We start from the raw sequence: 51,552 nt of genomic DNA, 5'->3' as shown, positions 1-51,552 counted from the left end.
GCGCTAGACTGATGACACGCTGATCGTCCGCAAGACCTGACTCTGAGATACGTGTGACTACGCCACCATTGTGATCGGCTGTCCCAATGTTGTTGTCCCAGTGTTGTTGTCTTGGAGGGGGTGTGGTGAGGCTGTTGTTGATCTGGTTGATGAGGTCATCGGGGTGGAGTTCCCTGCTGATCCGGCCGGGGTGGTGGCGGTGGTGAAAGATCTGATCACCCTGCGTAATGCTGTCGATGCACGGTTGGCGGCGGGTGCGGCGATCATCGACCGGTTGGGTGTCGCCAAACGGATGGGGTCGACAACGTCAAAGCTGTTGCAGGCCAACGGTGCTACTCCTGGGGCGGCGGCGCGGTGGTTACGCATCGGCACCGGGCTAGCAGGCCTGGACCGTACAGCCGGATACTTTCGGGACGGATTCCTGTCCGCCGAACACGTCGATGCAGTGGTCCCAGGCATCAGCCATGTTCGGGGCCGCGTGGTGGGTGTGATGAGCGAAGAGTTCCGGGGTGAGGTCGAGCGAAAATTGCTCAGCCATCCGTTCTCTGGTGCACCACCGGCGGAGATCGGGCGGATCGCCCGGGCGATAGGCAACGACGTCGCCGGGCCGGCGGGTGGGGTGCCGGCCGCCGAGGACGCCTCGTTGAACACTCTGGACTATGCGATCACTGACGATGGCCGACTGGCAGGCACGTTTGATGTTGATGCGGTGACTGGCGAGAAGATGATGTCCGCCCTCGACGTGTGGTCCAGACCCCGACCCGAACCCGACGGCAGCGCAGATACCCGCACACCGACACAACGACGAGCTGATGCCCTGCATCAACTCCTCGACTGCGGCGGCGGTGGGCAGGGCTGGGTGTCAGCACCGAAAACGGAAGTCATGGTGACGGTTCCCGCTGATCATCCCGACCGGGCGTCACTGCGGTGGATGGGCCCGGTCACCGAAGCAACCGCAGCCGCAGCTGCGTGTGATGCGGTGATCACCTCGATCACCCTCGATGGACAGCAGGTGCCGATCGATTTGAGTCCACCCCGACGCCTGTTCACCGGGCCTGTGCGGAAAGCGATCCTGATCCGAGATACCTGCTGCATCAAATGCGGGGCGCCGGCGACCTGGTCGGACTGCCACCACATCGTGCACTGGGCTGACGGAGGACCCACCACCCTGGGTAACGGCTGCCTACTCTGCCGGACCTGTCATCGGGCCGTGCACCACACCGACTGGGACATCACCATGGGCGCCGACGGACACCCCTGGCTCATCCCACCCGCCGACATCGACCCCACCCGACAACCACTACCAGCCTACAACCGCCGAACCCTCACCCTCGCAGCCTGACTCACCGTCCACTGCAGCGTGGACATCCAGTTACCTGCACTGCAGATGCCGGACTGGCAGACCGACCTACCTGCCTCACTCGGCACAGCCGAGAACGAGCAGGCACATTGACAACTCCATAGTGTGAGGGTTTCACCCCCTCGGGAACGTAGCGGAGCTCGCCGTGTCACTCGCTCCTGTCGCGCAGTTCGTCGGTGACCCAGCCGACGTAGCGGTCAGCCGAAAATCGAACGATCGCAGGACCGTTCGACTCGATCACCTGTCCGTCGAATCCTCCGTAGATCCGGTCGAACGGCAACGCCATAACCGTCGCCTCGATCTTCCGGACCAGGCGCGGGGGCAGCGGGATCAGATTGGGGTAGCTGCGCATGAACGAGACGCTGCGTCTGTCCGCGCCGACCATGAGGGTGTCACCGACGAAGATCGCTCCCCTGCCATTGCCGCCATCCGGCCACAGCAGCACAGAGCTGCCAGGGAAGTGGCCGCCGCATTGCACCAGTTCGATGCCGCCGAACATGGGCTGGCGATCGGTCCAGAACCGTATGACGTCGTCGGGGCGGGTCAGTGAGGTCGCGTCGACCTGGTTGAAATAGACAGGCACCGAATCGAACTCGTGGCTCAGTGAAACGCTGGCTCCCACGAGGTGAGGGTGGCTGGACGCGATCGCCGAAATGCCGCCGTGGGACCTGATGAGCCGGACCAACGACTCATCGATGTACCCAGGCGGTTCCCACAGCAGGTTTCCAGCCGGCGTTCGGATCAGGAAGGTTCGTTGCCCGATACCCACTTGCGGATCGAGTGTGATGGCAAGCAGATCGGGCTCCACCTCGCTGCAGTCGATGGTTCGCTCATCGAGGTCTGCCGTCCGAGCCCACTGCTGACCGTCCGGCGGGACGAACTCACGTTCATCGGTACAGATCAGACACTCTGCAGGCGGATCAACAGCGGGCGCATACTCGTTGGCACAGTTGACACAGAACCAAGGGTCTCGGGATGTGGTGCGCGCGGACAAGTCAGGAATCTCCGGGCTTGTCGAACTGGGCGCGCTTGTAGTCGCCGAACGGTTCGTCGCGCTCGCGTACCGCCTCGCGGAAACCGACTGTTGCCGAACGCATCTGGAATGCGTAGCCCTCGCGAGTGTGTCGCGAGATGCCGTCGAAGACAGTGCTGATCATCGTCGAATTGGCGACACCCTGCGACAGCAGCGAACTGTTCATCGCCAACTTGGCCATGATGAGCTGATTGATCGGCATTCGCGAGATTCGTTCCAGCAGATCCTCGGTGCGCTCGTCGAGGCGGTCCGCCTCCGGCGCCTCGATGGCCAGTCCCCACTCAGCGGCCTGTTTTCCGCTGAGGCAGTCACCAGTGAACAAAAGCCGCTTGGCCCGTTGGTCTCCGAGTCGGTGCGCCCACATCCCGGCCGCGGGAATTCCCCAGACGCGGGTCGGTGGGTAGCCGATCTTGGTGTCGTCGGCGCAGATGATCTGATCGGCGTACAGCGCGATGTCGGTTCCGCCGGCAACCGCAAATCCGTGGAGTTTTGCCACCGTCGGCTTGTTGGCGTGCAGCAGACTCGCGAAACCCCGGTTGAATCGACTCATCATTGCGTAGTCGACCATGGGGTCCCATGTGCCATGAGGATTGTGGTTGCGCGCCTGCACAATCGGATCAAGCACTGTCCCGGCGGCCGCGTCCGGACCGTCCGACGGATTCCCGCCGTTCTCCGCGAAGATCGACAGGTCGTAGCCGCCGCAGAAACCCTTGCCCCGTCCGGACACCACCATCACGTGCACTCGTGGGTCGAGATCGGCGCGCTCTACAGCAGCAGCCAATTCCACCGGAGTGTCGGCCGTGATGGCGTTACCCCGCTCGGGCCGGTTGAAGGTGATCCGCGCGATCCGGTCGGTGACCTCGTAGGTGAGGGTTCGATACTCGGCGTCCCGTTCGGCCCGTTCCCGTCCGGCGAGCAGGGAATCCGCACCCTCTGCAAGCCCTTCCCGCCACGCGGCCGGTCGGGTCCCGGAGTGGTCCTCGTCAGCCATCAGCCATCGCCTTCCTCGTGGACACAGCCCACACGCGTGGGACCACGGCCAGTATGGGCGATGACAACTCACTGACGGCGCTCTTTTCACACGGCGGCGGTGGTTGGCATCCCTCACCCCTTCGGGAGTCTGACATTGGCCTTGCTTACTCCGTCAGTGAACGCTAACGTTAGCGGAGTCCGACAAATACTCGTACAAGGAGTCACCATGGGAGCACCGGTCGCGTTCTTCGAGATCACATCGCACGACCCCACCCGCCTCACCGCGTTCTACCGCGAACTGTTCGACTGGACCATCGACGAGAGCCAGGGTCCGGGATACTCACTGGTCGACACCGGCGCAGGTGAAGAGGCGGTCGGCGGCGGCATCGGCGCCGTCACCGACCCGGCCGAGACCGGCGGCGTGAGCGTGTACATGCGAGTCGACGACCTGCAGGCATCACTCGACCGGGCCGAGACCCTCGGCGGCAAAGCACTCGTACCTCCCACGGACCTGCCTGACGGGTACGGTCGCTTCGCGATGTTCGCCGACCCCGACGGCAACACCATCGGGCTCTGGACATGACCGGAGAACGGCCGGGCGTCGACGAAGCCCTGCGCGCGATGGCCGAGCCCCGACGCCGCGCCATCCTGGAGCTCGTTTCCGGGGAAGAGCTCGCGGCCGGCGAGATCGCGGCGCGCTTCGAGGTCAGCCGTACCGCGATCTCCCAGCACCTCACGGTGCTGAAGGACGCCGGACTGCTCACCGAACGGCGCGAAGGAACCCGGCGTATGTACCGCACCCGCCCCGAGGGCATCGACCAACTCCGCGACATGCTCGACGGCATGTGGGCGTCATCTCTCGACGTCGCGCGGCAACTGGTGGAGGCCGAGCGCGGACTGACCGATGCTGACGAGGTGAACCGTGCCGGCTGAACGCGAGACCGACCAGCCCGCCCGGCCGGTTAGCGGCTCGGTCCTCCCCCTGCGGCGCCCCCCGATCCGCCAATCCACCACCGTGCGCAGCGATCTCGACCACGTTTTCACCACCTTCGTCCGAACCATCGGGGTCTGGTGGCCCCTGCAGCCCATGTCGATCGGCGGCGATCGCGCCCGCAGCGTCACCATCGAGGAGCACACCGGCGGTCGCGTCTACGAGACATGGGACGACGGCACCACCGCCGACTGGGGTCAGCTCGAATTATGGGAACCGCCGAGCCGGTTTGTCATGTCGTGGCTCAACACCCCCGAGCCCACCGAAGTCGAGTTGGCGTTCAGCGCTCTCGGCCCCGCACTCACCAGAGTCTCCGTGGAGCACCGCGGCTGGGAGCGGCTCAGCGAGGATCAACTTCGCGAAGACTGTGCTGCGCCAGGCGGTTACAGCTCGGGCGCATACTCCGGCGGTTGGGCTACCGCCCTTGCGGCCTCGGTCGCCGCCATCGAATCATCACTCACCTGAAAACGGGAAGGGCATCGTCATGACCCACTTCGTGTACAAACTCATTCCACCTCGACCTACTTTCGGACCCGGCGACATGTCCGACGACGAGGTCGCGATCATGGGCCGGCACGGCGCCTACTGGTCGGAGCTGCTGTCCGACGGCACCGCGGTCATCTTCGGGCCCGTCGTCGACCCAACAGGCAACTGGGGTCTGGGGGTGGTGCGCGCCGACTCCGAGGCCGAGGTGCGGGCGATCAGCGCCGCCGATCCCGCGATCACTTCAGGTCTCGCGCGCGTCGAGATACTGCCGATGCCCGTCGGTATCGGTCGCGATGACCCGGCGGGCTGACCGGCGCCCGCATCACACAGTCAGGACAGGCTTCACAACTGAACCCGAACTCGCCGCCTGCCACGCGCTGTCAAAGTCACTGAAAGCGTAAGGCGTGATCAGCTTCTCGAGCGGTAGGTCTCCGCGTGAGTACAGATCGACCAGTTCGGGAATGAAGGTCTGCGGCACGCTGTCGCCCTCGACGATGCCCCGAATCGACAGCCCTCTTCCCATGACGAGTCCGACGGGGAGTTCAGCCATCGGAGCACCCAGGCCGACTATGCCCAACTGGCCGCGCGTACGCAGCGCTGACACGGCATCGGCGAGGACGGCGGGGATGGCGGTGGTGTCGAGGGCGTGGCCGACACCGCCGGCGGCATGTTCCACCACCGCCTCCACCACGGCGGAATCAGCGGGGTCGACGACATGTGTGGCGCCCAGATCTGTTGCCAGTGAACGTCGCTCGGCAATCGGATCCACGGCGATGATCGTGCTGCAACCGGCAATCCTCGCACCCATGACAGCAGACAGACCGACGGCACCTGCCCCGAACACCGCGATCGAATCGCCGATGCCCGGTCGCAGGGCATTGAGCACCGCACCGACTCCTGTTTGCACACTGCACCCCAGCGGAGCTGCTGTGGCGGCATCGATCTGCTCGCCGATCGGGACCGTGTTCCGTTGTGTCGCAATCGCATACGTCGAGAAGCTCGATTGGCCGAAGAAGCCACCGACAACTGCGCCATTCGATCCGCTCGAGGCCCCCGACCAGCTCAGGGCGCCGGACCCGTCCGCACGGTCGCCACGCATGTTCAAGGTGGTCGATCGGTCGCAGTAAGCAGGACGGCCGGCCGCACATTGCGAACAGACTCCACAACTGTTGAACGTCAGCACAACACGCTGCCCGACGGCGACAGTGGCACCCGGCCCCACCGCTTCGACCACGCCGCAGCCTTCGTGTCCGAACACGATCGGCATCCGCTTCGCCGGCCATCGGGCAGCCAGGGATATGTCGGTATGGCAAATGCCGACCGCACCGATCTTGATGAGCACCTCGTCCCCAACCGGCTCACGGACCTCGATGTCGGCGAGCACCGGGGCACCGCCTGCCTCAGTGAGTACCGCAGCTCGACTCGCGACCATGTTCGCCCTCCACTCGACCGATGAAACCGGATGGCACAACGCCCCCACCGGAGCCGCCATCTGACACTGACTGTAGTCACTTCGATCTGCGGACACTCGATCATTCGCGGGTATCGCGGTGGCCCAAATCGTCTGACACGCCACCCCTCGATGCGGTGGGATCGTCGATGCCCGATTCGGCGGAACCGGACTCGGCCACGCGTGCGCTGTCGGACTCGTCCTGATCGAGTGCGTCAAGCGCGGCCCGCAGCGCATCGCTTGTGGCTCCCGCCGCCAATGCAAAGGGTTCGAGAACTACATCGGCACCGGCCGACCGCAACTGTTCGGCATCATGGCGGGTGTGCGCGGTGACCACCGTGCGCCCGGCGTACTTCGCCTGCCGAAGGTTGTGCAGCAGAGTCCTACTCGTGTCGATCACCGGGATGGTGCTGATGACGTACCGCGTCTGCGCGAGCGGCAATGACTCGAGGAAGTGGACGTCCTCGGCACTGCCGAAGACTGCCGGCTCTCCGCGGCTGTTGTGGTGTGCGACCCGCTGGGGATCGAAATCGACGACCAACACCTTGTGTCCCGACTCGCTCAGGTGCTCGGCGACGTGGGTGCCGAACCGGCCCAGTCCGTAGACGATCGTGTCGATTTCGGGCGTGATGTCGGCTGCCTCAGGACGCAGCTTCTCGGTCCGTTCGAACACCGCGACCCAGCGCTCGAGGCGGTCGAAGATCGCACTCCAGTACAGGATCAGGTAGGTGGAACAGCCGATGGTGATGAGCCCGACGACCGTGATGAGACTGACTGTGGCGCCATCGATGTGGCCGAGACCGAACCCCAGAGCGGCAAGTATCAGTGAGAACTCGGAGATCTGCGCGAGGGTGGCACCGGTCGCGAATCCCACTCGCACCGGGTAACGCATCACCGCCATGATCAACATGACGATGATCGGCTTGCCGATCAGGACGAAGGCCGAGAACACCAGCGCTTCGACCACTTGCCCACCGGCATCGCCGAACTCGAGTCGCGCTCCGAGGTCGAGGAAGAAGAACAGCAGCAGAAAATCCCGCAGGCTGACCAGCCGTGCACCCATCGCATCGCGATACGGCGTTGCCGCCAGGGAAATTCCCGCGATGAAGGCACCGACCTCGGAGCTGAAACCGAGCCACTCGGTCAGCGCTGCGACACCCACGGCGTAGGCGACGCCGAACAGCACCAGCAACTCTTGAGATCGCGCGATGTGACCGAGCAACCAGGGCAACACGTACCGCATGATCAGGCCGACGCCCACCAGCAGCGCGATGCCCTTGGCCACCACGAGCACCACACTGAGCCCGATGTTGGTGTCGCCGCTGCCGTGCCCGACTGCGGTGAGCACGATCATCACCAGCACCACGACGATGTCCTGCACGATGAGGACACCGAGTGCGATCCGGCCGTGGAGCTGCTCGATCTCGTGTTTGTCCGAGAGCAGCTTCACCACGATGATCGTGGACGAGAACGTCAGCGCCACAGCCACATACAGCGCGGCAGTGGCGTCCATCCCGAACGCGATGGCACCGCCGTATCCGATGACCGCAGTCAAGACCACCTGGCCCAGCCCGGTGATCAGGGCAATCGGGCCGGTGTTGCGAATCAGGTGGAGGTCGAGCCGTAAACCGACCAGGAACAACAGAACCGCGATCCCCAACCGCGCCAGCAGCTCGATGGTGCCGTCGGCGACAACCCACCCTGTGCCGACCGGCCCGACGAGCACGCCGACACCGATGAAGGCCACGATCATCGGCTGGCGCAGGCGGGTGGCGACAAGCCCCACGATCGCGGCCATGAGCAACACCAGCGCGATCATCGAGAAAGGCTCGAGGCCGCTGTCGGCGCCGAGATCAGCAGAAGTCGCCACCAGGCTGGTCACCAGCGCGCCGCCTGTGCGCCAGGCGCCCGCGTGTGGCCGTCACGTACGTTGACGAGGCCTGGCACGATGCGGGGCATACCGGAATTGTCGCTGGTGGCGCAAGGTCCCACAAGGCCGCAGCCGGTGTGACGGAACCGTCGGGCCGGCTCGGCGGGTCAGGCGATTACGCAGCGGTCATTCGCGCTCGAGGTAGAAGTAGAAGTGACGGTCACGGACCAGCGACGTCTTGCCGTTCATGATGCCCATGACGTGGGAGTCGTCGACCTTCTTGAAGTGGTCGATGACGGGCTGGCCGTCGTAGACCATCGACGCGGTGGTCTCACCGCGGAACTGCACATCCCACAAGCTGGCCTCGCCCTTACCGAGTTCCTGATTCGAGTACAGGTTGCCGTCGTCGTCGCGGCACACCAGCGGTTTGACGTCGTAGATCGAGTTGAAGGTCTTACCGTGCCAGCGCGCCAACTCGAGCTGACCGTCCATCTTGTGCCCACTGGGTAACTCGCCCCCCGACCACGCACCGATCATGAAGTCGCGCCCGATCGGTTCCAACGCGGCCCACAGTTCATCCAGTTGGGCGGGTTCGCTGACCGCCTGGCTCTCCTTGAGCTCGAAGAACGTGGCCACGGCCTTGTCGTTGTCCATCTAGACCTCACTGCTCGGGGATTCTGCACACAAGAGTAGTCAGAAAGGGTCGGCCGACCAACCCGCTTGGTCGATCCGCTTCACAGCGCGCTCACGATGAGGCCCACCCCGAGGGACCCCATGACGACGGCCACCAGCACGTCGAGCAGTCGCCACGCGCGGGGTTTGGCGAACAGTGGCGCCAGCTTTCCCGAGCCGAACCCCAGCGCGGCGAACCACAGGAGAGACGCCGCGCAGGCACCGGCGGCGAACACCCATTTCGATTGCGGGCCATGCGTGTTCGCGATTGTGCCGAGGGTGATGACCGTGTCGAGGTAAACATGGGGATTGAGCCAGGTCAGCGCGACCGCCGTGCCGACGGCCGCCCATCGGCTCGTGGCTGCCACCGCGTTGCCTGCGTCGATAGCCGTCGGACGCATCGCCCGGCGGGCGGCCAGTGCCGCCAACACCAGGAGGTAGCCGGCACCGGCAAAGGTGGCCAGGTCGACCACCTGCGGGTGCGCGGTGACCACTGCGCCCAGACCGATGACACCGGCGAGGATGAGGACGATGTCGGACGCGGTGCAGACGGCGACGACCGGCAGGACGTGCTCGCGACGAATACCTTGCCGCAAGACGAACACGTTCTGTGCACCGATGGCGATGATCAGACCCGCCCCGGTCAGGAGACCGGCGACCGCCGGGAAGAAGTTGGACACCAGGCCACGCTAGGTCGACCGAGGGGATCAATCCAGCGAATGATTTTCATGGAGCATTAGACTCGCTTACGTGGACATCACCAGCGAAGGGCTACGCACGCTCGCAGCAGTGGTCCGCGGGGGCACGTTCGACGCTGCGGCCGACGCGCTGCACGTCACTCCGTCCGCGGTGAGCCAGCGAATGAAAGCCCTGGAGGCGTCAGTCGGGCGGGTTTTGGTGCAACGAACCAAACCGGCACGTGCCACCCCGGACGGTGAGGTTCTGCTGCGACTCGCGGCGCAATGGGACCTTCTCCGGCGCGAAGCTGAATCGGCTCTGCTCGGTCATCCCGAAGCTCTCGCGGCCGATCCGCGGGATGTCCCACGCATGCATCTGCCGGTTGCCGCGAACGCAGACTCGATCTCGATCTGGCTGCTACCGGTGGTTGCCGAGATACAGCGGCGCCATCCCGTCGCGGTAGAGGTGCTCAGGGACGACGAGAGTCACTCCACCGGATTCCTGCGGTCGGGACAAGTGGTGGGGGCGGTGACCTCCGACCCCATCCCCGTGCGCGGCTGCGCCGCAATTGCTCTCGGCGCCATGCGTTATCTCCCGGTGGCCAGCACCGACTTCATCGACACATGGCTTCCAGACGGGCTGCGCGCCGCAGACCTGGCGCGTGCGCCGATGGTGGCGTTCGACCGCAAGGACACCATTCAGACGGATTTGCTCAACCGGTTGACCCGACGTCACGTCGATCCCCCGGTCACCTATGTCCCCGCGTCGGTGGAATACCACCGAGCCGTCGAACTCGGGGCCGGATGGGGCGCGGTCCCCGCCGCGCAAGTCGCCCCGGCGCTGGCGGCGGGAACGGTTCGCACACTGGGCAATCACCACGTCGACATCCAGTTGTACTGGCAGTACTGGAAACTGGAGTCACCGATCGTCAACGACCTCACCGAACTCGTCCTGGCCGGCGCGAAGCAGTTCTTGATCTGACACGCCCGCCTTCACCTCCACGGCGGGAATCGCGTCGGCCGTCGTGACCACCTCGACAGTCGATGGCCCCTCACGCAGGGGATGGGCGATCTCGTCGTGTTGCAGGCGGGCAACGAAGAAAGCGATGGCCGCCACCGGAACGGGAGCTATGCCCGCGATGACAAAAGTGGTTGTCAGGCCGATCCATTCACTCACCGGGGCTGCGATCGCCATCGACACGGGCATCAGCGCGATGGACACGAAGAAGTCGAGACTCGACACCCGTCCCAGCATGTGCGGCGGGACCCGGCGCTGTAGCAGGGTGCCCCAGATGACCATGGGTCCGTCGAACGCGAAACCGAGCACCAGGCCCGCGAGAACGAACACCCACACCTCGGTAGCCATGCCCATCACGACCAACGGTAACGACGACAGGCCCCAGATCACGAACATCACTGTCAGATATCGGCGCGGCATCGGCATGGACGCCATCACCAGGGAGCCGAGTGCTCCCCCGATTCCGAAGGCCGCCAACACCATTGCGTGTGACCCCGCATCGCCACCGGCGCGTTCCTTGACCGCGAACGGCACCAGCACCTCCAGTGGCCCCATCACCATCAACACCATCAGCAAGGCGAACAGCAGCGTCGCCAAAAGCCAAGGCGTACGCCACATGTACACGAATCCCTCGGCGATGTCGGTGACCGTTCCGCGGACCAGTTCTGCTCGCGGCCTGGGCTCTTGCCTGGCCGGCGTCGGCCGCATCAGGAGGTAGAACACCGCCGACAATGCCGAGGCGACCGCCGACGCGGTGATCGCGAGGGCCGGCGACGACAGCGCGATCAGACCGCCGGCCACTGCCGGGCCTGCTGCCTGAAAGATGGTGGGACGCAACGTACCCTCGATGCCGTTGGCCGCCATGAGCTCCTCGCGCGGCACCAGTGACGGCAGCAGTGCCGAATAGGTCGGGTAGTAGATGCCCGTCGTGATCCCGCCGATGAGCGACACCAGCGGCAACTGCCACATCTGCAGCGAGCCGGTGAAGCCGAACACGCCCACGAGGCCGATCACGATCAGTTTCGCGAACTCGAGGGCGATCAGAATGGTGCGCTGCGACATCCGGTCGGCCAGCACTCCCCCGAGCAGCGTCGAGGCCACCATGCCGACCGCGGCAACGGCGGTGACCAACGACAGTTGTGCCGGGCCGCCGCCGAGGTCGATGACCTGCCACACCACGCCGACAGTCCAGATGCCGTCGGCGAACATCGCCAGCACCAGGCCCATACACAGCAACCGGTACTGCTGATGCCGAAACGGCTTCAGCGCACGGGGCAGCGACATCGGCGTGGACACCGGTCAACTGTGCCCGATCCGGCGGCGCACATGCCAGCCGATTTCCTGTCGGCAGGCACCGGGCACCGTGGACACAAAAAGAACCCGCCACCACCGGGTCACGGTGGTGGCGGGCTTGTTCTCGGCGAGACCGTGAGGTCAGGTCACTTCACGCCGACGACTTCTTGCGCGATGGCTGCGATACGGGTCTGTGCTGCCGAGACCACGCCGTGGCGGTTCTTGTGCGCTTCCTCGTACGCGATCACCAGACGGACATCCGACGGCTTCTCCAGCTCCTTGATCGCCGCGACAACAGAGCTCACGTTGAGCGACTCGTAATCATCGATCGGGAGATCGGCGGGGTCGATGGTGCCGGTGCCCTCGCGGGCCGCGTGCAGCCGGTCCGCGGCGTCGTTCGCGCCGTTGGCCCGAGCGGTCTCCTCAGCCGCTTCCAGAGCCGCGTCCCGGCTCGCGCTGGCAGTCTTGCGTGCCGTGTCTCCGGCGCGCGAGGTGCGGGCGAGTGCGTCCTGCCCGGCCTTGGCAGCCCGGCCCAGCGCGGCTTCGCCGGCCTCTTCGGTGCGGTCGAACAACGCGCTGACCTGCGCCGGGGCGTTACGAATCGCGTCGACTGCGCGGTCGACGCCGCGTGCGGTGAGCGTGGCCGGGATGCTCGCGGCGCGAAGGGCAGCTCCGCTGGCGGCCTGCAACGGTCCGCGACGCAGTGCAACCGGTCCGCCGATGGCTTCCTCGGCGAGCAGGGTGGTGAGCCAGACGACTGTCGACTCGTGAGCATTGATCAACTGCTCGGAGAGGGTGATGACGGGGGTCTCGTTCTCCGCTGTGGCAAGCGCCTTCACGTAGCGTGCCCGGTCGAGCAACTGGTGCTCGAGCGCAAGGTCACCCAGCAGCGCCTCGTCGAGCGGCTGCGCCTGCTCGGCCAGGGCCTTCACGGATGCGGCCAGACGACCGGCGATGGGCCGGATGACGTCGGGCAGACCGCCGAGGTCGCGGATCGCTTCTTCGATGGCCTGTGCCCGGAGTCGACCGTTCTCGGCGTTCTCGGTGAGTTCGCGACGAACTGCCTCGGTCCGTGCCTGCGCGGTACGCGTCTCGGCGATCTGGATCTCGGTGTTGGTCAGGGTCAAAATGGTGCGCAGCTGCTGGCGCAGTGTTGTCGATGTGGTGCTCATATCTCTCCTTCGGTTGGACTCTCTGGTCGATAGAGCTGTCGAGGAAAGGCGTACCCGTGAGGGTTGCAGGTAAACGATGCAGAGATTCAGATCACAATTCGATAACCTTACGGCGCCTAACTACCGTTTTGACCTGCTCGCATTCAGAACCCGCCTGATCGGTAATTATGGTACCAATGGTACCGAATCGACCCGATAGGGAGGGAAATCATGGACCGAGTAGCAGGCAAGGTGGCGCTGATCAGCGGCGGCGCCCGCGGCATGGGCGCATCCCACGCCAAGGCGTTGGTGGCCGAGGGCGCCCGCGTGGTGATCGGCGACATCCTCGACGAGCCCGGGCGGCAACTCGCCGACGAACTCGGCGACCACGCTGTGTACGTCCACCTCGACGTCACCCAGGAAGACAGCTGGCACGAGGCCGTGGCCACCACCCTCGACACCTTCGGTGGCCTGTCCGTACTCGTCAACAACGCCGGGATGGTGAACGGCAACCTGATCGCGGACTTCTCGCTGGCGGACTGGCAGGCCATCCTCGACGTCAACCTGACCGGCACCTTCCTCGGTATCAAGGCGGCCGCGAACGCCCTGGCCGACTCGGCACCCGCATCGATCATCAACGTGTCGTCGGTGGAAGGTTTCCGCGGCAGCCCAGGGCTGCACGGCTACACGGCGACCAAGTTCGCGGTCCGCGGGTTGACCAAGTCCGTGGCGCTGGAGCTCGCACCCAAGAATGTGCGGGTCAACTCGATCCATCCCGGGTTCATCCGGACGCCGATGACCGAGGCGATCCCCGAGGATTTCCTCACCATTCCGCTCGGACGGGGCGGCGACCCCGAAGAAGTTTCGGCAATGGTGCTGTTCCTCGCCAGTGACGAATCGTCGTACACCACCGGTGGCGAGTTCGTCGTCGAAGGCGGACTGCTCGCCGGCGTCCCCCACAAGACCTTCTGAACCGGGCCGGCATGCGGGTAGCGATCACCGGCGGCACCGGGTACGTCGGTGCACACATCCTCCACGGTCTCGACCGCGCGGGTTTCGACCTCCGGGTACTGGTGGCACCGCACGAGGATCCGTCCCTCGTCGCCCGGTTGGCACCGTCGGGACGTGCCTGCGTTCTGACGGGTGACGTGCGGGATGCGTCGGCGGTAAAGAGCCTGCTCGACGGCTGCGACGCCCTGATCCATGCAGCCGGTGTCGTCGGCACCGACGACCGGCAGGCCGATCTGATGTGGCAGATCAACGCTCACGCAACCGAGGCGATCTTGCGGACGGCGGTAGAGACCGGCCTCGATCCGGTGGTCCTGGTGAGCAGTTATGCCGCCCTGTTCCCCTCCCGCGACCCTGTGATCGGACCGGACAGTCCCACCGCCACCGCGCGCAGCGCCTACGGGCAGACCAAGGCGTATGCCGACCGGGTGGCTCGGGAGCTTCAGCAATCGGGCGCGCCTGTGGTGGTGACGTACCCGGCGAGTGTTGTCGGGCCGGCGCTGCAGACGGCCGCGGGTGTGACCGAGCGCGGTTGGGCACCGATCGTCCGTTCGCGGATCGCGCCTGTGGTCGACGGGGGTATGCAGATGATCGACGTTCGCGATGTGGCCGACGCCCACGTGGCGATGATGAGGTCTGGACGCGGTCCGCGTCGGTACATCCTGGGCGGTCAGATGCTGACGTTCGCGCGCATGATCGATCTACTCGAGCGCGGAACCGGGCGCCAGTTCGTCCGTATTCCGTTGCCGGGCGGCGTGTTCCGTACACTGGGCCGAATCGCCGACACCGTGGCCGGGATTGTTCCGATCGGCGGACTGAGTTACGAGGCCGCACAGCTGCTGACGGCAGCCACTCCGACGGACGACTCGTTGACCCGTGCCGAACTCGCCCTGACCTGGCGCTCGGCGGAGACCGCGATCCTCGAAACCTTCACCACCGCTCAACCACAATGATCTGAACGGGCGAACGAGCACGCATCACAATGCGGCCGTGAGGATTTCGATGATCCTACGTCGCAGGACATCGGAGTCGTCATCGGTGGCCACCGCGCTGAGGAACAGCGCCGACCCGGCGGCGAGGGCCAAGATGGCGCGGGCATCGATATCCGGATCGGCAGACCTCGTCGACTCCGGGTCGGCGGCGAACAGCGATGCGGGCGGCCCACTGAAATCCGACCACAGGCGCCGGCGTAGGTCATCGTTCTCCCGCAGCGCCTGAAGCAATCCGGGAACCGCCGCCCGTACCTCCGGGGTGGCGAACAACTCGTGACTTCCGTTGACCGTCTCGGTGATCCACTGCACCCGGTCGGATCCGTCGAACCGCGACATGTCGGGCTCCGGTCCGAGGATCGCATGCAACACCAGTTCGGCCTTGGTACGCCACCGGCGACGTAGGCTGGCCCGCCCGACGCCGGCCTTTGCCGCGACAGCACGCAGGCTCAGGCCCTCCCACCCGACATCGAGGAGCATTTCGCGGGTCACCGCGACTATCCGGTCGTCGATCGAACCGTCCCGAGGCCGGCCCGGAGGCCTCGGCTCGTCAGCTGTCGCTTCTGTGTCCGATGTGCTCACCGCACCGATTCAATCACCGCACGGACGACTCGGGGACCGTCGGTGCGGTGGCGGGAGTGGTGGCCCGGCCGAAGATCATCGATTCGCCGATGCGATCGAACCGGTGATCGAGGGAATCGAGAAGGAAGTTCTGTCGCACGTTCCACGGACGTCTGGTGCCCGACTTCGGCAGCGCATGCGGCGATCGCAGGACGTAACCCGCCTTGATGTCCCACGCGAACTTCTCGGTGAGCACCTCTTCGCCGAGATGCGGGTAAGCGTGGGTGTAGCCATGAGACGTCATGTGCGACAGCAACTTCGCCACCGATTGCGCCGTCATGTCGGCGCGCAACGTCCATGATGCGTTGGTATAGCCCACACACCAGGACATGTTCGGCACGTCTTCGAGCATGTGGCCCTTGTAGACAAACCGATCACTCGGTTTGACGTCCTCCCCGTCGACGCTGACGGCGATCCCGCCGAGCGCTTGCAGTTGCAGTCCGGTGGCCGTGACGATGATGTCGGCGTCCAGGTGCTGCCCTGACCGGAGCCGGATCCCATCGGAATCGAACACCTCGATGTGGTCGGTGACCACGGATGCCTTGCCCTCGGCGATGGCTTTGTACAGATCAGCACCCGGCGCCAGACACATCCGTTGGTCCCACGGCTGATAGGAGGGTTTGAAGTGGGTGTCGACGTCGTAACCCTCGGGGAGATTGCGGACTGCGATGTTGCGCAGGAACCGCTTCGCGACGCCGGGCGACTTGCGTGCGACGAGGTAGATGAAGGAGTTCAGGAGAACGTTGCGCCACCGCACCACGTTGTGGGCGATCTTGCGTGGCAGCACCTTTCGGATCGCATTGGCCAACGGCTCCACCTTTGGCATCGAGATGATGTACGTGGGGGTCCGCTGGAGCATCGTCACCGAGTCCGCGGCCTCGGCAAGTGCCGGGATCAGCGTGATCGCCGTTGCCCCGCTGCCGATCACCACCACCTTCTTGCCGGTGACGTCGAGATCCTCGGGCCAGAACTGAGGATGGATCACCTGGCCGGCGAAGTTCTCCAGACCCTCGAACTCAGGTGTGTATCCCTCGTCGTAGTTGTAGTAGCCGGTGCCGAAGAACAGGAACCGGCACCGAAACGTGGTCTCGGTGCCGCCCCGCTCGGCATGCACGGTCCAGGTGTCGGTGGTCGAATCCCAATCGGCCGACCGGACTCTGGTGTCGAATCGGATGTGCCGGTCGATGCCGTACTTGTGTGCGGTGGCGGTGATGTAGTCGCGGATGTGGTCGCCGTCGGCCACCGACTCCTCACGCGTCCAGGGCTCGTACGGAAAGCTGAGGGTGAAGATGTCGCTGTCCGAGCGGATTCCGGGGTACCGGAACAGGTCCCAGGTGCCGCCGATCCTGGAACGGCGCTCGAGCAGCGTGTAGGTGAGCGATGGGTTCTTCTCGGCGATCCGGTAGGCCGCGCCGATCCCTGACAGCCCCGCGCCGATGATGACAACGTCGGTGTAGGGGATGTCGGTGTCGAAGACGTCGGACGCTTTCGGGCGCTCTTGCCCTCGGATGTGCTCTTGCCGTTGATCGTCAATCACTGCGCAGACCTCCACTTGTCGCGGCACCGGGCCGTCTGCCCGCGCGCGGCAGTGGCCGCGGGGGGCTCATCCCAGCGCGACGACCGCGCCTACCGACCCGAGGACCACGATAAGCACGACGAGGTCCATAAATCTCGGACTCCGGTCAGATCGGGACACCGATCCCACGCCACCTCGGGCTTCGATGGCGGCCGCAAGCTCGCGTCCGTTCTGGCAGGCAAGTGAACAGACGATCGGCAGGCAGGCCGCCCACCCGTTGATCCTCTCGCGCGCCGTCTGCTCTTTGTCGGACCTGCGCTGGGCGATGGTCTGCAGCAGGGTGCGGAAGTCACTGATCAGGAACGGGCACAACCGCAGCGCAAGGGCCACCGACACCGCAGCTGACTGCGCGGGGATGCCCAGCCTCGCCGCCCACCCGACCAGCCGCTGCGCAAACGCAGGTATCTCGACCATCGGGGTGGTCCAGCAGAACAACAACGCGCTGTACAGCGAGATGATCGTCATGCAGATGAGAATTCCCCAGTAAGCGGCACCGCCCAGCCCGAACTCCACCCCGCCGACGGTGACGTACGGCTCGTCGCCGCCGAGAGCGGTGATGAACCCGCCGAAGAGTGTGATCCCGACGAGCCAGAGTGGCAGGCGGGGAACGGCAGCGCGCGGCACCCTGCCCAGCACGGTCCAGCCTGCGGCGATCGTGGCGCCGACGGCAACACTGAGCCAGGTGGGTTCGAGCGCGAACATCAGCGCGATCGCCGCCAACACCACCAGTTTTGTCCCCACCCACCATTTGCGCGCGGGTGAGTCGCGGGGAAGCGTGCGCACCACACTGGCCAGGTTCGCAGTGGATTTCAGACTCGACGGCGGCGGGGCCGGCGCAACCGGCTGCCCGTCGACGGTGCCCTCGTCGACGACAATCGTCCTGTCGACGAGCTCGTCGAGCTCACCGACATCATGCGAGATCACCACGAGTGTGGTGCCCGACGCCTTCACCCGCTGCAGCGCGGCGACCATCGCGGCGCGGGCCGGGGCGTCCAGACCGGCCAGCGGCTCGTCCAGAACCAGCAGTCGCGGTTTGCAGGCGAGTAGCCCGGCCAGGGCAACCCGGCGTTGCTGACCCACCGACAGCTCGTCCACCAGCGCGTCACCGATGACCGCGGAATTGAGGCCCAGTTCGAGCAGCGCCGCGTTGGCCGCGGTGTCATCGACTCCAGCGGCATCTTTGACGTCCGCGCGGGCACGAGACCGAACGATCTGCAGGCGCGAATACTGGAACCCGAGCAACGCGTGTTGCCGTCCGTTCTGCACCGGCATCCCGTCGACCAGCACCCGGCCCGACGTGGGCTGCTGCAGCCCGGTCATCACCCTTGCAAGGGTGGACTTGCCGGCCCCGTTGGGACCGGTGAGCAGCACGGCCGAGCCCGGCTCGAAGTGCAGGTTCAACCCGCTGAAGATCTGGTTGTGCCAGGGCGTCCCGGCGTCGTGGGCGTACCCGACATCGATCAGGCTGACCTGGGCGCCGCGGATGGCGCGGCCGGCGCCGGTCGTGGTTCGCAGCTTGGTGGACACCGACGAATGGCGGGAGTCCAGCGCGATCTCCCGGTCGGCGACGGCCGATTCGTCGGTGTCGTGGGTGATCTGGAGGACGGCGGTCGCACCGTGGTCGGCGAGCGATCGGAAGATGCCGTTGACCGCCGCGCGACCCTCCTGGTCGATCATCGCCGTGGATTCGTCACTGATGAGCACGGCAGGATGTCGGGACAGCGCCGCCGCTATCGCAAGACGTTGCAGCTGACCACCCGACAGCGTCCCGGTCTCGCGGTACAACATGCCGCCCAGCCCGACCTGATCGAGCAGTGCCTCCATCTGGGTTTCGGTGAGTCCGGGATTGCCCCACGCGAGGTCGTCGGCCACCACCATGCCCAACACCTGGGTCTCGGGCCGCTGACTGATCACCGCGGTGCCACCCGGACGACCCAGTCCGACCGACCCCGGCCGGCTGACGGTGCCTGCGGTGGGATCACGTCCGGCGACCACTTTCGCGAGAGTCGACTTGCCGACCCCATTGGGCCCCGTCACCGCCACCAGTTCCCCGGCCGCGAGGGTCATCGACACATCAGCGATGACCGGCTCCGTTGCACCCGGGTAGGTGACGGCGACGTTGTCCAGACGCACAGGCAAGGGGCCGACGGGGCCGGCGTCGGGACGTCGTTCGTCGGTGTGCGGTGTGCCCAGTCGGGCGATCATCGGCGGGACCGGCCGGCGGTGAAGGAAGAACACGGTCAGTGCGGAGAACGTGACCCCCGCAATCCCGGACGCGGGAATCGCGATCCACCAGTAGTCGAGACACCAGTTGACCGCCGGGTCGACCACGGACGTGAACTGGTCGAAGCCCGCGTTGTCCATCAATCGCTTGGTGCCCCGCCACCCGTTGTCGATCTGTTTGATCATGAACTCGCGGTAGTCGGTGAACAGAGCCAGGAGACCGGTCGCGGCAGCCGCCGACGGCACCGCGATCGCGAACAGTGCGGTGAGGGTGACCCGCGGGGCGTTCCAGCCACGACGTAACGCGATTCCCGAGAGCGTGCCGAAGATCGCCGCGCTTCCGACCAGATTCGCGGCGGAGAACCCGCCGAACAAGAACGCCACGATGTACCCGGTGAGCGCGCCGAGCAGACTCACCCGCAGCCGCCGACGCCCGGCAAGGATCGCGAACGGGACGGATGCGACCAATGAGGCCGCGCCCCCGATGGGCAGGAACCGGCTCAATACACAGATCGCCGCTGCGACGTCTGCGAGGGCCGCTGCCTCGGCGATCTCGATGGCGGTGACGCGCCGACGGGCTCGGGCGCTCATCGGTTCGCTCACTGCGCCACCGGCTTCTTGTTTCTGTTGCTGTTCGATCTGTCCAGATTGCCAGAGGACCGAGCGACGGCCATCGGCCTCACGAATGATATTCGGTATGACCGCAGGTCAACCGCGGCTTCGGATCAGCCGGCCTTACGTTTTGCCGGGGCCTTCTTGGCAACGGTTGATTTCGCCGCAGCCTTCTTGGCCGGGGCCTTCTTCGCAGGTGCCTTCTTCGCGGCCGTCTTCTTCGCGGGCGTCTTGCCCGAATCGGACACCTCGCTGCCGTCGCCATCGTCGGAGTCGTCAGCCGAGCCGGTGCGGTTCTTCACCGATGCGCGCAGCGCAGCAAGCAGGTCGGCCACCTCGGAGTCGTCGTCTTCGTCATCCGCCTTCTCGGGTGCGGTGAACGCTTCGGTGCCCTCCGCCTTGGCCTCGATCAGCTTGCTCAACTCGTTCTGATAGGTGTCCTCGTATTGGCTCGGGTCGAAGTCTGCTGACATCGACTCGATGAGCGAGGCCGCCATCTTGAGTTCCTGCGGCTTGAGGTCGGGCGACTCGTCGAGTGACGGGAATGCCGCCTCGCGGACTTCGTCCGGCCACAGCAACGTCTGGAGGGTCAGTACATTTCCGACCACTCGTAGAGCCGCCAACCGGGTGCGGTTACGGAGGGTGAAGGTGGCGATGGCCAGCCGGTCTGTGTCTTTGAGAGCCTCACGCATCAGCGCGTACGCTTTCGGCGACTTGCTGGCCGGCTCCAGGTAATAGGGCTTGTCGAAGTAGATCGGGTCGACCTGATCAACCGGGACGAAGTCGGTGATCGAGATCTCCGGACTGCGCTGGACGGGCAGTTCGGCCAGATCATCTTTGGTCAGCACCACGGTCTGACCGGTGTCGCTCTCGTACGCGTTGGCGATCTGCGAGAACTCGACCTCTTCGTCGGTGCCCTCGCGGACCTTTCGATATCGGATGCGGGTGCCGTCGTTCGAGTCGACCTGGTGGGATTTGCGATCGTGACTCTCGGTCGCCGAATAGACCTTGACCGGTACGTTGACCAAGCCAAAGCTGAGATCGCCTTTCCAGATCGAGCGCATATCGTCATTGTGCAGGTATCTCGCACAAGACGCAGCCCCCTCCACCAGGAAAGTCCCTCCACCAGGAAAGTCGCAGCCATGGCCAGCCGCAACACGCTCGAGGTCGACGGTCACAAGATCGCCGTGACCCACCTCGACAAGGTGATCTACCCGGCAACCGGGACCGTCAAGGCGCAGGTCATCGAGTACTACAGCGACATCAGCTCGATGATGTTGCCGCACATCCGTGACCGGCCGGTGACCCGCAAGAGGTGGCCCGACGGGGTGAACTCGACGCCGTTCTTCGAGAAGAACCTGCCTGACCACGCTCCGGAATGGCTCGGCCGGGTCCGTCTGGATCACAGCGACCGCAAGGTGGTCTACCCGGTGCTGACCTCGCGCGCCGAGTTGGTCTGGCTCGCACAGCAAGCCGCGTTGGAGCTGCACGTGCCCCAGTGGACGCTGCCTCAAGGCCAGGCCGACGTCCCGTACAAAGTCGATCGCATGACCGATCGAGTGGTCCTCGACCTCGACCCCGGGCCGGACGTCACGTTGTTCCAGTGCGCGAAGGTGGCGCTACGCATCAAGGAGATGCTCGACGGTATCGGGCTGCCGTGCTTTCCGGTGACCAGCGGCTCCAAGGGAATCCACATCTATTTCCGGCTCGACAAGGCCATCTCGTCGGATTCCGCACGCAAGGTCGCCAGACAGATCGGCACCCAGTTGCAGAGCGAGACTCCCGATCTGGTGACTGCTCAGATGACCAAGTCAGTGCGCGGGGGCAAGGTGTTCGTCGACTGGAGCCAGAACAGCGCTTCCAAGACCACGCTGGCCCCCTACTCGATGCGTGGCCGCGAGGAACCCTGGGTTGCCGCTCCCCGACACTGGGATGAGCTGGCCGACAGGGACATCCGGCACATCCCGTTCGACGAGATGCCGGACAGGCTCGAACAGTTCGGCGATTTGCTGATCGGACTCGAGGCAGAATCCGGTGACGGCACGGTCGCGGCAGACCCAGAAAAACCCCGGAAGCCCGCGCCCGGTCGGGCCGCGGCATCCCCGCCGGTGGTCGACCTCGGGGAGTACCGACGCAAGCGCGACGAGCGAAAGACCCCGGAGCCGTTCGGCGACAGCCGATCCGAAGACGAGCAGGCCGCCGGACCCATCTTCGTGATCCAGGAGCACCACGCCCGCCGCCTGCACTACGACTTCCGGCTCGAACGGGGCGGTGTGCTCGTGTCGTGGGCCGTGCCCAAGAACCTGCCGCTCGACGGTGACCAGAATCGGCTCGCCGTGCAGACCGAGGACCACCCGATCGACTACGCCGACTTCGCAGGCGACATCCCCGCTGGCGAATACGGAGGCGGGCATGTCGAGATCTGGGACCGCGGCACCTACGAGACCGAGAAGTGGCGCGACAAAGAGATCATCGTCCGCTTGCACGGGGAGCGCATCCAGGGCCGGTATGCGCTGATCAAGACCGGCGACAAGAACTGGCTGGCGCATCTGATGTCCGACGAGCCGCGGCCGATCGTGCCCGACAGCCTCGCCGACCCACGACCGATGCTCGCCACCGACGAGCTCATCGAAGAACTGACCGATGACAAGTGGGCTTTCGAGGGCAAGTGGGACGGTTACCGGATCCTGTTGCGCTACATCGAAGGAAAGCTCCAGCTCACGTCGCGTTCGGGCATCGACATGACCAAGGATTTCCCCCAGCTCCACCCCATCGCCGACGATCTCGGACTGCTCGACGTGGTGCTCGATGGCGAGGTGGTGGCGTTCGACGAGAAAGGCCGGACCAACTTCACCCGGCTCGCCGGGCGTAGCACTGCCACCGAAGACCTCGACATCAAGTTCTTGCTGTTCGACATCCTCTACCTCAACGGTTCGTCGCTACTCAAACTCAAGTGGGAGGACCGGCGCAAACTGCTCGAGGAAGTCGCGCAGGCGTTTTCGTCGGACTCGCGGGTGCAGCTGCCGCCGCTCCTCGAGGGTCCCGGCTCCAATGCCGTTGCCTTCAGCCGTGAACGGGGCTGGGAAGGGGTGGTGGCCAAGCGCCGCGATTCCATCTATCAGCAGGGCCGCCGCACAAAGACGTGGCGGAAACAGAAGAACTGGACCGATATCGAGGTGGTGATCGGCGGCTGGCGTCCGGGCAAAGGAGGCCGCAGTCAACGCATCGGGTCACTGCTGATGGGGCTACCGGAGGCAACCGGTCTCCGTTACGTGGGTCGGGTCGGCACCGGCTTCACCGACAGCCAGCTCGAGTCCCTGATGGAGGAACTCGAGCCGCTGCGCCGCAAGACCTCGCCATTCATCGGCAGCCTCGATCGGCCCGTCGAATCCGACGCCGTGTGGGTGTTGCCGAAGCTGGTGGCCGATGTGAGATTCATGGACTGGACGAGCACCGGTCATCTGCGTCACCCGTCTTGGCGCGGGATCCGCCGCGACAAGCTTCCCGGGGACCTGTGACAGCGGGCCGGCGACACATCCCGCCGACAATCGGCCGATGCTGAACGCGTCGTATTGTTCGCGGCGCGTTACGGTCTAGCCTGGCGCTCGTCGTGACCCCCCTCGCTCGTTCGCCCCGAATTGGGTACCCCGAGTACTGGCTGCCCGAATCGGTCGGCCCAGATCGGTCGCCACAGCCGTACAGAAGGAGGCCACGTGCTCGTCGTCGCGCACATGAGTGATCTGCATTTCAACGGGACCCTCCGTGCCCGCCGGCGCATCACCGCTGTGCTCGACTACATCAACTCACGTGCCGAGGGCATCGACGCGCTGGTGATCACCGGCGACATCACCGACACCGGCAAGCAGTCGCAGTACGAGGAAGCGGCGGCCACCCTCCGCAGCGATTTGCCGATGCTCATCTGCCCCGGCAACCACGACGACCGCGGCGAGTTCAGTCACGGCCTCCTCGGCACTCACATCACCGACCGGCCCCTCAATCACTCCCGGACCATTGCAGGTGGCCTGTTCCTGGTGTGCGACAGCTCGATTCCCGGACGCAACGAGGGGTACCTCGACGATGCGACCATCGCGTGGATGGATGCCGAGATCTCCTCGGCCGGTCCACACGTGCCGGTGTTCGTCGCCTTCCACCACCCGCCGGTCACGCTGCAGATGCCGTTCATGGACACCATTCGTCAGACTGGCGAAGAGCGACTGATCGCCCTGGTCGACAAGCACCCGAACATCGTCAACTTCATGTGCGGCCACGCGCACACCGGTGCGGTCACCGCCTTCGCCGGACGCCCGATGTGCCTCGCGCCGGGGGTGGCGTCAACGCTGAACCTGCCCTTCGAAGGCGCCGAGGTGATCAACGAGGGCCAGCCTCCCGGTCTCGCCTTCCACGTGTATGCCGAAGGCCGTGTGATCAGCCATTTCCGCTCGGTGCCGGTTTAGCGACTCAGCATTTCGATCAGTGCCGCCGGTGCGGCGTTCTGCCCGACCCGGCGGCAGCCGTCGAGTTCCACGGACAAGGCAGCTCCGCCTGAGCCGTCGGCCCTAGATAGTCGAATCGACACCAATCGAGTCGCCGTGAGAATGCAGGGCGCCGCGACAGGCGCGCCGAGGACGGAGCGGATCGCGTCCGAGCTTTCCCGCGCCGTCAGCCATAGGTACCACCCGCCACCCTGCGCCGGCTCATCCACTCCGTGCCGGCAGGCCTGGAGCGGCCCGACATCGTCGATCGGCAGCGCCAGATCAGCAAGAAGTGGGCGAGCGGACAGGTTCAAAGCTCGGCGTTTTTTCTCTGTCGCGGCCGTGCCGGAGTAGACACCTCCCACGGATCCGCTGAACCGCTGGGTGCAGTTGCGGGGCAGGGTGATCGGGACTCCGGTGTCGAAAGACTCCCGCCCGACTTCGTGCAGCGCTCTGAGCGCATCCAGAGGCTCGTCTCGAAAACTGCACGGGACCGACGGCCAGGCAGGCCGGAATGCGCGACCTCGGGAGTCGACCAGCCACAGCCCGACAGCCGGGTCCACACTGATGGCGCAGCTGATCGAAACGTTGTCGGGGTAGCGCCTTGATTCGATCGAGAACGCCTCCACCACCGCGGCAACATCGCCGGCCAGCGACACGGCGTCGACTGTTGAGTTCCCCGCCGGGTTCTGGGCGAGTTCACACCGCACCACGGACACCGGATCGAAGTCGTCAGGTGGGTAACCGAGCTCCGGGGCCGGAGCGATGTCCGCCGAAGGCCATACTCCTAAGCCGGTCAAACCCGTGTAGATGTCCTGGGTCAAGCAGTCGGCGCGGTTGACGATCGGTGCTGCCTTCGGGGTGAACAACACGAAGTCGGGACCGAAGATCATCCCGGGGGCACAGGCTGTCGCCAGCACCCCGACGATCGCGACGAGGATCAGGCGCACCGTCGGTCTGTGCTCGGCTCTCAGCCCCTTGCGTCGGGAAGGCCGAGCACGCGAGAGGCGTCGAGGTATGTGTCCCACTGGTCCACCTTCGCAGGCACGGCCACATGGGCGAACAGATCGGTGATTGTTGTCGTCGCACGGGCCACCTTGACGCCGGCGACCTGGAAGTCGACGGTCGCGCGGCGCACCTGGTCGGGCGAGGTCACCAGCACCACATCGCGAAGTCGCAGCTCCGCGGCTTTCTCGGCACCGAGCAGTGCGCTCTGCACCAGGGTGGTCGCGCGTGGTTCCACGTGAATCATCGACGAAGCGATGGCCTTTGCCGTCAGCCATTCTCGGATGCCCGGGTTGTTGCCGACGACGATGATGGGCGATTGCGGGGCCGCCACGGCCTGAAGCCAGGCCGCCACCAACCGGGCGGTCATCTCGCCGTCGAAACCACCGCCCGCCGGTGGGCCGACACCGATGAGAACGATGCCGGTGGACGGCGACAGCAGGCGCGGTACCGGATCGGGACCGACCAGTACTCCCGTGTTGACAGCGGTCAGTGCCCGCGAGATCACCTCTGCGCGAGCGGGATCGACACTCCGCAATGTGTTCACCGCCGCCTGGGTGGTGGCCCTGTCGGCGTTGTAGTCCGACCACAGCGCCTGGAGCGCCAATGCATCAGCGTCGCGCGGGTTCGCCGCGAGCAACCTGCGCAGAGCGTTCAGACCGGTCCCGATGTCGCCGGTGCGGAACCCCAGCTGGGCGGCGTTGTACATGCCGGTCACGTCGCCTGCCGACGCCGTCGGCATCACGGCGATGGTCGGGCTGATCACGGTCGGAACCATGGCCACCGCCCCCGTGGACATGCCGATTGCCGCCGCGGCAACCACGAACGTCCGATTAATGCGCGTCACACGCGCAACATGAGTCACTACAGCCACAGTAGGACACCCGAGCTACGGCCTCGCACCCACGCGGTCTCAGGTCAGTAACAAGCGAGAGGGTCAGCCGGCGCCGTGCCGCCGCCCTTGGTCATCCTCACCAGGGCGTATCGACCTGCCGTTCGTGGACGGGCGCCGCAGTCTTCCAGCTCTCGACGCCGTGGTCGGGAGTGCCGATGATCGTCTCGCCTGCCGTCACCTCGGCCCAGTGGGCATGGTTGATCTGATGCAGCGAGAAGCAGGCGTTCAGCGCGTTGTAGAAGCCCATGTTGTCGACGGATTGGTTCACCGATTCCTTGATCAGGAGGGAGGCAACCGTCGGACGCTGAGCGATCCGGCGAGCCAGATCCAGGGTCTTGTCGGCGAGTTCCTCGGGGGCGAAGATCTTGCTCACCATCCCGATCTGATGCGCCTCCTGCGCGCTGATCGAATCCCCGGTCAGCAGAAGCTCTTTGGCCCGCCTCGGCCCGAACTCCCACGGATGACCGAAATACTCGACACCACACATGCCCAGCCGGGAGCCGACGACGTCGGCGAACATGGTGTCGGTGTCCGCGGTGATGAGGTCGCAGGCCCACGCCAGCATCAGACCCGCGGCGTACACGGTGCCATGCGTCTGGGCGATGGTGATCTTGCGCAGGTTTCGCCACCGCCGGGTGTTGTCGAAGAAGAAGTGCCACTCCTGGAGCATCCGGGCTTCGGTGCCCGCTTTGGTTCCGCCATAGGTGGTCATGGTCGGATGCTGGTCCGGTCCGGGTGCTCGCTCGGCCCGGTCGTCCGACGACCCGAGATCGTGGCCGGAGGTGAACATGGGACCGGTGCCGCCGAGGATGATCACCCGCACCCGGTCATCTGCCTCCGCGGTCTCGAATGCCTCGTCGAGCTCGACCAGCAGGCCGCGGTTCTGGGCGTTGCGCGTCTTCGGCCGGTCCAGCATGATCCGGGCGATGGCGCCGTCGTCGATGATCTCGTAGGTCAGGTATGGGGGCATGAATTTCTCCCGTCGGATGCGGACAAGTTAATCCAGATTCGCACGTCCGCACCCCGGATCGGTCCTACCGCGTTTCGCTCGGCGTGGCCGGGCCTCCCGGGCAAGGTCTGCAACCACCGCACGCTCGGCCGGTGGTTGTATGGAAGTCGAACAGCCTTACCGTGCTCGGACGCTAGGAGATCCACATGGCCGCCCCACTTTCCCGACGCGATCTCGACTTCATGCTCTACGAATGGCTTGATGCCACCGCGTTGATCGAGCGCAAACGCTATGCCGAGCATTCCCGTGAGACGTTCGACAGCATCCTCGACCTCAGTGAAGACATCGCCATCAAGCGGTTTGCCACACACAACAAGAAGGCCGACCAGAACGAGCCCACAATGGGTGCCGACGGCAAGGTCGAGATGATCGACGAGGTCGGCGCCGCACTCGACGAGTTCAGCAAGGCCGGATTCATCGCGGCCCAATTCGACGAAGAGGTCGGGGGCATGCAACTGCCCACGGTGGTGACCCGTGCCGCGATGGCGTGGTTCCAATCCGCGAACGCATCCACGTCGTCCTATCCCTTCCTGACGATGGCGAACGCGAACCTGTTGGTGGAGTACGGCACCGACGAGCAGATCGACACCTGGGTGCGGCCGATGCTCGAAGGCCGTTTCTTCGGCACCATGTGCCTGTCCGAACCGCAGGCCGGTTCATCGCTCGCCGACATCACCACCAAGGCGCTGCCCGTCGACGACGGCAGCTATCGCATCACCGGCACCAAGATGTGGATCTCCGGCGGCGATCACGAATTGTCCGAGAACATCGTGCATCTCGTGCTGGCCAAGGCACCCGATGGCGGCCCGGGCGTCAAAGGCATCTCGCTGTTCGTGGTGCCGAAGTTCCTCGCCGACGGAACCCGCAATGACGTTGTGCTGGTGGGCCTCAACCACAAGATGGGTAACCGCGGCACCACCAACACCCTGCTGAACTTCGGGGAGGGCAAGTATCGGCCGGCGCCGGAAACCGGTGCGGTCGGCTATCTCGTGGGCGACGTGCATCGCGGTCTGTCGTACATGTTCCGGATGATGAACGAGGCCCGGATCGGTGTCGGGTTCCTGGCCACCTCACTCGGCTACGCCGGTTATCAGCAGTCGCTCGAGTACGCCAAGACCCGCACTCAGGGCCGCGTGCCCACCAGCAAGGACCCGGCCTCCGTGCCGGTGCCCATCATCGAGCACGCCGATGTCAAACGAATGCTGTTGGCGCAGAAGTCATACGTGGAGGGAGCCCTGGCCCTGGGACTCTACTGCTCCAAGTTGGTCGACGAACAGCAGACTGCTCCCTCGCCGGAAGAAGCCGCCCGGATCGAGTTCCTGCTCGACGTGCTCACCCCGATCGCCAAGAGCTGGCCGTCGCAGTGGTGTCTGGAAGCGAACAGCCTGGCCATCCAGGTGCTCGGAGGGTACGGCTACACCAAGGAGTTCGATGTCGAGCAGCTCTACCGGGACAACCGCCTCAACCCCATTCACGAAGGCACGCACGGCATTCAGGGCCTGGACCTACTCGGCCGCAAGGTGGTGATGAAGGGCGGCGCCGGGTTGCAGCTGCTCGTCGACGCCATCTCCGCCACCATCGACCGGGCCGCGAGCGTGGACGCAGACAAGGCAGACGCCTTGCGGGCGGCCGTCGATCGGCTGGTCGAGGTCACCGGGCAGCTGTGGTCCGCCGGAGACCCGGCGGTCAGTCTGGCGAACTCGTCGATTTACCTCGAGGCCACCGGACACGTGGTGATCGCCTGGATGTGGCTCGAGCAACTCATCGCGGCCGATGGTGCACAGGGCGACTTCTACGACGGCAAACGTGCTGCGGCCCAGTACTTCTATCGATATGAACTGCCCCGCACCGGCCCGCAGTTCGATCTTCTGGCCGACCTGGACCGCACAACTCTGGACGCCGACCCGAACTGGTTCTGACCCAGAGGGGCGGTCGAACCCACACACCCTCCGGCTCCGGCCACGACCTCCGGTTGCAACCGGAGGAACTCACCGATGCCGGAGGGGCTGGGTTGGACCCAGCCCCTCCAGCATCGGTGTCAGCTCTAAAGCGCTTTGAGTTCTTCGATGACCAGGCCGACGGACTTCTTGGCGTCACCGAAGAGCATCGAGGTGCCTGGTGCGGTGAACAACGGGTTGTCGATACCGGCGTAACCCGATGCCATGCCTCGTTTGAGAACGATGACCGAGCGGGATTGGTCGACGTTCAGGATCGGCATCCCGTGGATCGGGGACGACGGGTCGTTGCGCGCGGCGGGGTTGGTGACGTCGTTGGCGCCGATGACCAGGGTGACGTCGGTGCGCGAGAACTCACCGTTGATGTCGTCCATTTCCTTCATCGCGTCGTACTCGACATCAGCCTCTGCCAGAAGCACATTCATGTGTCCGGGCATACGTCCGGCGACCGGGTGGATGGCGTACTTGACCTCCACACCCTTGTCTTCGAGGATGCTCGCCATGTCCTTGACCGCATGCTGGGCCTGCGCCACGGCCAGGCCGTAACCGGGAACCACGATCACCTGCGAGGCATAGGCCATCTGGATCGCCGCATCGGCGGCCGAGGTGGCCTTGACGGTGCCCTGCTCACCGGCGGGACCGCCCACCGCTGCGTCACCGCCCCCGCCGAACGACCCGAACACGATCGCCGGGATGGACCGGTTCATCGCCGTGGCCATCAGGTTGGTCAAGATCGAACCCGATGCGCCGACGATCATGCCGGCCACGATCATCGCGGTGTTGTTGAGCGCCAAACCGGCTGCCGCCGCCGACAATCCGGTCATCGCGTTGAGCAGCGAGATCACCACAGGCATGTCCGCGCCGCCGATCGGCAGCACCACGAACAACCCCATGATGCCGGCAGCGATCAGCACCAGCACGATCCACCACTGCGACGAGCCCTCGCCCGGGGTGGCGTTGACACCGATGTACACACACGCCGCCACAGCAACGATCAACAAAGCGATGTTCGCGAGCTGGAAGGTCTTGGCGTTCTTGACGAACGCCTTCTCGACCTTCTTGTTCATCAACTCCTGCAGCTTGAGGAAAGCGATCAGCGAGCCCCAGAACGACACCGAACCGATGATCGCCGCGAACAGCGACCCGATCACGATGTGAATGGTCGGGGATTCACCGTGCTTGAACTCGGAAAACCCTGCCGTCTCGATGAACTCGGCCCACGCGATCAACGCCACCGTGCCACCACCGACACCGTTGAACAACGCCACCAACTGCGGCATGGCCGTCATCTTGGTGCGTTTGGCCGGTGGCACACCCAAGATCACACCGATCAGCAGACCCGCCGCGATCAGGATCCAGTTGATGGCATATGTGTCACGGATGTCGATGAGCGTCGCGACAACGGCCAAACCCATACCGGCCGCGGCAATCCAGTTGCCACGGACCGCGGTCTTGGGACCTGTCAGCCCGGACAGACCGAAGATGAACAGTGAGAACGCAACGATGTAGAGGATCTGGACGAGGTTGTTCATTTGTCAGCTCCCTCGGCCGGCGCGACCGGCGCCTTCTTGCTCTTGAACATGCCCAACATCCGGTCGGTGACCAAGAATCCACCGACCACGTTCAGGGTTCCGAATATCAACGCGATGAACGCGATGATCCGCACACCCCACGGGGCGTCATCAGGCAAGCGGCCCAACACGATCAACGCACCCAACACGACGATGCCGTGAATGGCGTTGGTACCCGACATCAACGGCGTGTGCAACGTGTTGGGGACCTTCGAGATGACGGCGAAGCCCACAAAACCCGCCAACACCAAAATCGCGATGTTCGCCAATAGACCCGTATACATCTCAGGCACCTGCCTTCACGTCAGTCGTCTCGCGCGTCACGCACGCTTTGGCCAGCACTTCGTCGTCGAAGTCCGGGGCGAGGTTGCCCTCGTCATCGAGCATCAACTCCAACAGCGCAAGAATGTTCTTGGCGTACAGCTCCGAGGCGTGCTCGGGCATCCCCGCAGGCAAGTTGAGCGGCGAGCAGATCATCACGTCGTGCTTGACGACGTCCTGGCCCGGTTCGGTCAGCTCGCAGTTGCCGCCGGTCTCACCGGCCAGGTCCACCACCACCGAGCCCGGCTTCATGCCTTCCACCGCAGCGGCGGTCACCAGACGCGGCGCCGGGCGACCGGGCACCAGCGCGGTGGTTATCACCACGTCGAATCCCTTGATCGCGTCCTCGAGAGCCTGCTGCTGCTTGGCCCGCTCGTCGTCGGTGAGTTCACGGGCATAACCACCCTCACCGGCAGCGTCGATACCCAGATCCAGCCACTGACCGCCCACCGACTTGACCTGCTCGGCCACCTCCGGACGCACGTCATATCCGGTGGTCCGCGCACCCAACCGCTTCGCCGTCGCCAACGCCTGCAACCCGGCCACACCCACCCCGAGCACCAACACCGTCGCGGGCTTCACCGTGCCGGCGGCCGTGGTCAACATCGGAAAGAAGCGGGTGGAGCGCTCAGCAGCCAAGATCACGGCCTTGTAGCCGGCCACGTTGCCCTGCGACGACAACGCATCCATCGACTGTGCACGCGAAATCCGCGGAATGGCCTCGACCGCAAACCCCTGCACACCGGCCGACTTGAGGGCACCGATCTGATTCTCGGCATTACGCGGAGCGAGGAACCCGATCAACGACGACCCCGACTTGAGCTTGCCGATCTCCTCATCGGTGGGGGCGTCAACCTTCACCACCACATCCGCTGACCACGCATCACCGATCGAGGCACCAGCAGCCACATACAGCTCATCGGGAATGAGCGCGCCCAAACCCGCGCCGGACTCCACGATCACCGACACACCTTTATTCACCAAAGACGCCGCAACCTTCGGAACCAACGCGACCCGACGCTCTCCCGCAGCCGTCTCGCGCACAACGCCGACACTCATACACGCTCCCTCGTCGTGGGTGCGGGCAAGTCACACGGTGCGGCCCGTTTTCGCCGCCCAGAATTTTTTGCCCACCAATGCCTGATGTGGCGCACGACACGCGCACGCCACATCACTTTGATGGAACATAGCATGATCAAATGGCCTGCCCGGTGTGGCATAGCGCACTGCGATGAGTGACACAGATCTCGACTGTTGCCTCTTTGATCAGCGCGTTTGGGCCGAACAGACGAACAACAGGTTTTGTCAGAACTGCACTGCGGTGACGACCTCGCCAGTCGGCTGCGGTGAGCCGCCCTCGGGTTCGATGGTCACCGCGATCCGGTCAGAACCGATGAGGTCCGTGATCGGAACGGCCTGACGGACGGGCTCGGCGCCCATCGTCCCCACCGAGGTCGGATCGTGGCTCTCGCCGAGCAACCACATCTGGTACGTCTGTCCGGGCGGAGTGGGCGGTAGGCCCTCGGCGATCACGACAGCCTGATTGGCCTCTCGCGAGGTCGCGACGATGACGCTTCCGCCGTCGCTGAGCGAGTCCCGCTTCAGTTGCATGTCCGCCGATCCGAGGATGGCCATCGTCTGCTGTTCGAGTGCACTGACCGGCGCCTTCTCCTCGGGCGCCGTGACCCGGCCGACCGTGACGCCGCCGATCACCAAGATCAGCGCGGCCGCAGCGGCACCGACGGCGATGCTGAAACGGCGTCGGCGATCGGCCAGGCTGATCACCTTTGCCGGCTCGGCGTCGGCCTGCGGCACCGCAGTCGGAAGTGCCGCGAGCACCGCTTCTCGCAACTGGGGTGGTGGGGGCGTCTCGTCGACTGCGGTCATCTCCACGAGAGCTTCGCGGGTGCGGCCGATTTCCCGCAGGTACCGAGACCGCACGGGTTCGGCTTCCTGGGCGAGTTCGCGTTCGAGGCGCTCCACCTCGTTGTCGTCCAGGGCGTTGATCGCATAGAGCTCGACATGCTCGTCGAGCCAGCTGTGGTCAGCCATGTGAAGTCGCCTCCAAGCAGTCTTTGAGGCGTCGCAGTCCGTCGCGGATGCGGGATTTGATGGTCGGGAGTGCGGCGTCGAGCCGCTCGGCGACCTGCCGGTAGGTCATACCGCCGTAGTACGACAGCTCGATACTCTGCCGCTGGGTGGCGGTGAGACTGCCGAGACACACCATCACGTCGGATCGTTCTTCGGCCGCCACGACCGAGTCGGCGACGGTGTCGGTGGGGGTCTCCACGTTGGAGACCGAGTAGTCGTGGCCGCGCTTGCCCGCCGCTTCCTCACTCCGGACCCGATCGACGGCGCGCCGATGGGCGATGGTGAGCAGCCAGCTCAGAGCCGAACCCGATGCGGGATCGAAACTGTCCGCCTTCTGCCAGACCTGCAGGTACACCTCCTGCACTGTCTCCTCTGCGTAGCCACGATCGCGCAGAACTCGAAGGATCAGCCCAAAAACACGGGAACCCGTCGCGTCGTACAGCTCGGCGAAAGCCTGTCGATCATGGCCGGCCGTCCTGATCAACAGATCAGCCAGATCTACCCGAGCTCCGGGAATTCGGTCGGTCACATCCATGACACTAGCGATAGTCATCAAGACACCTACTCGATCCGGAACACCCGGTTGTGCCAACCGGTCGCTCCGTCGGGGATGGGGGCCACCCTCTCTTCGGGCTGCACTGCCCCCGTTTCGTCAGTTGCGCGGCAATAAACCGTGTGTTGGCCGGGGGTGGCCTGCCAGGTCCAGAACCACTGTCGCCAGGTGTCATTGGAGTACTCGGTGGCCAAGGTCGCGGTGTTCCACGGGCCGTTGTCGACCCTCACCTCGACCTTCGCGATACCGCGGTGCTGCGCCCAGGCGGTGCCGGCGATCACCACATCTCCCACGGGCAACTTCGACAATCCTGCGGGCCTGTCGATCCGCGAGGCGGTCTTGATCGGCGCCTTGACGCCCCAATCCCTCTTGGTCCAGTAGGCCTCGGCCTTGTCGAAGCGAGTGATCTCCCAGTCGACAACCCATTTGGTCGCCGAGACGAAGCCGTACAGACCGGGCACGAGCTGGCGAACGGGATAACCGTGCTCCAGGGGCAGGGGTTCGCCGTTCATCCCGATGACAAGCATCGCGTCGCGCCCGTCTGTCAGGGCATCGATGGGCGTGCCGGAGGTCCAGCCGTCGACGCTGGTGGAGAACAACATGTCGGCGTCGTCTTGCACGCCGGCGCGCTCGAGGATGTCCTTGATCGGGTAGCCGGTCCAGCGAGCCGTGCCCGCCAGGTTGCCACCGACCTCGTTGGAGACGCAGGTCAGCGTGATGATCCGCTCCTGCGCTTGCATGTCCATGAGGTCGTCCCAGGTCAGGGTGACCTCGTTGTCCACCATGCCGTGGATCTTCAGGCTCCACTCACCGGTGGTGAGTTTTGGGACCTGGAGCGCGGTGTCGATGCGGTAGAACTCTGCGTTGTTCGTCATGAACGGCGTCGCGCCGTCGATCCCGACATCTGCGCCCGCGGGAATCGGCGCCGCGCCGCTGGCCGGACGGGGAAGCCGGACCCTGCGCCGGTCGGCGATCACATCGCCCATCGTCGACACCTGCCGGCCGATGAACGCTGCTGCCACCGAGGCCGCCGCCACCACGCCTGCCGAGATGCCGAACTGTCGCCTCGACAGTCCTCGCGAACCGGAATCGGACGAGCTCGTGGCGGCGTGGGATCCGGTGTCAAGCGGCGCGGAGACCTCCTTGGTGCCACCACCATCGCGTCCAGCGCGTCTGCCTCTGAAGAGAAACCCTCGTAAACCCCTCAGCACCAGTATGCCGACCACCATTGCCACCAAAGACGGTGCGGCATACCACGTGTCAGATGTCGGACGATGGAGCGCAGCGAGCACACCGAAAGCTCCGAACGCGACGATGAGTGCCGAACCGATTGGAACAGTGCGCCGTTCGGCTATCCCGGCGACGATCGCGAGTACAACCACCGCACCGGCGATGCCCCACAACAGAACCGGCTTGTCATTGGTGCCAAAGGTGTCGATCGCGAACTCGCGGACCGGAGCCGGGGCTCGGTCGACGAGGAACGACCCGACTGCATAGAAGGGAGATGCATAAGACGAGACGGCCGCTGCCGCCAGTTCGCCGGCCGCCAAGCCGGCGCCAACCGCGATCAGGCCGGCAAGCCCGTCGCGTGCTATCGCTGCGATTCGCAATTGCTCAGCCTTTCAAGAGAAGTCATCAGGTCGTTATCGATGAGGGATTCGGCGCCGAGAACGTTACGGATGGTCATGACCTCTTTGAAAAAGTTTCCGATCCGCACCCATCCGATTTCGGCGCAGCTCCGAACCTGCAGTGATCGACCAAGTGATCGACACACTCCGCCACAAAGTGGTGGACGAAGTCGTTTGCGCCTCCGTACAAGACAGCAATGGATAGGACAGCGAACATGGCTCTCAAACGAATTCAGCGACTTGCAGTGACCGTGGCGGGCGTCGGCCTGGCAGTAGGACTCGTGGCGGGGTGTTCGGACGACAGTTCCGACTCGTCCTCGAGCACCGCGGCATCGGCGCCGATGACCTCTTCCGAAATGACCTCGGGCTCAAGCTCGTCGATGGAGCCGGCCTCCCTCGTCGGACCGGGCTGCGCGGCATACGCAGAGGCCAACCCCACCGGCGCGGGCTCCGTGAACGGCATGGCGATGGATCCCGTCGCCACCGCCGCATCCAACAACCCGATGCTCAAGACCCTGACCCAGGCGGTCTCCGGACAGCTCAACCCGCAGGTCAACCTCGTCGACACCCTCAACGGTGGCGAGTTCACCGTCTTCGCGCCGACCGATGATGCCTTCGCCAAGATCGATCCGGCCACCATCGAGACACTGAAGACCGACAGCGCTCTGCTGACCAAGATCCTGACCTACCACGTCGTACCGGGCCAGCTGACCCCCGAGCAGGTCGCCGGCATGCAGACCTCAGTCGAGGGCCAGGCCGTCAACGTGACCGGCTCGGGCGACTCGCTCAAGGCCAACGATTCGGCAGTGGTCTGTGGTGGTGTGAAAACCGCCAACGCAACCGTCTACCTCATCGACACCGTGATGATGCCCCCGGCCATGTGATCCATGTCCGACGCGTCATCTCACCGCTGAGGTAGATCAAGATTCGGGCCGGGACGGTTCACCCCCCGACCGGCCGTCCCGGCCCGAGTCGCATGCCGATAACACAATTTGCCGAGGTCTCCCATATCGTGGGGGTGTGACGGTAGGCCCGATCCCTGGTGATCAGATCGAAACCGCTCCGGCGGAGTCCGATCCGGCCGAGCGGCGAACCATAGTCGACTTTCTGCGCAGACCTGTTTCAGTTCAGGTTCTGCGCTTTTGTGCTGTCGGGATCGCGTGCACTACTGCGTATGCGCTGATGTACCTGAGTCTTCATCCGCTGATCGGCGCGCAGGCCGCGAACTTCGTCTCGATGCTGATCGCGGCCGTTCTCAACACCGGCGCCAACCGCGCCTTCACTTTCCGGCTTCGCGGCCAGCGGATGATCCTGCTCCATCACGTGCAGGGCATCGCGGTGTTCGCGTTCGGCTGGTCGCTGAGCGCCTTCTCACTGTTCGTCCTCCACCAGATCTCAGAGCACCCCTCGAGTAAATTGGAACTCGCCCTGCTCATGCTGGTCAATCTGATCGCGACAGCGGTGCGGTTCTTCACCTTCCGGCATGTCTTCTCACGGGCTCTGGCCCGCCAGCTCGAGGCCGGCGGCCAGAGAACCCGCTAAAGCGACGCTGCGTGCCGGCCGGCCCGACGACCGAAGAACGACCCCTCGCCCAGCTGCGTTCCACTGGCGTAGCCCTTACCGTCCTGGGCGATGTTCGCTGCACCTGCGCCTGCGGCATATAGCCCGGTGATGACCGAGCCGTCGTCGGTGAGCACCTGGCCTTCGGCGGAGGTGGCAAGACCGCCCATCGTGAATCCGGCGTACATCGCCTTGCCGAGCGACATGTCGAATGCCGCCCATGGCCCGTTGTCCTGGGGCGCGAGCCACTCCGCACGCTTGCCGAAGTCCGGGTCTTCACCGCGGGCGGCGTTCTCGTTGTACCGATCCAGCGTCTTCTGCAGATGTCCTGACGGGATACCAAGTCCGTCCTCCATCTCGGCCACGGTTTCCCAGCCGTCGATGAACGGGACGAGAGGGAACTCCGGGCGTTCCATGTGTGCTTCGTCCACGATGAGGTAGGCGATCGCGTCCGGCTGCTCCATCACGAATGCCGATGTGCGCGAGTGATAGGAATCCTCGTTGACGAAACGCCGGCCGTTTTTGTTCACCGCAAGGCCGGTCAGGAGGATCGACGGCGGGTACAGCGGCGCGGTGACAAACGACTGATCCATGTGCTTGAGTCCGCCACCCACCGACGCGCCCAGCCGGATCCCCAAGCCGTCGTCGTAGGTGCTGCCGAGGGTGTACGGCTTCTCGGCCAGTTCCGGCGTGAACTCGGCGACCATCGATTCGTTCATCACGAACCCGCCGGCCGCGATGATCACCGCCTTTGCGCGGATGAAACCGGTCTCCTGCAATCGCTTCCACTTCAGTCCGACAACGGTGCCGGATTCGTCGACCACCAGATTGCGGGCGCCGGTCTCGTACCGGATCTCGTTACCCGTCTCGGCAAGCCGCTTCACCAGGAGCTCGGTGACCATTCCCGCGCCACCGGTGTCGCCTTTGACGGGCACCTTGTGACCACGCGGCGCCGGCTTGGCCTTGTCGCAAAACGGCCAGACCTTCTCGTTGCCTGTGAACATCAAGCCCTGGGTGCCGGGCTGGATGACGGCCTTTTCCGGGTAGTACGACCGCTCGAACTCGAATCCGAGACTCTCGAGCCAGTTGAAGTGCTCGACACTGCCCTGGCAGTAGGCGTGGATCTTGTCCGGTTCGGGATCGCGCGAGACGGCGAGGAGGTACTTCTCCATCTCCTCGGGCGAATCCTCGTGTCCGGTCGCCTGCTGCACCGGTGTGCCGCCGCCGAGATAGAAGTGGCCACCGGCCATCGCCGATGTCCCGCCTGCCGCCGCTGCTCGCTCGAGGACCAGCACTCGGGCACCGGCCGATGCGGCCTCCACCGCCGCGCTACCTCCCGAGATGCCGCACCCGACCACCACGACGTCCACTTCATCGGACCATTCCGGCACCTCGGAAACGGGCACTACCTCGGGCAACTCCGCCTGCATCGCGACTTCCTCACTTGTTTGACCGTCAGACGACCGCCATATCGGACGAATCGCCAAACTAGAACTCGTTCTAATTTAGGTCATTTCGGTGATGAGTGCCATGGCCTTGCACTGTTCGGTGAGCGTCATCGTCGATTGGTTCAGCTCCCAGTGCACCTCGCTCGCGCCCAGTTCACTCGCCTGCGCCAGATCGGCGGGCAGGGTCTCGGCGAACCGGTCGAGTGCACCCGGCAGCGAGTCTCGGATCGGATTGAGCCGTAGCGCAACCGGGCCGCGACCCCCGGCCTCTCGATACAGGGCTATCGCCTCGGTGGCCGAAGCCCAGGTGGTGATCGGGTACATGAAGCCGTCTGCGATGGCCGCCGCCTGGGCGATGCCCTGCGGCGTCATCGCCGCGATGTACACGGGCAGTGTCGGCTGGGCCGGCTTCGGCTCCACCCAGCTCGGGCGCAGCCGGTAGTGGTCGCCTTGGAACGAAACCCGACCCGGCTGCCAGCATCGGCGCATCAATTCCAGGTGTTCGGCGAGCGCATCCACCCGGGAGGTCATCGACACCCCTGCCGATTCGTGTTCGTGCGGGGTCCAGCCCTGGCCGATCCCCACGTCGAGTCGTCCGCCGCTGAGCCGATCGAGGGTGGCCAGCCGCCGGGCCAGCACCACCGGCGGCTGGAACAGCGCGTGCACCACCGTCGTCGCGAGCCGGACCCTCGTGGTGTGCGCAGCCGCCCAGGTCAGCATCTCGATGCAGTCCCACACCGGTCGGGGCGTCTGGCAGGCCTGGCCGAGGGGTCCGGCGTCGGCCGGTAGCAACAGCCGGTCGGCCGAGGAAACGCTGTGAAAGCCGAGGTCATCGGCGGTGCGGGCGATTTGCGCCACCGAATCGGGCCCGGCCAGCGGCCCGAAGGTGGGCAAGCTGATACCGCGGCGGATTGCCGCCATCGCCGTACTCCTTCGGTCCAGGTGTTGTTGTTCTCACCCGTATGGACCGATATTGCGGAGTTATTTCATCGACACCGGTCACACGTGTTCGGAGATGAGTACCGCAGTGCAGTCCGGTTCGAGGGCTTTGAACGTGTGCGGCAGATCGCCCGGGTAGCTGATGTAGTCGCCCGGGCCCAGTTCGACGGGGTCATCGATGAGTCCGACAAGCGCGCGACCACTGCCGATCACCAGATGCTCGACCACTCCGGCCATGTGGGGGTCGGACACCCGCGGTTCACCCGGCTGCGCCGTGATCAGGTAGATGTCGCGGCGGGCGTGCGGAGGACAGGCTGCCAGCACCGTCGCCATGTAGTCGGACTGCTCCGACGCCACCGCAGGACCTTCGCCCGACCGGATCACCTGCACGCGTGGGGTCGGCGGCTGGACGAGGTGGGCGAAGGGCACATCGAGGGCTGTACTGAGCGCCCACAGCGTCTCCACACTCGGGTTACCGTTGCCGGCCTCGAGTTGAGACAGCGTCGATTTGGCGACTCCCGCGCGGCGAGCCACTTCGGCGAGCGAGAGCCCCGTTCGTTTCCGTTCGCGTTGCAGTGCTGCCGCAATCGCCTGCAGCGGCGCTCCAGCCATGTCCGACCTCCGGTCTCGCCGACAACTCCCGTGCCGTTCGGCTCAGACTACCTTCGTTCGGCTTGACGAACACCACCGACATCGTTCACGATGTTGACCATGCGTTCGATATGGCGAACACCGCGGCTCGGCATCTCGCTTGATGCTGATGCGGCCACTGCCCGCGACGTCGCACTCGTCTGCGTCGCCGTGGGCGTTGTCGGACTTTCCTTCGGCGCGATCGCCGTCAGCAGCGGTTTCCCCCTCTGGATGCCCCTGTTGATGTCTGTGGTCGTGTTCGCCGGAGCATCCCAGTTCACATTCGTCGCGATCCTCGCCGCAGGCGGCGGCATCTTTGCCGCGGTTGCCGCCGGGTTGCTGGCCAACGCAAGGCACATCCTGTTCGGCTTCTCGATCGGCGACGTGCTCGGAAAGTCCCTCGGATGGCGGTTGCTCGGATCGCATCTGATGATCGACGAATCGGTTGCGTTCACGCTTGCGCAGGACTCACCGAAGATGCGCAGAGCGATCTATTGGGCCTGCGGCGCAGGCCTTTTCGTCGCCTGGAACGTCGGGGTCCTCGCCGGTTCGGCGGGCGGCACACTCATCACCGACACCGACGCCTTCGGATTGGACGCCGCATTCCCGGCGGTCCTCCTCGCCCTCATCCTGCCCGCGATGCGCGACCGAGCCATCCGCAATGCCGCGCTCGCCGGTGCCGTCATCGCCGTCGGCGCCTCGTTCATCACCCCGGTGGGCGTACCGGTGCTACTCGCTTTGGCTGCGCTGGTGCTCGTCGTTCCGATCCCCCGCCGTCGACGTGCGGCCATCGGATGAACACCTCGACGCCCGTCCTACTCGTCGGCATCGCGGTATTGGCCTTGGGTACGTACGCTTTTCGGTTCGTCGGGCCGGTGCTCGCAGCTCGGGTGACGATGCCTCCGGATCTCCACCGGCTCACCACCGTCGGTAGTGTGGTCCTGCTGGCCGCGCTCGTGGCGACCTCCACGCTCATCGACGATCAGCACTTCGCGGAGCCGTCCCGCATCGTCGGCGTCGCCGTCGGCGGCGTCCTCGCCTGGCGCCGGGCGCCTTTCGTGGTTGTCGTGGCCGCCGCTGCCGCGTGTGCAGCGTTACTGCGCCTGGCCGGGCTCCCCTGACACCGGCATTCGGGCGCCGAGCCGGACTGTCAGGCGCCCAACCAGGTCAAGATGTCTTTGGTGACCGGGTCCGTGATGTCGGCGTAAGCGGGATGCTTCTTCAGGAAGGCCGAGACCAGCGGACACACCGCGACAATTCGCTTGCCTTGTGCGCGAACATCATCAAGCGCCTCTGAGACGAGGATCGTGGCCAGGCCGCGTCCTCCGAAAGCCTCCTGCACCTCGGTGTGGTAAAAAACCCGACTCTGTTCGCGGTCCGCGTAGGCTGCGAACCCGACGACCTCGCCGTCCACGGAGACCGTGTATCGGTGCTTGTCCGGATCGGGTGCAACGGTCACAGGCGCGCCGGTCTTGTCGGTGATGGTGGAGCTGTTTTGAGTCATGCCACGACAACCTTTCGGATGTATCTGCTATTCCACCGACATCAGGACTCAGCGATCAGACGTGGTTTGATTCGGACATTCGGCAATGTCGGTGCAGGCAAGCGGTCGACGCCACCCACGTAGCCCTCGACGTGTCCGAACCGGTCGGCATGCGCCTGCCACTGCGTCCGGTACTCCACGATCTCCTCGTGGCTGCGTCCCACGAAGTTCCACCACATCACCAGATCTTCGCCGAATGGTGTGCCGCCCAACAGGATCATCCTGCACGGGCGTTCGTCAGAACTCTGCAATGTGATGTGGTGGTGCCCGGGAGCCAGGTAGGCCAACTCCGTCTGCACCACCTCGGCTCCTTCCACACTGACCGAGCCCTGGTCCACCAGCACACCGTGCTCGAACGTGGGATGCACGGGGATGGTGACGGACGCACCCATGTCGAGATCGATCTGAGCGCCCAGCAGCGGGCTGAACGTGGTGACAGGCGACGACTTTCCGAGCAGATCGCCAATGAAGACACTCACCCGGCCGCCGTCGAGTGCGATCGGTTCGGGAACGAAGTGCTCGAACTTTCGCGCCGTGTCGCGCGATTCGTCAGGAAGGGCCACCCATAGCTGGACGCCGTGCAGCGTGGTGGTGTCGGGCGTCGAGACCTCCGAGTGGGCGATCCCGTGACCCGCAGTCATCAGGTTCACCTCGCCCGGGCGGACGAAAGCGTGCACACCCAAACTGTCGCGGTGCTCGATCTCGCCGGTGAAAAGCCAGCTCACCGTCTGCAACCCGGTGTGTGGGTGCGGTGGCACGTCCATCCCACCCGTGGTCCTGACATCCGCCGGGCCGTAGTGGTCGGCGAAGCACCAGGCCCCGATCAGGGACCGCGCACGCTGCGGCAATGTGCGATGGACGGTCATGGCGCGCGGACCGCCCAACGGAACGTCACGGGACGTCAGGATCTGCACGTGATGCCGATCTCCGGGGGCCGGTGAGCAATCGATTTCCGGACCGTTGACCACGTTGCTCATACTGGCGCCTCATTCCTCACCTTGTCGGCGGGCATTTTTCATTTCGTGACATTTCAATCCGCAATCCTGGGCTCGCGAATTGGGTGACGGTGGTAATACTTTCGATGAGGAACCAGCCGATTCACTGGAAATCGTCAGGTGACCGCGTCGTTCCATCCGAGTCTAAATCGTGTGCCACAGCTAGACCACTAGTGGAGGTAATCCGAAAATGTCAGCTCCGACGACAGTTCAAAAGTTAGCTGCCGAAGCACTGGGAACGTTCTGGCTCGTTCTCGGGGGTTGCGGCAGCGCCGTTTTCGCAGCGAAGGTGATCGCGGACGACGACGGGACTCAGCTCGGCATCGGGTTCCTCGGCGTATCTATCGCTTTCGGCCTCACCGTCCTGACCGGCGTCTACGCCCTCGGTCACATCTCGGGTGGACATTTCAACCCGGCCGTCACGGTGGGCGCCGCTCTGGCCAGGCGTTTCCAATGGAAGGACGTACCGGGCTACGTCGTCGTGCAGGTGATCGGTGGCCTCATCGGCGGCGCGATCATCCTTCTCATCGCCAATGGCAAAGAAGGGTTCGAGGCCGAGGGTTCGATGGCCGCCAACGGCTTCGGCGACCACTCGCCGGGCGGGTACACCCTGTGGGCCGCACTCGTGGCCGAGATCGTCCTGACCGCCATTTTTGTCATCGTCATCCTGGGTGCCACCGACACCCGAGCGCCACAAGGTATCGCGGGCATCGCAATTGGTCTGGCCCTCACCCTCATTCATCTCATCAGCATCCCCATCACCAACACCTCGGTGAACCCCGCGCGATCGACGGCGGTGGCGTTCTTCAACGGCAATGGCGCGCCCGGTCAGCTCTGGTTGTTCTGGGTCGCGCCGCTCGTGGGCGCACTGTTGGCCGGCATTCTCTACCCCCTCGTCTTCGACAAGGGGGCAAACGAACCCGAACTCGATCAGATCCCCAATCCAGCGGTGTCTGCCTGAACCTGCCCGGTCGACAGCCGGCCGTCACGCAACCCGGGTGGCGAGCATCGTCTCTTCGAGAGTCCACGTGTTCTCGCCGTCGTCGGAGAACTCACCTGTCCATGTGAAGGAGTCATCGGTGATGTCGGCAAAGCGCCACCGCAGCAGTGGTTCGTCATCTGTGCTGGTCAAAGTGATATCCCTGTCGCCTATCTCGCCGATGAACTTCCGAACACGTGCATTGATCGGCTCCACCCACGTTGACCTCCAGGCTGCGATCGACGGGTCGTAGAACCGGATGGTCGATCCGTGGAATGCTCTAAACCCCCGTTCCGGCGGCGCAAGAGCGGCCCCGGGCACCATCCACACATCCTGGATCGCACGACCGCCCAGGACCCACCCGAAATGGAGCTCTCCGTCGAGTTCGGGAGAGTCCGTTGCCGCTGGTATCCAGCGAATGTGCCACGACCCCACGAATCTGCCGAAAGCCCGCAAGTGGTCAGCTGCGCCCCGAGCCGGTCCAGGGGAATGCAGGTGGGCGGCCAAGGCGTTGTCGCCTCCGAAATCCGTCAGCATGTTGACATGTTGTCAGATTACTGACGCATATGCCAGGCTGGGTAGGTGAACAAGGCGGAGGCTTACCGATTGCTCATCGCCGACGTCTACGAACTCGCCGGCGCATCGCGCCGGACGAGCGAGGACGTGGCTCGACGGGCTGGACAGACCGTTGCCCGATGGCACGTGCTCAGCGTCCTGTCAGAACCGTCGACGGTGGCCGGAGCTGCACGACGCCTTGGCCTGTCACGCCAGAGCGTGCATCGCGTCTGCGGCGACCTCTTACGTGAAGGGCTTCTGGACAGCCAGGACAATCCCGACCATCAGACCTCACCCCTACTCCGACTCACCAGCGCCGGCGCGGCGATTCTGGCCGAGCTGGTGCAGGAGTCGGACGTCGAGAGGTCCCGGTTGCTCACCCGCACACAGATCACAGTGGACGAACTCGAGAGCACGCGCACCATCGTCCGCACCCTGATCACCGCCCTCGACAACCCGTAGGCCCGTGTCCCGACGTCAGTGAAATCTCCTCAGGCGCAGGCTGTTTCCGACGACGAACACCGATGACAACGCCATCGCCCCGCCGGCGATCATGGGGCTGAGCAATCCGAGTGCGGCCAGTGGCAGTGCGGCCACGTTGTATCCGAACGCCCAGAACAGATTTCCTTTGATTGTGCGAAGTGTTGCGCGAGACAGGCGAATGGCATCGCCTGCGGCCCGCAGGTCACCCCGGACCAGGGTGATGTCCCCCGCCTCGATCGCGGCGTCGGTACCCGTGCCCATCGCCAGTCCCAGGTCGGCCTGAGCCAGCGCGGCGGCGTCGTTGACACCGTCGCCGACCATCGCGACGGTCTTTCCCTGTGACTGCAAGTCCTTGATCGTATCGACCTTCGCGGACGGCAGTACCCCCGCGATCACTGTGTTGATACCCACCTGTGCGGCAACCGCTTTGGCGACACTCTCGTGATCACCCGTGAGCAACACCGGCTCGAGACCGAGGTCCACCAACTCCTCGACGGCCTGCCGCGACGTCGCTTTCACCACGTCGGAGACCACGAGCACACCGCGAGCGCGTCCGCCCCAGGCGACCGCGACAGCAGTCTGGCCTTCCGATCCCGCCCGCTCCAGTGCTGCGACCAGCTCACCGGGTATCTCGTTGCCTCGCTCGGTCAGCAGTTGTGGTCGACCGAGAAGCACCTCCACGTCGTCGACGACACCCTGGACCCCGAGGCCCGCCGAATTGACGAAGTCACGAACTGCGGGCAGCGGGCCGGTGCGCTCGCGTGCGCCGTCGGCGATGGCACGCGCGATCGGATGTTCGGACGCGTTCTCGACCGCTCCGGCTACGCGCACAACATGATCCGTCTCTTCACCGTCGGCGACGGCTACCTCCGTCAGAGTCATCTGACCGGTTGTCACGGTGCCGGTCTTGTCGAGCACCACGGTGTCGACCTGCCGGGTGGACTCGAGCACCTCGGGTCCCTTGATCAGTATTCCCATCGTGGCACCGCGGCCTGTCCCGACCATCAACGCGGTCGGCGTCGCCAGCCCGAGTGCGCAGGGGCACGCGATGATCAACACGGCGACCGCCGCGGTGAAGGCATCGGCAGCGTCATATCCGAGCAGCAGCCACACAGCCAGAGTGCCCAGCGCGAGCGCGATGACCACGGGCACGAAGACACCGGAGATCCGGTCGGCCAAACGCTGTACCTGCGCCTTGCCGTTCTGCGCCTGTTCCACAAGCCTCGCCATCTGCGCGAGCTGTGTGTCGTTACCGATCTTGGTGGCGCGTACGGTGATCCGTCCTCCGGCGTTCACCGTGGCGCCGACCACCGCATCGCCTTCGTTCACCTCGACCGGCACCGATTCACCGGTCAACATCGACGCATCCACGGCCGACGAGCCACTTTCCACCACACCGTCGGTTGCGATCCGCTCGCCCGGCCGCACCACGAACAGGTCTCCGACGGCCAGGTCTCCGATGGGCACCAGCGATTCGATGTCATCCCTGAGCACGGTCACGTCTTTGGCGCCGAGACCGAGGAGCGTTCGCAAGGCCGCTCCTGCGCGGCGTTTGGATCGCATCTCGAAGAACCGGCCGGCCAAGATGAAGGTGGTGACTCCCGCCGCCGCCTCCAGGTAGATGTTGGCCGACCCGTCCGAGGAACTCATCTCCATCCCGCCGTGTGCGGTCTGGGGATCACCGGCGGCTCCGAAGAACAGCGCGTAGAGCGACCAGCCCAGCGCGGCAATGGTTCCCACCGATACGAGTGTGTCCATCGTCGCAGCGCCGTGACGCAGGTTGATCGCTGCCGCCCGGTGGAACTGCCAGCCTCCCCACACGACCACAGGCGCTGCGAGTGTCAACGAGAGCCACTGCCAGTTGTCGAACTGCAGAGGCGGAATCATCGCCATGGCGATCACGGGAACGGAGAGGGCGGCGCTGACCAGCGTGCGATGACGCAGGCGGTTCAGTTCCTGATCATGACCGTCGTCATCGTTGTCGTCGGCGGCGGAATCGGGATGGTCCTCGATCGCTTTTGCCCGGTAGCCGGCCGCCTCGACCGCAGCGATCAAGTCGCCGGTGGCGACGGGATCGGAGTAGGCGACGTTTGCCTTCTCGGTCGCGTAATTCACCGTCGCCTGCACGCCGTCGAGCTTGTTGAGCTTACGTTCGATGCGGTTGGCGCACGAGGCACACGTCATCCCAGCGATCTCGAGGTCGATATGTGCCTGCGGGACAGCCGCTTTCGCGTCGCCGGTGGAACTCGTCGGCATAGTCGAACTCATTGCTCAGCCCAGCCGGTATCCGGCCTCGTGCACCGCGGCCTCGATCTCGTCCCGGCCCACCGGCTGCTCACTGTGGACGGTGAGCCCGCCGCTGTTCAGGTCCACGTCCACCTTGTCCACACCGGGCACATCGGACACTTCCTCGGTGACCGATGCGACGCAGTGCTGGCATGTCATCCCCACCACCGTGTAAGTCTGCGCGCTCATGTTCGCCCTCCTTCTACGACCGGACCAGCCGGGCGATCGCCTCGGTGGCCTCTTTGACTTTTTCTTGACCCTGCTCTTCGCTCTGGCGGGCTGCATCGACGACGCAATGCGACATGTGCTCCTCGAGCAGTCCCAGGCTCACCGCTTGCAGGGCCTTGGTCATCGCCGCCACCTGGGTGAGGATGTCGATGCAGTACTTCTCGTCTTCGACCATCCGCTGCAACCCGCGGGCCTGCCCCTCGATGCGGCGAAGCCGCTTGAGGTAGTCGTCCTTGCGGTTGATGTAGCCGTGGTGTTGGTGCTCGTCGGCCATGTGCCCTCTTTCGCCCGTTGTTCGTACCGGTTTACCATACCCCCCTACCGTACCCAAGTCGAGGAGGGTGTCTGTCGAGCCGGGTCTCACCGATGCGGAGTGCCACAGATGGCCGAACGATCTTGTCGTGGGTCAACGGCGACCCTCCGGTCGAGCGCGATCAGTTGATCGACGACATCGCCGCAATGTGGTTGTCGCTCGGCGAAAGCGCGTCGGACATGGCGCGGTCGAGGCTCGATGTCCGGCCGGGTGCGTAGCTGTCCCGAGTCACCGTTGGGGTTCAGCAGGGCGATGACGCAACGCACGCGCCAGATCGGTCAGGGCATCCGCGACCGCGAGTAGGGCTTCGTCGACCGTGGGCGTACGTGAGTGGCCGGCTGACCGGTTCGACTCCGGTTGATCACCGGCCGGACTCACTCCGCTCGACGCGGGGTCCCGGGACGACTCCGCCGTCTCCTCCTGCTCCGCGTCAGGTTCGCGGTGTCGACGAGGTGGGGACTTCGGTGCCACCGCGCGAGCCGCGGCATCACTGGCGGTGACGAGGGTGCCGTTGCGAGAACCGTTCCGGCTGACCAGTGGCTCCGGCCGGTACGGCGCCCCGAACCCACGCATCTTCGAGGGCGGGGCGAACCGGTGCGGTCCACCGTGGTCGGCGAACAGAACGCAACTGCCTCCGTGAACTCCGTCGGATGCCACACAGCTCTCGAGCTCCGCGAGACGCTGGCCGGACTGACCGTCGAGCCACAGCACCCAGGTCCGCCGCGCATCGGGCGGCTCGGCTCCCCCGTCACTACCGTGCGTCCCGTCGTGACCGAGCCCCAGGCGGCATCGTTGAACCCAGCCGTTCTCCGGCGCGTGCACAAACGCTTCATGCGTGTCGGAGGCAGCGATTACGGTTGACCAACACAGGTCGAATTCGGTCGCCACCGCTACATCTTGGCCTCATTGAGATGCGGTGGCGAGTCCGACACACGAGTTGGGAGTTTTGATGATTGGTTTCGTTAATGCCATTGCCCTCGACGGACCAGATCCGGTCGGGCTCGCGCAGTTCTACCAGCAAGTTCTCGGCGGTGAGCTGGATACAAGCGATCCCGAATGGGTCACGCTGGATTGTGGTTTGGGTAAAGCGAAACTGACATTTCAACCATCAACCAGCTATGTACCCCCGAAGTTCCCCGACCCCAACGGCAGTCAGCAGTTCCATCTCGACATCCAGGTCGACGACTTCGAGTCGGCCGAACCACAGATACTCGACCTCGGAGCGCGCAAGGTCGAGGGTCAGGAACATCCCGGTTTCCGGGTGTACCTCGACCCGGTGGGTCACCCGTTCTGCCTTGTCTTGGAGTAACCGCAGCTTCCTTCTGACTGCTGTCTGACGAAGTCAGGCCGCGTATAGTTGCTGTCATGGTTGCAGTTCTCGACGAGAAGTTGGCCGACCTCGATCGGTGGACGCCGGGCGACCGGTGCTCGATAGTGCGCGCCCTCGAGGTGGTCGGGACCAGGACTGCACTGCTGATCATGCGCGAGGCCGTGTACGGCACGACCCGTTTCGACGGATTCGCGCGGCGGGTAGGAGTCAGCGACGCGGTCGCATCCGCACGGCTCAAAGCACTTGTCGAAGCAGGTCTGCTGGAGAAGTCGCCGTATCAGGAGCCTGGCCAACGCACCCGTTACGAGTACCGGCTCACGGAGATGGGCACCGACCTGGTTCCCGTGCTGTTCGGGCTCATGCAGTGGGGAGACAAGTATTTCCAGCCCAAGGGCAAGCCGCTGCAGCTGCAATCCAACGTGACGGGTGAGCCCGTGCACGTGGGACTGACCACGCCCGACGGCACCGAGGTCCCCCTCGACGACTTGCGGATATCGCTGGTCAAACGCTGACGGATAGACTCCTCAGCCATGGTTGCCGACGCTGCGCTGCGTGCTGATCTCGTGGTGGTCGGTGCGGGTGTCGCAGGCCTCACCGCGGCCGTTCGAGCCGCCGAATCCGGGCTCGCGGTGATCGTTCTCAACAAGGGCAGCGGCTGGCGTCCCGACGATCCGGCACCCAACACCGCCACCTACTTCGCGCAGGGTGGCATCGCCGTTGTCGAGCCCAGCAACGCGGAGGACTCGGTCGCACTGCACACCCGCGACACCGTGGTCGCGGGTGCCGGTCTCACCGACCCGGCAGCCACCGAGTCCATTCTTTCGGAGGGCCATGCCGCGGTCTCGGCCTTGGTCAGCTGGGGCGCGCACTTCGACATCGGGGACGACGGGCGTTTCCTGCGGACACGAGAAGGTGGACACAGCGTTCGTCGGATCATTCACGCCGGCGGCGACGCCACCGGAGCGCAGGTGCAACGGTCCCTGGCAGTGCGCGCGCTCTCCCAACCCAGCATCACCGTGCTCGACGAATCGTATGCCCAGCAGATCCTGCGGGACCAGCACGGCACAGCGGTCGGGGTGCGCGTCGGACGCTCCGGTGGCGCCTTCCGAGACATCCTCGCGCCCACGGTAATTCTCGCGACCGGCGGGGTCGGGCACCTCTATGCGGCCACCACCAACCCACTCGGTTCGACGGGTGACGGCATCGCTCTGGCGCACAGGGCTGGTGCGGCGGTCTCGGACATGGAGTTCATCCAATTTCATCCCACGATGCTGTACCGCCCCGGTCAGCGCGGCAGGCGCACACTCATCACCGAGGCACTACGCGGCGAGGGCGCAAGACTCGTTGACAGCGAAAGCAATTCGGTCACCGAAGGCGTTCACCCCCTCGGCGACCTCGCTCCGCGCGACGTGGTCGCGAATGCGGTCGGTGCCGCCATGGCACGCACCGGCCACCGCTGCGTCTACCTCGACGCCCGACACATCGCGGACTTCGGCCGCCGCTTCCCCACGGTCACCGCCGGTGTCGCAGCAATCGGCATCGACCCCACCACCGACCTCATCCCGGTGGTGCCCGGTGCTCATTACCTCTGTGGAGGTGTTGTCACCGATACCGAGGGCGCCACCACCGTTCCTGGGTTGTTTGCCGCAGGCGAAGTCGCCCGGACAGGCCTGCACGGTGCAAATCGGTTGGCGTCCAACAGTTTGCTCGAAGGACTGGTGATGGGACTGCGGGTCGCGCGGGCAGCCGCCGGCCGAGCCGGGCAGCAAGACGCTTTGCGACCGGACGTCGCGTCCGGCCTCGACGCACCTGTCGCCCCACGTCGAGAACTCCAGGACCGAATGTCTGCGAGCGCGGCCCTATCTCGCGACCATTCAGGGCTGATGGCTCTCGCCGACCACCTCGATTCGGTGCCGCGTCGGCCACTGCTGGATGGTGCCGACCACGAAGATGCTGCCCTGACCGCCACCGCACGACTGGTGGTCGCCGGCGCCTTGGCCCGAAAAGAGTCGCGGGGTTGCCACCATCGGGTGGACTACCCCGAGGCCACCGCGCCCATCGCGGGTTGACGTACGCGACCCGCCGATTGCCAGGTGGGTATGTTGCTTCTTGGCTCCCCCGTGTGTTCATAACAGTCCTCCTGCTTCAGTTTTCGTACATGCTCATCATCTTCCCGCCTTTGACGTTCGCGCATGTCTACAGGTTCCGCGCGGGGTTCATCCGAACGGGCTACTATCGAATGTGTGTTCGATTGATGTAGACTGATGACACGCTGATCGTCCGCAAGACCTGACTCTGAGATACGTGTGACTACGCCACCATTGTGATCGGCTGTCCCAATGTTGTTGTCCCAGTGTTGTTGTCTTGGAGGGGGTGTGGTGAGGCTGTTGTTGATCTGGTTGATGAGGTCATCGGGGTGGAGTTCCCTGCTGATCCGGCCGGGGTGGTGGCGGTGGTGAAAGATCTGATCACCCTGCGTAATGCTGTCGATGCACGGTTGGCGGCGGGTGCGGCGATCATCGACCGGTTGGGTGTCGCCAAACGGATGGGGTCGACAACGTCAAAGCTGTTGCAGGCCAACGGTGCTACTCCTGGGGCGGCGGCGCGGTGGTTACGCATCGGCACCGGGCTAGCAGGCCTGGACCGTACAGCCGGATACTTTCGGGACGGATTCCTGTCCGCCGAACACGTCGATGCAGTGGTCCCAGGCATCAGCCATGTTCGGGGCCGCGTGGTGGGTGTGATGAGCGAAGAGTTCCGG

Annotated in this window: 52 protein-coding genes and 1 pseudogene; 22 read left to right on the top strand and 31 right to left on the bottom strand. The window is 65.0% G+C overall.

The window, feature by feature from the left end; genetic code table 11:
* Window positions 1–163: 163 nt before the first annotated feature.
* Entirely contained in the window at window positions 164–1,342 is a 1,179-nt protein-coding gene (locus CSW57_RS24070; protein WP_223249492.1) for an HNH endonuclease, read from the top strand.
* Window positions 1,343–1,508: 166 nt separating this feature from the next.
* Here CSW57_RS24070 and CSW57_RS24065 read toward each other — a convergent pair whose 3' ends face one another.
* Window positions 1,509–2,354: a hydrolase gene (locus CSW57_RS24065; RefSeq protein ID WP_099385124.1), complete on the bottom strand. Its 846-nt coding sequence runs from the start codon at window positions 2,352–2,354 to the stop codon at window positions 1,509–1,511.
* Window position 2,355: 1 nt separating this feature from the next.
* Entirely contained in the window at window positions 2,356–3,384 is a 1,029-nt protein-coding gene (locus tag CSW57_RS24060; protein ID WP_189339423.1) for a crotonase/enoyl-CoA hydratase family protein, read from the bottom strand.
* A 207-nt stretch (window positions 3,385–3,591) separates the two neighbouring features.
* On the opposite strand from CSW57_RS24060, the gene CSW57_RS24055 reads away from it, so the two are divergent.
* The 4 genes from CSW57_RS24055 to CSW57_RS24040 are packed head-to-tail and all read left to right on the top strand — an operon-like array spanning window position 3,592 to window position 5,152.
* Window positions 3,592–3,948: a VOC family protein gene (locus CSW57_RS24055; protein ID WP_099385123.1), complete on the top strand. Its 357-nt coding sequence runs from the start codon at window positions 3,592–3,594 to the stop codon at window positions 3,946–3,948.
* Window positions 3,945–4,298 carry an ArsR/SmtB family transcription factor gene (locus tag CSW57_RS24050; RefSeq protein ID WP_099385122.1) on the top strand — a complete coding sequence of 118 codons (354 nt, stop codon included), beginning with the start codon at window positions 3,945–3,947 and terminating at the stop codon, window positions 4,296–4,298. The genes CSW57_RS24055 and CSW57_RS24050 overlap by 4 nt, the downstream gene beginning before the upstream one ends.
* Entirely contained in the window at window positions 4,288–4,821 is a 534-nt protein-coding gene (locus CSW57_RS24045; protein WP_189339422.1) for an SRPBCC domain-containing protein, read from the top strand. Before CSW57_RS24050 ends, CSW57_RS24045 begins: the two co-directional genes overlap by 11 nt.
* Before the next feature lie 19 nt (window positions 4,822–4,840).
* Entirely contained in the window at window positions 4,841–5,152 is a 312-nt protein-coding gene (locus tag CSW57_RS24040; RefSeq protein WP_099385121.1) for a YciI family protein, read from the top strand.
* Between the two features lie 12 nt (window positions 5,153–5,164).
* Here the strand turns inward: CSW57_RS24040 and CSW57_RS24035 are convergent, their stop codons facing one another.
* The 4 genes from CSW57_RS24035 to CSW57_RS24020 all read right to left on the bottom strand — a co-directional run bounded on the left by CSW57_RS24035 (window position 5,165) and on the right by CSW57_RS24020 (window position 9,517).
* Window positions 5,165–6,274, bottom strand: coding sequence for an NAD(P)-dependent alcohol dehydrogenase (locus tag CSW57_RS24035; RefSeq protein ID WP_099385132.1), 1,110 nt, complete (start codon window positions 6,272–6,274; stop codon window positions 5,165–5,167).
* A gap of 100 nt (window positions 6,275–6,374) precedes the next feature.
* Window positions 6,375–8,174 carry a cation:proton antiporter gene (locus CSW57_RS24030; protein ID WP_317615623.1) on the bottom strand — a complete coding sequence of 600 codons (1,800 nt, stop codon included), beginning with the start codon at window positions 8,172–8,174 and terminating at the stop codon, window positions 6,375–6,377.
* Between the two features lie 174 nt (window positions 8,175–8,348).
* On the bottom strand, window positions 8,349–8,816 hold the full coding sequence (locus CSW57_RS24025; RefSeq protein WP_099385120.1) for a DUF4334 domain-containing protein: 468 nt from the start codon (window positions 8,814–8,816) through the stop codon (window positions 8,349–8,351).
* Between the two features lie 80 nt (window positions 8,817–8,896).
* Window positions 8,897–9,517, bottom strand: a complete 621-nt coding sequence (locus CSW57_RS24020) for a LysE/ArgO family amino acid transporter (protein WP_370624029.1) — start codon at window positions 9,515–9,517, stop codon at window positions 8,897–8,899.
* Between the two features lie 67 nt (window positions 9,518–9,584).
* On the opposite strand from CSW57_RS24020, the gene CSW57_RS24015 reads away from it, so the two are divergent.
* Window positions 9,585–10,493 (top strand): ArgP/LysG family DNA-binding transcriptional regulator, encoded by a 909-nt coding sequence (locus CSW57_RS24015; protein WP_099385118.1) that lies wholly within the window; start codon window positions 9,585–9,587, stop codon window positions 10,491–10,493.
* Here CSW57_RS24015 and CSW57_RS24010 read toward each other — a convergent pair.
* Complete coding sequence (locus tag CSW57_RS24010) at window positions 10,431–11,813, bottom strand: MFS transporter (RefSeq protein WP_099385117.1); 1,383 nt, start codon at window positions 11,811–11,813, stop codon at window positions 10,431–10,433. The two genes, CSW57_RS24015 and CSW57_RS24010, sit on opposite strands and share 63 nt — an antisense overlap.
* A 155-nt stretch (window positions 11,814–11,968) precedes the next feature.
* On the bottom strand, window positions 11,969–12,994 hold the full coding sequence (locus CSW57_RS24005) for a hypothetical protein (protein WP_099385116.1): 1,026 nt from the start codon (window positions 12,992–12,994) through the stop codon (window positions 11,969–11,971).
* A 210-nt stretch (window positions 12,995–13,204) separates the two neighbouring features.
* On the opposite strand from CSW57_RS24005, the gene CSW57_RS24000 reads away from it, so the two are divergent.
* Entirely contained in the window at window positions 13,205–13,945 is a 741-nt protein-coding gene (locus CSW57_RS24000; RefSeq protein WP_099385115.1) for a glucose 1-dehydrogenase, read from the top strand.
* Between the two features lie 11 nt (window positions 13,946–13,956).
* Window positions 13,957–14,934, top strand: coding sequence for an NAD-dependent epimerase/dehydratase family protein (locus tag CSW57_RS23995; RefSeq protein ID WP_099385114.1), 978 nt, complete (start codon window positions 13,957–13,959; stop codon window positions 14,932–14,934).
* A gap of 24 nt (window positions 14,935–14,958) precedes the next feature.
* Here the strand turns inward: CSW57_RS23995 and CSW57_RS23990 are convergent, their stop codons facing one another.
* The 4 genes from CSW57_RS23990 to ku form a co-directional block, all read right to left on the bottom strand.
* Complete coding sequence (locus tag CSW57_RS23990) at window positions 14,959–15,552, bottom strand: TetR/AcrR family transcriptional regulator (RefSeq protein WP_223249490.1); 594 nt, start codon at window positions 15,550–15,552, stop codon at window positions 14,959–14,961.
* A 13-nt stretch (window positions 15,553–15,565) separates the two neighbouring features.
* Window positions 15,566–17,053 carry a flavin-containing monooxygenase gene (locus tag CSW57_RS23985; RefSeq protein ID WP_099385130.1) on the bottom strand — a complete coding sequence of 496 codons (1,488 nt, stop codon included), beginning with the start codon at window positions 17,051–17,053 and terminating at the stop codon, window positions 15,566–15,568.
* Window positions 17,054–17,194: 141 nt separating this feature from the next.
* Entirely contained in the window at window positions 17,195–19,981 is a 2,787-nt protein-coding gene (locus CSW57_RS23980; protein WP_099385129.1) for a DUF2232 domain-containing protein, read from the bottom strand.
* A 134-nt stretch (window positions 19,982–20,115) separates the two neighbouring features.
* Window positions 20,116–21,066: a non-homologous end joining protein Ku gene (gene ku, locus CSW57_RS23975; RefSeq protein WP_099385112.1), complete on the bottom strand. Its 951-nt coding sequence runs from the start codon at window positions 21,064–21,066 to the stop codon at window positions 20,116–20,118.
* Between the two features lie 78 nt (window positions 21,067–21,144).
* On the opposite strand from ku, the gene CSW57_RS23970 reads away from it, so the two are divergent.
* Together CSW57_RS23970 and CSW57_RS23965 are read left to right on the top strand one after the other, a co-directional pair.
* Window positions 21,145–23,520 carry an ATP-dependent DNA ligase gene (locus CSW57_RS23970; protein WP_099385111.1) on the top strand — a complete coding sequence of 792 codons (2,376 nt, stop codon included), beginning with the start codon at window positions 21,145–21,147 and terminating at the stop codon, window positions 23,518–23,520.
* A gap of 195 nt (window positions 23,521–23,715) precedes the next feature.
* Window positions 23,716–24,456, top strand: a complete 741-nt coding sequence (locus CSW57_RS23965; protein WP_099385110.1) for a metallophosphoesterase — start codon at window positions 23,716–23,718, stop codon at window positions 24,454–24,456.
* On the opposite strand, the gene CSW57_RS23960 is transcribed toward CSW57_RS23965, so the two are convergent.
* The 3 genes from CSW57_RS23960 to CSW57_RS23950 all read right to left on the bottom strand — a co-directional run bounded on the left by CSW57_RS23960 (window position 24,453) and on the right by CSW57_RS23950 (window position 27,344).
* Entirely contained in the window at window positions 24,453–25,424 is a 972-nt protein-coding gene (locus tag CSW57_RS23960; RefSeq protein ID WP_099385109.1) for a hypothetical protein, read from the bottom strand. The two genes, CSW57_RS23965 and CSW57_RS23960, sit on opposite strands and share 4 nt — an antisense overlap.
* A 20-nt stretch (window positions 25,425–25,444) precedes the next feature.
* Complete coding sequence (locus CSW57_RS23955; RefSeq protein ID WP_143696610.1) at window positions 25,445–26,326, bottom strand: ElyC/SanA/YdcF family protein; 882 nt, start codon at window positions 26,324–26,326, stop codon at window positions 25,445–25,447.
* Window positions 26,327–26,450: 124 nt separating this feature from the next.
* Complete coding sequence (locus tag CSW57_RS23950; RefSeq protein ID WP_099385107.1) at window positions 26,451–27,344, bottom strand: enoyl-CoA hydratase; 894 nt, start codon at window positions 27,342–27,344, stop codon at window positions 26,451–26,453.
* A gap of 185 nt (window positions 27,345–27,529) precedes the next feature.
* On the opposite strand from CSW57_RS23950, the gene CSW57_RS23945 reads away from it, so the two are divergent.
* A complete protein-coding gene (locus tag CSW57_RS23945; RefSeq protein WP_099385106.1) occupies window positions 27,530–29,302 on the top strand; it encodes an acyl-CoA dehydrogenase in 1,773 nt (590 codons plus the stop codon).
* A gap of 125 nt (window positions 29,303–29,427) precedes the next feature.
* Here CSW57_RS23945 and CSW57_RS23940 read toward each other — a convergent pair whose 3' ends face one another.
* From CSW57_RS23940 to CSW57_RS23915, 6 genes are all read right to left on the bottom strand, one after another.
* Entirely contained in the window at window positions 29,428–30,870 is a 1,443-nt protein-coding gene (locus CSW57_RS23940; protein WP_099385105.1) for an NAD(P)(+) transhydrogenase (Re/Si-specific) subunit beta, read from the bottom strand.
* A complete protein-coding gene (locus CSW57_RS23935; protein WP_099385104.1) occupies window positions 30,867–31,193 on the bottom strand; it encodes an NAD(P) transhydrogenase subunit alpha in 327 nt (108 codons plus the stop codon). The genes CSW57_RS23940 and CSW57_RS23935 overlap by 4 nt, the downstream gene beginning before the upstream one ends.
* Window position 31,194: 1 nt before the next feature.
* Complete coding sequence (locus tag CSW57_RS23930) at window positions 31,195–32,289, bottom strand: Re/Si-specific NAD(P)(+) transhydrogenase subunit alpha (protein WP_023954347.1); 1,095 nt, start codon at window positions 32,287–32,289, stop codon at window positions 31,195–31,197.
* A 246-nt stretch (window positions 32,290–32,535) separates the two neighbouring features.
* Window positions 32,536–33,282, bottom strand: a complete 747-nt coding sequence (locus tag CSW57_RS23925; protein WP_099385103.1) for an anti-sigma factor — start codon at window positions 33,280–33,282, stop codon at window positions 32,536–32,538.
* Window positions 33,275–33,874: an ECF RNA polymerase sigma factor SigK gene (gene sigK / locus CSW57_RS23920; RefSeq protein WP_223249489.1), complete on the bottom strand. Its 600-nt coding sequence runs from the start codon at window positions 33,872–33,874 to the stop codon at window positions 33,275–33,277. The genes CSW57_RS23925 and sigK overlap by 8 nt, the downstream gene beginning before the upstream one ends.
* 8 nt (window positions 33,875–33,882) lie before the next feature.
* Window positions 33,883–35,484, bottom strand: a complete 1,602-nt coding sequence (locus CSW57_RS23915; RefSeq protein WP_223249488.1) for a molybdopterin-dependent oxidoreductase — start codon at window positions 35,482–35,484, stop codon at window positions 33,883–33,885.
* 233 nt (window positions 35,485–35,717) lie between these two features.
* Here CSW57_RS23915 and CSW57_RS23910 point away from each other — a divergent pair, with 233 nt between their 5' ends.
* Both CSW57_RS23910 and CSW57_RS23905 read left to right on the top strand, forming a co-directional pair.
* Window positions 35,718–36,386 carry a fasciclin domain-containing protein gene (locus tag CSW57_RS23910; protein WP_099385102.1) on the top strand — a complete coding sequence of 223 codons (669 nt, stop codon included), beginning with the start codon at window positions 35,718–35,720 and terminating at the stop codon, window positions 36,384–36,386.
* A gap of 136 nt (window positions 36,387–36,522) precedes the next feature.
* Entirely contained in the window at window positions 36,523–37,044 is a 522-nt protein-coding gene (locus CSW57_RS23905) for a GtrA family protein (protein ID WP_099385101.1), read from the top strand.
* Here CSW57_RS23905 and CSW57_RS23900 read toward each other — a convergent pair.
* The 3 genes from CSW57_RS23900 to CSW57_RS23890 form a co-directional block, all read right to left on the bottom strand.
* Window positions 37,041–38,492, bottom strand: a complete 1,452-nt coding sequence (locus CSW57_RS23900) for an FAD-binding protein (RefSeq protein WP_099385100.1) — start codon at window positions 38,490–38,492, stop codon at window positions 37,041–37,043. The two genes, CSW57_RS23905 and CSW57_RS23900, sit on opposite strands and share 4 nt — an antisense overlap.
* A gap of 75 nt (window positions 38,493–38,567) precedes the next feature.
* Window positions 38,568–39,431, bottom strand: a complete 864-nt coding sequence (locus tag CSW57_RS23895; RefSeq protein ID WP_099385099.1) for an LLM class flavin-dependent oxidoreductase — start codon at window positions 39,429–39,431, stop codon at window positions 38,568–38,570.
* 78 nt (window positions 39,432–39,509) lie between these two features.
* Window positions 39,510–40,061 carry a helix-turn-helix domain-containing protein gene (locus tag CSW57_RS23890; RefSeq protein ID WP_099385098.1) on the bottom strand — a complete coding sequence of 184 codons (552 nt, stop codon included), beginning with the start codon at window positions 40,059–40,061 and terminating at the stop codon, window positions 39,510–39,512.
* 99 nt (window positions 40,062–40,160) lie between these two features.
* Between CSW57_RS23890 and CSW57_RS23885 the strand changes: the two genes are divergently transcribed.
* Window positions 40,161–40,877: an AzlC family ABC transporter permease gene (locus tag CSW57_RS23885; RefSeq protein WP_099385127.1), complete on the top strand. Its 717-nt coding sequence runs from the start codon at window positions 40,161–40,163 to the stop codon at window positions 40,875–40,877.
* On the top strand, window positions 40,874–41,200 hold the full coding sequence (locus tag CSW57_RS23880; RefSeq protein ID WP_099385097.1) for an AzlD domain-containing protein: 327 nt from the start codon (window positions 40,874–40,876) through the stop codon (window positions 41,198–41,200). Before CSW57_RS23885 ends, CSW57_RS23880 begins: the two co-directional genes overlap by 4 nt.
* Window positions 41,201–41,229: 29 nt before the next feature.
* Here CSW57_RS23880 and CSW57_RS23875 read toward each other — a convergent pair whose 3' ends face one another.
* A complete protein-coding gene (locus tag CSW57_RS23875) occupies window positions 41,230–41,583 on the bottom strand; it encodes a GNAT family N-acetyltransferase (RefSeq protein WP_062796626.1) in 354 nt (117 codons plus the stop codon).
* Between the two features lie 41 nt (window positions 41,584–41,624).
* Complete coding sequence (locus CSW57_RS23870; RefSeq protein WP_099385096.1) at window positions 41,625–42,599, bottom strand: pirin family protein; 975 nt, start codon at window positions 42,597–42,599, stop codon at window positions 41,625–41,627.
* A 208-nt stretch (window positions 42,600–42,807) separates the two neighbouring features.
* Here CSW57_RS23870 and aqpZ point away from each other — a divergent pair, with 208 nt between their 5' ends.
* Window positions 42,808–43,578, top strand: a complete 771-nt coding sequence (gene aqpZ, locus CSW57_RS23865) for an aquaporin Z (protein ID WP_099385095.1) — start codon at window positions 42,808–42,810, stop codon at window positions 43,576–43,578.
* Window positions 43,579–43,602: 24 nt separating this feature from the next.
* On the opposite strand, the gene CSW57_RS23860 is transcribed toward aqpZ, so the two are convergent.
* Complete coding sequence (locus CSW57_RS23860) at window positions 43,603–44,133, bottom strand: hypothetical protein (RefSeq protein ID WP_223249487.1); 531 nt, start codon at window positions 44,131–44,133, stop codon at window positions 43,603–43,605.
* A 45-nt stretch (window positions 44,134–44,178) separates the two neighbouring features.
* Here CSW57_RS23860 and CSW57_RS23855 point away from each other — a divergent pair, with 45 nt between their 5' ends.
* Entirely contained in the window at window positions 44,179–44,613 is a 435-nt protein-coding gene (locus CSW57_RS23855; RefSeq protein ID WP_223249486.1) for a MarR family winged helix-turn-helix transcriptional regulator, read from the top strand.
* Window positions 44,614–44,628: 15 nt separating this feature from the next.
* Here the strand turns inward: CSW57_RS23855 and CSW57_RS23850 are convergent, their stop codons facing one another.
* Genes CSW57_RS23850 through CSW57_RS23840 form a run of 3 tightly spaced genes read right to left on the bottom strand, consistent with a single transcriptional unit; the run spans window position 44,629 to window position 47,422 of the window.
* Window positions 44,629–46,890: a heavy metal translocating P-type ATPase gene (locus tag CSW57_RS23850; RefSeq protein WP_223249485.1), complete on the bottom strand. Its 2,262-nt coding sequence runs from the start codon at window positions 46,888–46,890 to the stop codon at window positions 44,629–44,631.
* A gap of 15 nt (window positions 46,891–46,905) precedes the next feature.
* Window positions 46,906–47,109 (bottom strand): heavy-metal-associated domain-containing protein, encoded by a 204-nt coding sequence (locus CSW57_RS23845; protein ID WP_099385093.1) that lies wholly within the window; start codon window positions 47,107–47,109, stop codon window positions 46,906–46,908.
* A 13-nt stretch (window positions 47,110–47,122) separates the two neighbouring features.
* Window positions 47,123–47,422, bottom strand: coding sequence for a metal-sensitive transcriptional regulator (locus tag CSW57_RS23840; protein WP_030176527.1), 300 nt, complete (start codon window positions 47,420–47,422; stop codon window positions 47,123–47,125).
* 92 nt (window positions 47,423–47,514) lie between these two features.
* On the opposite strand from CSW57_RS23840, the gene CSW57_RS24580 reads away from it, so the two are divergent.
* Window positions 47,515–47,679, top strand: a complete 165-nt coding sequence (locus tag CSW57_RS24580; protein ID WP_189339421.1) for a hypothetical protein — start codon at window positions 47,515–47,517, stop codon at window positions 47,677–47,679.
* Between the two features lie 10 nt (window positions 47,680–47,689).
* On the opposite strand, the gene CSW57_RS23835 is transcribed toward CSW57_RS24580, so the two are convergent.
* Window positions 47,690–48,349 (bottom strand): hypothetical protein, encoded by a 660-nt coding sequence (locus CSW57_RS23835; protein WP_189339420.1) that lies wholly within the window; start codon window positions 48,347–48,349, stop codon window positions 47,690–47,692.
* Window positions 48,350–48,410: 61 nt separating this feature from the next.
* Between CSW57_RS23835 and CSW57_RS23825 the strand changes: the two genes are divergently transcribed.
* The 4 genes and pseudogenes from CSW57_RS23825 to CSW57_RS23810 all read left to right on the top strand — a co-directional run.
* Window positions 48,411–48,770 (top strand): VOC family protein, encoded by a 360-nt coding sequence (locus CSW57_RS23825; RefSeq protein WP_023954391.1) that lies wholly within the window; start codon window positions 48,411–48,413, stop codon window positions 48,768–48,770.
* A gap of 56 nt (window positions 48,771–48,826) precedes the next feature.
* Window positions 48,827–49,303, top strand: a complete 477-nt coding sequence (locus tag CSW57_RS23820) for a winged helix-turn-helix transcriptional regulator (RefSeq protein ID WP_099385090.1) — start codon at window positions 48,827–48,829, stop codon at window positions 49,301–49,303.
* An 18-nt stretch (window positions 49,304–49,321) separates the two neighbouring features.
* Window positions 49,322–50,860 carry an L-aspartate oxidase gene (gene nadB / locus CSW57_RS23815; protein WP_099385089.1) on the top strand — a complete coding sequence of 513 codons (1,539 nt, stop codon included), beginning with the start codon at window positions 49,322–49,324 and terminating at the stop codon, window positions 50,858–50,860.
* A 347-nt stretch (window positions 50,861–51,207) separates the two neighbouring features.
* Window positions 51,208–51,552: pseudogene (locus CSW57_RS23810) on the top strand (HNH endonuclease); the annotation flags it as partial.

It is taken from the genome of Williamsia muralis, from assembly GCF_002735905.1.
Lineage (GTDB): Bacteria > Actinomycetota > Actinomycetes > Mycobacteriales > Mycobacteriaceae > Williamsia > Williamsia muralis_A.
This window is presented reverse-complemented; position numbering and strand designations above follow the sequence as displayed.

Coding starts and splice junctions, on each gene's coding strand:
- CSW57_RS24060 (WP_189339423.1), bottom strand. CDS start 3,384: ATGGCTGACGAGGACCACTCCGGGACCCGACCGGCCGCGTGGCGGGAA.
- CSW57_RS24055 (WP_099385123.1), top strand. CDS start 3,592: ATGGGAGCACCGGTCGCGTTCTTCGAGATCACATCGCACGACCCCACC.
- CSW57_RS24050 (WP_099385122.1), top strand. CDS start 3,945: ATGACCGGAGAACGGCCGGGCGTCGACGAAGCCCTGCGCGCGATGGCC.
- CSW57_RS24040 (WP_099385121.1), top strand. CDS start 4,841: ATGACCCACTTCGTGTACAAACTCATTCCACCTCGACCTACTTTCGGA.
- CSW57_RS24035 (WP_099385132.1), bottom strand. CDS start 6,274: ATGGTCGCGAGTCGAGCTGCGGTACTCACTGAGGCAGGCGGTGCCCCG.
- CSW57_RS24025 (WP_099385120.1), bottom strand. CDS start 8,816: ATGGACAACGACAAGGCCGTGGCCACGTTCTTCGAGCTCAAGGAGAGC.
- CSW57_RS24010 (WP_099385117.1), bottom strand. CDS start 11,813: ATGTCGCTGCCCCGTGCGCTGAAGCCGTTTCGGCATCAGCAGTACCGG.
- CSW57_RS24005 (WP_099385116.1), bottom strand. CDS start 12,994: ATGAGCACCACATCGACAACACTGCGCCAGCAGCTGCGCACCATTTTG.
- CSW57_RS24000 (WP_099385115.1), top strand. CDS start 13,205: ATGGACCGAGTAGCAGGCAAGGTGGCGCTGATCAGCGGCGGCGCCCGC.
- CSW57_RS23995 (WP_099385114.1), top strand. CDS start 13,957: ATGCGGGTAGCGATCACCGGCGGCACCGGGTACGTCGGTGCACACATC.
- CSW57_RS23980 (WP_099385129.1), bottom strand. CDS start 19,981: ATGAGCGCCCGAGCCCGTCGGCGCGTCACCGCCATCGAGATCGCCGAG.
- ku (WP_099385112.1), bottom strand. CDS start 21,066: ATGCGCTCGATCTGGAAAGGCGATCTCAGCTTTGGCTTGGTCAACGTA.
- CSW57_RS23970 (WP_099385111.1), top strand. CDS start 21,145: ATGGCCAGCCGCAACACGCTCGAGGTCGACGGTCACAAGATCGCCGTG.
- CSW57_RS23950 (WP_099385107.1), bottom strand. CDS start 27,344: ATGCCCCCATACCTGACCTACGAGATCATCGACGACGGCGCCATCGCC.
- CSW57_RS23945 (WP_099385106.1), top strand. CDS start 27,530: ATGGCCGCCCCACTTTCCCGACGCGATCTCGACTTCATGCTCTACGAA.
- CSW57_RS23940 (WP_099385105.1), bottom strand. CDS start 30,870: ATGAACAACCTCGTCCAGATCCTCTACATCGTTGCGTTCTCACTGTTC.
- CSW57_RS23935 (WP_099385104.1), bottom strand. CDS start 31,193: ATGTATACGGGTCTATTGGCGAACATCGCGATTTTGGTGTTGGCGGGT.
- CSW57_RS23930 (WP_023954347.1), bottom strand. CDS start 32,289: ATGAGTGTCGGCGTTGTGCGCGAGACGGCTGCGGGAGAGCGTCGGGTC.
- CSW57_RS23925 (WP_099385103.1), bottom strand. CDS start 33,282: ATGGCTGACCACAGCTGGCTCGACGAGCATGTCGAGCTCTATGCGATC.
- sigK (WP_223249489.1), bottom strand. CDS start 33,874: ATGACTATCGCTAGTGTCATGGATGTGACCGACCGAATTCCCGGAGCT.
- CSW57_RS23910 (WP_099385102.1), top strand. CDS start 35,718: ATGGCTCTCAAACGAATTCAGCGACTTGCAGTGACCGTGGCGGGCGTC.
- CSW57_RS23900 (WP_099385100.1), bottom strand. CDS start 38,492: ATGCAGGCGGAGTTGCCCGAGGTAGTGCCCGTTTCCGAGGTGCCGGAA.
- CSW57_RS23895 (WP_099385099.1), bottom strand. CDS start 39,431: ATGGCGGCAATCCGCCGCGGTATCAGCTTGCCCACCTTCGGGCCGCTG.
- CSW57_RS23890 (WP_099385098.1), bottom strand. CDS start 40,061: ATGGCTGGAGCGCCGCTGCAGGCGATTGCGGCAGCACTGCAACGCGAA.
- CSW57_RS23885 (WP_099385127.1), top strand. CDS start 40,161: ATGCGTTCGATATGGCGAACACCGCGGCTCGGCATCTCGCTTGATGCT.
- CSW57_RS23880 (WP_099385097.1), top strand. CDS start 40,874: ATGAACACCTCGACGCCCGTCCTACTCGTCGGCATCGCGGTATTGGCC.
- CSW57_RS23875 (WP_062796626.1), bottom strand. CDS start 41,583: ATGACTCAAAACAGCTCCACCATCACCGACAAGACCGGCGCGCCTGTG.
- CSW57_RS23870 (WP_099385096.1), bottom strand. CDS start 42,599: ATGAGCAACGTGGTCAACGGTCCGGAAATCGATTGCTCACCGGCCCCC.
- aqpZ (WP_099385095.1), top strand. CDS start 42,808: ATGTCAGCTCCGACGACAGTTCAAAAGTTAGCTGCCGAAGCACTGGGA.
- CSW57_RS23860 (WP_223249487.1), bottom strand. CDS start 44,133: ATGCTGACGGATTTCGGAGGCGACAACGCCTTGGCCGCCCACCTGCAT.
- CSW57_RS23850 (WP_223249485.1), bottom strand. CDS start 46,890: ATGCCGACGAGTTCCACCGGCGACGCGAAAGCGGCTGTCCCGCAGGCA.
- CSW57_RS23845 (WP_099385093.1), bottom strand. CDS start 47,109: ATGAGCGCGCAGACTTACACGGTGGTGGGGATGACATGCCAGCACTGC.
- CSW57_RS23840 (WP_030176527.1), bottom strand. CDS start 47,422: ATGGCCGACGAGCACCAACACCACGGCTACATCAACCGCAAGGACGAC.
- CSW57_RS24580 (WP_189339421.1), top strand. CDS start 47,515: ATGCGGAGTGCCACAGATGGCCGAACGATCTTGTCGTGGGTCAACGGC.
- CSW57_RS23825 (WP_023954391.1), top strand. CDS start 48,411: ATGATTGGTTTCGTTAATGCCATTGCCCTCGACGGACCAGATCCGGTC.
- CSW57_RS23820 (WP_099385090.1), top strand. CDS start 48,827: ATGGTTGCAGTTCTCGACGAGAAGTTGGCCGACCTCGATCGGTGGACG.
- nadB (WP_099385089.1), top strand. CDS start 49,322: ATGGTTGCCGACGCTGCGCTGCGTGCTGATCTCGTGGTGGTCGGTGCG.